We start from the raw sequence: 54,303 nt of genomic DNA on the forward strand, positions 1-54,303 counted from the left end.
TCCAGCGCGGCAAAGCCGTAGTGGCGCAGCCAGCGCAGGTCTGAATCGAAGAATGCGCGCAGGTCGGGGATGCCGTATTTCAGCATCGCCAGACGGTCGATGCCGATGCCGAATGCAAAGCCCTGATAGACATCCGGGTCGATGCCGCCGGCGGCAATCACCTTGGGGTGCACCATGCCGCTCCCGAGGATCTCCAACCAGTCGTCGCCCTCGCCGATCTTCAGCTGGCCGCCTTCCCAGGAACAGCGGATGTCGACCTCAGCCGAGGGTTCGGTGAAGGGGAAATGCGAGGCGCGGAACCGCAGCTCGACATCATCCACCTCGAAGAAGGCCTTGACGAATTCCTCGAGCGTCCATTTCAGGTTCGCCATCGAGATATCGCGGTCCAGCGCCAGGCCTTCGACCTGGTGGAACATCGGCGTATGGGTCTGGTCGTAATCGGCGCGATAGACACCGCCCGGACAGATCACGCGCAGCGGTGCGCCCATTTTCTCCATCGAGCGGATCTGCACCGGCGAGGTATGGGTGCGCAGCACATGCGGCGGGCGATTGTCGCCCTCGGCGCGGTGCATGTAGAACGTGTCCATCTCGGCCCGCGCGGGGTGGTGGCCGGGGATGTTGAGCGCGTCGAAATTGTACCAGTCGGTGTCGATGCGCGGCCCTTCGGCAACCGAGAAGCCCATTTCGGCAAAGATCGCGGTCAGCTCCTCGCGGGCCTGGCTGATCGGGTGCAGCGTGCCCTGGCGGCGGTTGCGCGCGGGCAGCGTCACGTCCAGCCATTCGCTGCGCAGACGCTCGTCGAGCGCGGCATCGGCCAGCGCCGCCTTCTTGGCGGCCAGCGCAGAGTTGATCTCGTCCTTGAGCGCGTTCAGCGCCGGGCCTGCGGTCTGGCGTTCCTCGGGTGTCATCTTGCCCAGTTCGCGCATCATCAGGGCGATCTCGCCCTTCTTGCCCACGGCGGCAAGGCGGATCGCCTCGATCGCGGCCTCGTCGGCGGCCTCTGCGATCTGGCCCAGATATTTGGCTTTAAGATCGTCCATGACGGTCCCCTGAAATTGGTCCAGAACCTGCTATCGGCCAATGGGCGCGATTGCAAGACAGGCTGGGTGGTTTGGCCCGGCTGTTTCCCGGATGCCGCGGCTGTCTCAGGTCATGCGCCGCATCATCGCGGCCATGGTATAGGCATTGGCATAGCCCAGTTCGCGGGCGACGCGGGCGGCGGGCCTGCCCTTGGCCAGACCGCGCAGCGCCGCCTGGCAGCGCAGGCGTTGCGCCCATTTGCCAAAGCTCAACCCGGTTTCCAGCTGGAAATGGCGACTAAAGGTGCGCCGGCTCATCCCCGCCTCGGCGGCCCAGTCGTCAAGGCTGCGGGGGCTGGCAGGCGTGGCGATCAACCCGTCGCAGACCCGGCGCAGGCGCGGGTCCGTGGGGTAAGGTAGCGCCAGTGGCGAGACCGGGGCGGCCAGCAGCTCGATCAGGATCAACTGGCTCAGATGCAGGGCGCGGGGTGGCATCGGCCAGGGATTGGCCATCTCGCAGAGCGCGGCGATGAGCTGCGCCAGCAGCGGCGAGATCGTGACCAGCCGACACCGCGCCAGCGCATCCGCGCGGGGCAGGCCTGCTCGGACATAGAGCGATTGCAGGCGTACCGCGCCGATCATGCGGATTTCGTGCGGTTGCTGTGCCGGCACGATCAGCCCATAGCCGGGCGGAATGGCATGGGACATGGCATCCGTCTCGGCCATCATCAGGCCCGAGATCGCATAGATCAGCTGATGCCGGGGATGGCGGTGCCGGACCGAGACATAGCCATCGCGATAGTCGCGCGCATAGCCGACCACGTCATGTGGCAGGGACTGCACGCGATCCGCCGAGGAACCCGGCAATTGGAACTGATCGTCACTTTGGCCCATTTGCGAAATATTTGGCCTCATTTGTTCAAAAGGACAAGCTACCAACAGGGCAATCAGGAAAGGAGTTGCCGATGCGCCCCATCACCGACATGACCGAGCTTGAGAGCCTTTATGCGGCGGCGGTGCCCGCCTCTCTGACCAAGGTCCGCACACGGCTGAGCCCGCTTTACCGCCAATGGATTGAGGCCGCGCGGTTCTGCGTGGTGTCGACGGTCGGGCCCGAGGGCACCGATGCCAGCCCGCGCGGCGATGACGGCCCGGTGGTGCGTATCGTCGACGATGCTACCCTGTGGCTGCCCGACTGGCGCGGCAACAACCGCATCGATTCCCTGCGCAACATCGTCCGCGACAACCGGGTCAGCCTGATGTTCATGGTGCCCGGTTGCCAGAATGTGGTGCGCGTGAACGGTACCGCCTTTCTGACTGCCGACGGCCAGGCCCGCGCCAGTTTCGAGCGCAAGGGGCGCCAGCCTGCGACGGTCATCGTAATCACGGTGGACGAACTTTACTTCCAATGTGCCAAGGCGCTGATGCGCTCGGGCCTCTGGACACGCGGCGACGAGAGCGGGCTGGTCCCAACGGCAGGCCAGTTCCTGCGCGAACAGGACGAGAGTTTCGCCGCCGAGGCCTATGACGAGGGTTATACGGAATACGCCAAACCGCGGATGTGGTGACTGGCGGTTCTGCCAGCCGCTCATCGGGAGGCCATTCAAGTCATCCATCCCGGGTGACGGTGCCCAGGAGGGCCACGTTGTAGAAATGAGCTTTACAGTGCTAGGATCGTATCAGGGCAGGATCTGCCCACGCGTGCGAGTGTGACAGGCGGTCAACAGAGCCATGATGACCACATCGACCAGACGGCAGGTTCTCGCGGCCATTGGTGCGTTGGGTGCGCTTGGATTAGGAACCCGAGGGGCTCGCAGTCAACCGCAGGACCGCATTCTGGTTGTCGGCGCCGGGCTGGCAGGCCTGTCGGCGGCCCGCATCCTGCGTGATGCCGGGCGGAACGTGACGGTAATCGATGCGCGATCGCGCATCGGCGGTCGGGTCCACACGTCCCGTACCTGGCCGGATTTGCCGATGGATCTTGGGGCAAGCTGGATTCACGGCCAGCGCGGCAATCCTCTGACGGTCCTGGCGCGTGAGGCCGGGGCGCAGGTAGTCGCCACCCGATACGACGCAGCGATCCTCAAGGGCCCGAGCGGACGAGATATTGACCCTGACTTGCGGGGTGCCGAGCAAATTCTGCGCGGGGCGCTGGCGGAGGCCGACGGGAAATCGCGCGACATGTCGGTTCTAGAGGCTCTGCAGGCCTCGTCCGGCTGGCGAGGCGCGGATGAGGGGGTGCGCAGGCTCGTGCTCTATGTGGTCAACAGCACGCTTGAGCAGGAATATGGTGCCCCCGCCCGACAGCTTTCGGCCTGGTACGGCCAGGAGGATGCCGAATTCGGCGGCCAGGACGTGCTGTTCCCCGGTGGGTTCGACCAGATCGCCGCTTATCTCGCGCGAGGCATCGATATCCGTCTTTCCGCCGAAGTGACCGGGATCGCGCCGGGGCACGTGCGCCTCGCGGATGGCAGCCGGATCGATGCCGATGCAATCGTTTGCACGGTACCGCTAGGCGTACTGCAATCGGGGCGTATCCGCTTTGCCGAGCCATTGGCACAGAAACGCCTTGCCGCAACCCGCAGCCTGCGGATGGGTCTTCTGAACAAATGCTGGCTGCGCTTTGACGGCATCCATTGGCCCGATGACGTCGACTGGATCGGCTGGCTTGGTCCCAGACCCGGCCTCTGGGGCGAATGGGTATCGCTTGCCCGGACGCTGAGGGCACCTGTTCTGGTGGGCTTCAACGCGGCCGACGCGGCGACCGAAGTGGAAGGCCTGAGCGATCGCGATACTGTTGCGGCCGCTCTGGAGGCGCTCCGCTCGATGTTCGGGGCGCGCTTTCCGGCGCCACGCGCTGCCCAGATCACAAGGTGGGGGCAGGACAGGCACGCCTTCGGCAGCTACAGCTACAACGCTGTCGGCTCGCGGCCGTCCACCCGCACCGAGCTGGCGGGACCGGATTGGGACGGAAGTATCTGGTTCGCGGGCGAAGCGACCTCTGCTCCGTATTTCGGCACGGCACATGGCGCCGTACTGTCGGGGCGGGCGGCGGCCGAAGGTATACTGGCGACAGATTGACCGCCCGCTTCACGAAGCGTTTGATCCGGTTCGCCTATCCGTGCAACCGACCGAAGGGGCAATGCCGCAGGCCCGTGTCGGCCTTGACTGCAAAACGAAAAAGCCGCCCCTCGGGGCGGCCTTTCCTTCACTGTCTCTCGTCTGATGCGAGGTATCAGGCGGCCAGGGCGGCCTGGGCCTGGGCGACGATTGCGCCGAAGGCTTCGGGCTCGTGCACGGCCAGGTCGGCCAGGACCTTGCGGTCCACTTCGATGCCGGCCAGGTTCAGACCGTTGATGAAGCGGCTGTAGGTCAGCGCCTCGTCATGGCTGCGCACGGCGGCGTTGATCCGCTGGATCCACAGCGCGCGGAAGTTCCGCTTGCGGGCCTTGCGGTCACGGGTTGCATACTGGTTGGCCTTGTCGACGGCCTGGGTTGCCACCTTGAACGAGCTCTTGCGGCGGCCATAATAACCTTTGGCGGCCTTGAGGACTTTCTTGTGACGGGCGTGGGTTACGGTTCCACCTTTAACGCGGGACATCTCTTAAATCTCCTCTTAGCGGTCGTAGGGCATGTAGCCCTTGACGATCTTGGCGTCGGGGGCGGACAGGGTGGTGGTGCCACGGGCGTCGCGGATGAACTTGGTCGTGCGCTTGATCATGCCGTGGCGTTTGCCGGCCTGACCTGCCATGACTTTACCCGTTGCGGTCACCTTGAAGCGCTTCTTGGCGCTCGACTTGGTCTTCATCTTGGGCATTTCCGTCTCCTTTTTTGGGTTCGGTTTGCGCGCGACTCGGCATGCCACACCGGCCGGTCGCGCGAATAGAGGCGCCGTGTACGCACAAAGCGCATCCGAGGCAAGCGGTTTTTGCGGTTCTACCGCCTCTTCAGGGGATGAACCGGGCCAGTACCGAGAAGAACACTTCGGGGATCTCGGCCAGCGTGTAGCCACCCGGTTTGATCCGCGTAGCATAGATCGCCATGACCCCGGCGATGATCAGGGTGCCAAAGGCCGCCACCGGGCGACGCGCCTCGCTATAGGCCGACGCCATCGCGGGGATCGACATTGCGGCGACGACCATGCTCACAACCAGGATCAGATCGGCGTCCATGTCGGGCTCTCTCCTTTGCGGCGCAGCTTAGCCCGGGTCGGTGTTATAGATCAAACGTTCGTCACAGGGGGCGACCCGCAGGATGTTGGTGGTGCCCGGCACGTTAAAGGGCACCCCGGCGGTTACCACGATCTGGTCGGTCTCGATGGCAAAGCCACCTGCCCGCGCGGCGCGCGCGGCGTTCACGACCGCGCCCTTGAATCGCTCCAGCTCGGGGGTGATCACGCAATGACAGCCCCAGCTGAGGCACAGCCGCCGCGCCGTCGCCAGCAGCGAGGTCATCGCGATGATCGGCACACCGGGGCGTTCGCGCGCGGTCAGCAGCGCGGTGGTGCCCGATTGGGTAAAGCAGCAGATCGCCTTGATATCGGTCTTTTCCGCAATCTCGCGCGCGGCGGCGACGATCCCGTCGGCGATGGTGGTGCCCTTGGCGGTGCGCGAGGCGGCGATGATCTGGGTATAGGTCGGGTCCGCCTCGACCTCGACAGCGACATTGTCCATCGTGCGAACCGCTTCCAGCGGGTATTGGCCCGCCGCCGATTCAGCGCTGAGCATGATGGCGTCGGTGCCCTCGTAGATGGCGGTGGCCACGTCCGAGACCTCGGCCCGGGTGGGCATCGGGCTTTCGATCATGCTTTCCAGCATCTGGGTGGCGACGATCACCGGCTTGGCCGCCGCACGGCATTTGCGCACCAGCCGTTTCTGGATCGGCGGCACGGCGGCAACAGGCAGTTCGACGCCCAGATCGCCGCGCGCCACCATGATCCCGTCCGACGCATCCAGAATCGCGTCGAATGCTTCGACCGCGGCGGGTTTCTCGATCTTGGACAGGATCGCGGCGCGCCCGTCGGCCAGAGCGCGCGCCTCGAACACGTCGCGCGCGCGCTGAACGAAGCTGAGCGCCAGCCAGTCCACACCCAGAGCACAGGCGAATTCCAGATCGTCGCGGTCCTTGTCCGACAGCGCCGCCAGGGGCAGCACCACGTCGGGCACGTTGACGCCCTTGCGGTTCGAAATGGTCCCGCCGGTGACCACGGTGCATTCGGCGAAATCGGGGCCGCAATCCAGAACCTTGAGCCGGATCTTGCCATCGTTGACCAGCAGATGGGCTCCCGGCTCCAGCACCTGGAAAATCTCGGGATGTGGCAGACAAACACGACCGGCATCGCCCGGTGCCGGGTCGAGGTCGAGCCGGAACGCCGCGCCCTCCGCCAGTTCCTCGGCCTCGTTGACAAAGGTGCCGACCCGCAGTTTCGGCCCCTGAAGATCGGCAAGGATGGCGATCGGGCTGTCCAGATCCTGTTCCACCTGTCGGATGATCTGGTGCTTGGCGCGAATCTCGTCATGAGTGCCGTGACTCATGTTCAGGCGGAACACATCGGCTCCGGCCTCGTGCAGGGCGCGGATCGTCTCATAGGTTTCGGACGCTGGCCCCAGCGTTGCCACGATTTTCACTTTTCTCAGGCGACGCATGCCTCACCGCTCCCTTGATTCATTTATGTTACCGCAAACATCCGGCGCGCCCGTTATGGCGCAATTCCCTTTTGTGAGCAACTGCCCTAAACCTGCGACAAACTAGATGACAGGCTCATGACCTATACCCCGTTTTTTATCCATGGCGAGGATCGACGCTCGCGCTGGCTGATTACCTGCGATCACGCGACCAACACGGTGCCCCCCGAGATCTGTGGCGGCGACCTGGGGCTGGCGCGCGAGGATATGGAGCGTCACATCGCCTATGACGTAGGTGCCTATGAGGTGTCCCGCCTGCTGGGCGAGATGCTGGCGGCGCCGGTGATTGCCGCCAATTTCTCGCGATTGGTGATCGACCCGAACCGGGGCGAGGACGATCCGACGCTGCTGATGAAGCTCTATGACGGCTCGATCATTCCCGGCAACCGCCACGCGGATGCCGCCGAACGAGAACGTCGCCTGAACATGTGCTATCGACCCTATCACGATGCGCTGGCACGGCTGGCGGCGCGGCCCGGCGTGGTGCTGGTGTCGATGCATTCCTTTACCCGCCAGCTGCGCGGGCGGGCGCCGCGACCCTGGCAGATCGGCGTTCTACACACGGCGGACCAGCGGTTCTCCGATCCGCTGATCGCGCGGCTGCGGGGCGAGGCGGATCTGTGCGTCGGGGTGAACCAGCCCTATACCGGCGTTCTGCCGGGGGATGCGATCGACACCCATTGCACCGCCTTTGGGCGCCCCAATGCGCTGATCGAGCTGCGCAACGACCTGATCGGCGATCCTGCCGGCCAACACGCCTGGGCCGAGCGGCTGGCCCCGCTCTTGCAGGATGCGCTGGCCGACAGCGGTCTCTGACCTTGCGTGGGGGCGCCGGAAAATGATTCATTTTCCGGGCCGTTTTCCGTGACGGAAAACGGCGCTAGCCTCCAGGTGAGAGAGAACCGCAAACGCGCCCCAACCCAATCAGAACCGGAGCCACAACATGGACAAGCAAACCGAAATCGAAATCCAGGCCGCCGCCTTTCGCCGTCTGCAAAAGCACCTGATGCAGGACCGCACCGACGTGCAGAATATCGACCTGATGAACATGGCCGGGTTCTGCCGCAACTGTCTGGCCCGCTGGTACCAGGAAGCCGCCAATGAAAAGGGGATCGAGATGGGCAAGGACGAGGCCCGCGAGATCTATTACGGAATGACCATGGCCGAATGGAAAGCCAACTATCAGACCGAGGCCAATGCCGAGAAACAGGCCGCCTTTGAGGTGGCGTTCAAGGAAAACGTAACCGAACGCGACTGATCCCCGCTCGCCTTATTGGTTGATCCCGCTGCGGCCGATCAGCGCCATCAGGGTCGCAGTCATGGTTGCAATCGCGCGCTCCTCGCCATCGCGAAACGCATAGGCGGTGGCCGTGGCCACCGTCAGGGTGCGGCCCGGTTTCACCACTTCGGCGCGAAAGGCAAAGCGCTCCCCCTCGGCGGGGTTCAGGAAATTGACCTTGAACTCGACAGTCAGCACCGCCGCCTCTTCCTCCATCAGGGAAAAGGCCGCATAGCCGCAGGCGCTGTCCAACACGGTCGAGACGATGCCCGCATGCAAGAACCCGTGCTGCTGGGTAAGGGCCCGATCATAGGGCATGCACAATTCGACCCGCCCCGGCAACAGAGTGTCGATCCGGGCACCCAGTGTCGCCATCACCGGTTGTCGCGCGAAACTGTCGCGCACCTTCTGCGCATAACCGGCAAAACGTGGTTCAAACTCGCTCATGTCAGCCATCCCCGCGCCTGCGCGCACCCTTCCGACAGTATCCGGCGCAGCCTTGCCCAGTCGCCCCGTTGCCGCAAGGGGGGACGCAAGGGCCTGACCGCTCGATACCAATGAAAAAGCCACCCGAGCGGGTGGCTTTTTTGGGTATTGCAGACAACCGCGGTTCAGATCGCGGTCTTGCGCGCTTCGTCCAGATAGATTTCCCGCAGACGACGGGCGATCGGGCCGGGCGTTCCGTCACCCAGCGTGGCACCGTCGATCTCGACCACCGGCATGACAAAGGCGCTGGCCGAGGTGGTAAAGGCCTCATCCGCCGTCTTCGCCTCGTCGATGGTGAACAGCCGTTCCTCGACCTCCATCTGGGCCTCTTGCGCCAGCCGCAGCACCGCCTTGCGGGTGATGCCATGCAGGATGTCATTGGACAAAGGCCGGGTGACGATCTTGCCGTTCTTGACGAAATAGGCGTTGTTCGAGGTGCCCTCGGTCACATAACCATCCTCGATCATCCAGGCATCGTCGCATCCAGCCTTCTTGGCCATCATCTTGCCCATCGACGGATAGAGCAGTTGCACCGTCTTGATGTCACGGCGGCCCCAGCGGATATCCTCGATCGAGATGATCTTGGCGCCGCGTTTCGACTCGGGGCTGTCGGCCAGACTGGGTTTTGACTGGGTGAACAGCACCAGCGAAGGCGGCGTGTCAGCCGCCGGGAAGACAAAGTCGCGGTCCCCGTCAGAACCGCGCGTGACCTGAAGATAAACCAACCCCGCAACGATGCCGTTCAGATCGACCAGTTTGCGATGGATCTCCAGCAACTCCTGCTGCGAGCAGGGCTCGGCCATCTCCAGCTCGTCCAGCGAGCGTTTGAGACGCACCGCATGCCCGTCGAAATCAATCAGCTTGCCATCCAGCACGCTGGTCACCTCATAGACGGCATCCGCCATCAGGAACCCACGGTCAAAGATGGAAACCTTGGCTTCGGTCTCGGGAAGGTATTCGCCATTAACGTAAACGGTACGGGTCATGTGGGGCTCCTCTGGGACATGCAATCTCTTGCGGCGATTGGGGGTCAGCGTCAAGTTCGAGCGGCCTGCGGAAACCGCAGATCGGTGACATCGACTATGAAAAACGGGAAAAAGGCATCGGTCCCGAAGTGATTACCCGCCTCGACATGGGTCGGGATCCGGATGCCGGCAAAGCTTTGGGGGGCGGACAGAATGGCGCCGAATGGCTGCAAACGCCACTGGCGCTCAGGATTGGCATTGCTCCAGCGCTCAAAGACGATCTTTTTTGGCGCGCCTTCGGCATCCACGGTCATCTCGATCGCCTGCTCCATCCCGTCATGCGCGATGATCACGCGTGCGGTCTCTGCGTCGATACCCTGCCAGGTGATGCCCGGCTGCGGCAAAACCGCCGCCGGCGTCCACATCACCGCCTCGGCGGCATAGCGGCCAAAGGCCGAGCGGCGATGATCTTGCGTGCCGCCAAAGCGGGCGACCGGCACCAGCCCGGCCAGCCAGAACCGGGTCCAGCCTGCGCTGTCCGAGCCCGACATCCGACGCAAGCCCTGCCCGGCCCGCATCGCCCAGACAAACCCATGCGGGCTGGCAAGGGTCTGCCGCGCTGTCATCGGCATATAGCCCGGGCGCGCCTTGTCCCCCATGCCGAACTTACCCTGCATCTCCAATGCGGCGACGGTAAACAGCTCGGCGCCCGGCTCGATGGCCCAGAGAAAGAACTTGCGGGCGGGATCGGGCAGATCGGCGACCATCGCCGGATCGAACCGGCGCGGCGGCGCTGGCTGGAACGCCTGCAACCGCAGCGCCTCGTCGTTGTCGGCCCTCAGGTCGCGCCAGCGCAACAGCCCCAGCACAGCCACACAGGCAAGACAGACGCCCGTCAAAATGACCCATGTCATCATCGCCGGCGGTCCCGTCGCTCAACCCCAGAGCGCGGCGCTCGGAGGATGCACACCCGCGGCGTCAAAGGTCAGCGGCGTTTCGCGATCCTCTGCCAGCAGCAGCGGGCCATCCAGATCGGTGACCAGAGCGCCCTGCGCCACCAGTGTCGCGGGCGCCATCGCCAGCGACGAGCCGACCATGCAACCGACCATGATATCGTAACCCTCGGCCAAGGCGGCACGGCGCAGTTCCAGCGCCTCGGTCAACCCGCCGGTCTTGTCCAGCTTGATGTTGACAACGTCGTACTTGCCCTTCAGCGCGGCAAGGCTGGCCCGGTCATGACAGCTCTCGTCCGCACAGACGGGCACCGGGCGCTCCATCCCGATCAGCGCCTCGTCCTGTCCGGCGGGCAGGGGCTGTTCGACCAGGGCCACCCCCAGTCGCACCAGATGCGGCGCCAGGTCTGCATAGACCTCGGCAGACCAGCCTTCGTTGGCGTCGATGATGATCTTGGCATCCGGTGCGCCCGCGCGCACCGCTTCGAGGCGCGGCATGTCGTCGGGCGTACCCAGCTTGATCTTCAGCAAGGGGCGATGCGCATTTTTCGCGGCTTGCGCCTGCATGGCGTCGGGCGTGTCAAGCGACAGGGTGTAAGCGGTGATCTCGGGGCCCGGTGCGGGCAGACCTGCCAGGTCCCAGGCCCGTTTGCCGGCCCGTTTGGATTCCAGATCCCAGAGCGCACAATCAACCGCATTGCGCGCTGCGCCGGCAGGCAGCAGGTCGAACAGGGCGGCCCGGTCGAAATCCTCAGGCAGCCCGGCGATCTGCGCTTCCACCGACTCCAAGGTTTCGCCGTAGCGGGCATAGGGGACACATTCGCCCCAGCCGTGATGCGCACCGTCCGCGATCCGGACCGTCAGAACCTTCGCCTCGGTCCGCGACCCGCGCGAGATGGTGAACACCTGCGCCAACCGGAACACATCGCGCGACACGTCGATCCGCATCCGCCCGCTCCTTTCACTTTGCTTCAAACACTCCCGCCGGAGGCGAGATTTTTCGACGAAAAATCTCTGCTGCCTCCGCCGGGTGCCTTAGATCACATTGCTGCCAGGGCATCCACCAGTTTGCCCGGGCCGAAACGGAACGGGTCGGTGGCGGGCAGGCCCATCTCGGCCTCTATCCCTGCCAGATAGGCGCGGGCGTCCGCCTCGCTCATGTGCTGGGTATTGATCGAAACGCCGACCACCTGGCAAGCGGGATTGGCGACCTTGGCCAGTGACAGCGCCATATCGCGCACCGCCTCCAGCGTCGGCAACTGGTATCCCGGCAGGCCGCGCATATGCTCGCGGGTCGGCTCGTGGCACAGGATCAGCGCATCGGGCTGGCCGCCATGAACCAGAGCCATCGTCACCCCGGAATAGGAAACGTGGAACAGGCTGCCCTGGCCCTCGATCAGGTCCCAGTGGTCCTCGTCATTGTCGGGCGTCAGCCACTCGACCGAACCGGCCATGAAATCGGCGATCACCGCATCCAGCGGCACGCCGTCGCCGGTGATCAGGATGCCGGTCTGACCGGTCGCGCGGAAGGTCGACTTCATGCCGCGCGCGCGCATCTCGGCATCCATCGCCAGCGCGGTATACATCTTGCCCACCGAACAGTCGGTGCCCACGGCCAGGCATCGCTTGCCCTTGCGCTTGACGCCATTGGCGATCGGGTATTTGACCGAGGGGATCCGCACATCGTGCAGTTTGCGGCCACAGGCCTCGGCCACCGCGACCAGATCGGGCTCGTCGCGCAGCAGGTTGTGCAGGCCCGAGGCCAGGTCGAACCCCTCTTCCAGTGCCATCACCAGCACCTTTTTCCAGTCCTGGCTGATCACGCCGCCGCGGTTGGCGACACCGATCACCAGCGTCTTGGCGCCGGCCTCGCGGGCTTGGGCCAGATCCATGTCGGTCAGACCCAGATCGGCCTTACAGCCCTCCATCCGGAGCTGACCCACGGCGTTCTCGGGCCGCCAGTCCTTGATGCCCACGGCGACCTTGGCCGCGAGTTGGTCGGGGGCATCGCCCAAAAACAGCAGATACGGTGTCTCGATCATCGCAGGTCTCCATTTGATTCCGGTCAAGACTAAAGGTCCTGAAAAACGAGCGTTTCGCGTTATGTTTGCCGCCGACTCATCTCCATGGGCAGATTTTGCGCGCTTCGGCCTCATCACGCAAAAATCTTCGAAGTTTTCAAAGTGATTACTCTTTAATCACTCTCTTGTGCTGCATGCGCGAAATGGCTGCGCGCAGAATGCTGCGCCTGCACAAAGGCGCTTGCGCAGAGGGGCGCAATTTAATACCTCAGTAAGCAGAAAAATCGCAATTTCCTTACCTGGCGAAAGGTCTGCCCATGAGTTTCCGCATCCAGCCCGCCGCGCCCGCGCGCCCCAATCGTTGCCAGCTGTTCGGGCCCGGCTCGAACACCAAGCTGTTTGTGAAAATGGCGGCCTCGGCGGCGGATGTCATCAACCTCGATCTCGAGGATTCGGTGGCGCCCAGCGACAAGGACAGCGCGCGCGCGAACGTGATCGAGGCGCTGAACACGATCGATTGGGGCAACAAATACATGTCGGTGCGGATCAACGGGCTGGATACGCCCTATTGGTATCGCGACGTGGTGGATGTGCTGGAACAGGCGGGTGACCGGCTCGACCAGATCATGATCCCCAAGGTCGGCTGTGCGGCGGATGTCTATGCGGTCGACGCGCTGGTCACCGCGATCGAGCGCGCCAAGGGCCGGAGCAAGCCGATCAGCTTCGAGGTTATCATCGAATCCGCCGCAGGCATCGCCCATGTCGAAGAGATCGCGGCCAGCAGCCCCCGCCTGCAGGCGATGAGCCTGGGCGCCGCCGATTTCGCTGCCTCGATGGGCATGCAGACCACCGGCATCGGCGGCACGCAAGAGAACTATTACATGCTGCGCGAGGGGACCAAACACTGGTCCGACCCCTGGCATTGGGCCCAGGCCGCCATCGTCGCCGCCTGCCGCACGCATGGGGTGCTGCCGGTGGACGGGCCGTTTGGCGATTTCAGCGATGACGAGGGCTATATCGCGCAGGCCAAGCGTTCGGCGACGCTGGGCATGGTCGGCAAATGGGCCATCCATCCCAAGCAGATCGCGCTGGCCAACCAGGTCTTTACCCCCTCGGACGACGCGGTGACCGAGGCGCGCGAGATCCTCGCCGCGATGGAAGCGGCCAAGGCCAAGGGCGAGGGCGCCACGGTCTACAAGGGCCGTCTGGTCGACATCGCCTCGATCAAGCAGGCCGAGGTCATCGTGGCCCAGGCGGAACTGATCGCCGCAAACGGCTGAGACGGTTGCCGATGCCGGGCCGGCCGATGGCCGGCCCGGGCTCTGTCACAGCAACCGTGCCGAGATGCCGCCATCGACCGACATCGCCGTGCCGGTGACAAAGCTGGCCCGATCCGACATCAGAAACAGCGCCGCCTGCGCGATTTCTTTCGGTTCGCCCATCCGCTTCATCGGATGCAGACCAGCGATAAAGTCATGCGTATCCGGATCATCACCTGCCATCGCTGTCCGGGTTCCCCCGGGCAACAGCGCGTTGACCCGAATCCCCTCTGCCGCGTGATCCGCGGCAAGCGACCGGACCAGACCAACGAGCCCCGCCTTGGACGCGGCATAGGCGCCCATGCCGGGCATCCCGCCATTGTCCACTCCGACAAAGGAACTTGTGAACACCAGCACCCCGCCTTGCTCGACAAGGGCCGGAATCTGTGCCTTGGCCGAGAAGAAGGCGCTGGTCAGGTTGGTGGTGATAACCTCGGTCCAGTTCGCGGCGGACATCTCCGCGACGGGCCCGATCTCTCCCATCATCCCGGCATTGTTGAATGCGCCGTCCAGCCGACCGTATTCTGACCGTGCCAGATCGACAAGCCGGTGCGCATAGGCTTCGTCCGTAACGTCCCCGGCCAGACAGACCGCCCGGCCATTGCTCTGCGTGATCTGCCCGGTCAGTTGATTCAGTTCGGCGGCCCGGCGCGCACCCAGGACGAGATTCGCGCCCTCAGAGGCAAACAGCAAGGCCGCGCTGGCTCCGATACCGCTGCTGGCGCCGGTGATGATGATCGTCTTGCCTTTCAGTTCCATGGTCATGCCCTTTCTCTGTTGCATGGTCATGGAATAGAGAGGGGGCGACCCGCCGGGCGACCCGTTTCCTGCGCTCCGGTGACGGGCCGCTGGAAAGGCGCAGGAAACGGGTCGGCGCTGGACAGTCGTGTTCTTGTGCCGTTAGGTCGGCCTACCCTTGCTTGAGGCCGCAAATGACAGAGCTGACCCTGTTCCACACCGCCGAAGTGCATCGCGCCACCTTCGATGCACTCGCCGCGCGGATCGCGCCGGGGGCGCGGCTGACCCATGTGGTACGGCCCGACTGGCTGGCGCGCGCGCAAGGCGGGATCGGCGCCGATCTGGCGGACGAGATCACCACCGCCCTGGCCCAGGTGCCGGTGGCGCTCTGCACCTGCACCACCATCGGTGGGCTGGCCGAGCAGGCCGGCGCCCTTCGCATCGACGCGCCGATGATGCGGGTGGCTGCGCAAAGCGGCGGGCCGGTCCTGCTGGTCTGCTGCCTCGAGAGTACCAAGGCGCCTTCGACCGCGCTGCTGGAGGCGGCGTTTGCCGCCGAGGGCCACGCGGCACGGATCGCGCATCTTGATCTGTCCGGCCTCTGGCCCTTGTTCACCGAAGGCGACGGCGACGCCTTTGCTGAGGCGATCGCGCGGCGGGTCGAAAGCGCGCTGGTCGCTCAGCCAGACCTGAGCGCCGTGGTGCTGGCCCAGGCCTCGATGGCCGGGGCGCAGGCGCGAGTGCGGGCGAATGTGCCGGTGCTGGCCTCGCCGGAACTGGCGCTGCGCGCCGCGCTTGAGCGGGCCGGAACATGAAAACGGGGCCGACCGGCCCCGTTGTTCAGATCGCCCAAGAGCGCTGGTTCAATAACCGAACACCTCGTTCGGGACCCATTTCATGCCCTTGCCCTTTTGTCCCCAGCGCATCATCAGGCACGAGGTGTTGAGGCGGTTGAAATAGGTGATGTCGACCTTGTACCAGCCCGCCTGCGGCACCTCGACCTCGGAGACGATGGTGCTGTCGCAGGTCTGACGCCCGTCGAAATGACCGACCCGCTGACCTCCGATCCGCGCATCGACCCCGTCATTGGTGAAAAAGTCGATCTCGTAGATGCCCGGCGCATCAAAGCGGATATAGCCACGGATCGCTGCGGCGACATTTTCCGCGCGGGCCGAGGTCAGCGTGTTCTCGCCCTTGGCGGTGTCGCGATAATCGAGCCCGCGCAGCGCCTTGCCGCGTTGCGCCCCCGCCTTGAGCACGCTGCGCGCTTCGGCCAGTTGCCGGATATGCTCGCCCTCTTTGGCATAGCCATAGCTGACCGACAGGCCGCGCTTCAGCCCGCCAGGTTGTGGATTGGCAGGTTGCAGCTTGGCCGGTCCCGCCGCCAGCGCCCCCGCACAGATCATGGCAAGCCCTGCAAGCGCGCCGATCCAGATCGCCTTCATGTGATACTCTCCCGGTTTTCAGCGCCGCCACCGGTCTTGACGCCGGGGTCGGACAACGAATTCGTGATCAGCCTAGGGATCAAATTTTCGTGCGGCAAGGGCCGATGCGATCACTTTTTCCCCGCAGGCTCAGGCGCGCAGGTCCTTTGGAGAGCCCATGACCACATAAGTGGTGATCGAATTCACATGCGGCAGGGTGCCCAGAACATCGGTGTGAAAGGTCTTGTAGCTGGGCAGGTCGGCACATTCGACCCGCAGCAGGTATTCGATGGTGCCGGTGATGTTGTGGCATTCCACCACTTCGGGCGCGCGCGCCACGGCGCGCTCGAACCGTTCTTGTGCAGCCTTCGTGTGTTCGCCCAAACCGACCCCCATGTAGGCGACAAATCCGATGCCCAGCGCCGCCGGGTTCAGCACCGCGCGGTAGCCGCTGATCACGCCCGCCCGTTCCAGCTCTTGCACCCGGCGCAGGCAGGCCGATGGCGACAGCCCCACGCGCGCCGCGAGGTCGAGATTGCTGATCCGCCCGTCGCGGCTCAGTTCATGCAATATCTTGCGGTTGATTTCGTCAATCTTCGTCATTGATTGCAAATTTATCGCGATTGCTCGCAAGAACGCAATTTCATTTGCCCGGGCGCGCGCAAGAGTTTGCGCATGACTTACGATCTGCTCATCGCCCTTTTGCTTTTTGCCTTTGTCTCGTCGATCACGCCGGGGCCGAACAACCTGATGCTGATGGCTTCGGGTGCCAATTTCGGCTTCCGCCGCTCGGTTCCGCATATGCTGGGGATCGGGTTGGGCTTTACTTTCATGGTGGTGATGGTCGGCGTTGGGCTGGTGCAGGTCTTTGATGCCTGGCCGCCCAGCTATAGTTTGCTGAAATACGCCTCGGTCGTCTATCTGCTGTACCTGGCCTGGAAGATCGCCAATGCGGCGCCGGCCAAACGGGGGGCAGCGGCCGGACGCCCGATGACCTTTGTTCAGGCGGCGGCCTTTCAATGGGTCAACCCAAAGGCCTGGGCGATGGCGCTGACCGCGATCTCGGCCTACGCGCCGGGACAGACGCTGACGGCGGTGCTGGTCGTTGCCGCGATTTTCGGGGCGGTCAACCTGCCCTCGGTGAGCACCTGGACCGTGCTGGGTCAGCAGATGGCGCGGTTGCTGACCAATCCACGTCGCCTGACAGTGTTCAATTGGACCATGGCCGGGTTACTTGTTTTGTCGCTCTACCCGGTTTTGTGGCCCGGCTAGGGCCGCAATGGAATGCAAAGATCGGTGCGCAGCGCCTCAGGCGCCGTGTGTTCAGGATCGTCGTGATAAATCTCGAAAGGCGGCGCAAGATCGGGCCAGACCCGCAGCCGCCGCAACTCGCGCTCGTAAAGCCTGCGGAACTTGTCCGGATCTGGTCATAGGGTCCCACATGGCGATGTATGGCACAATGACAGGGCCTCTGGCGCCATGGCTCCAGACCCGCTATCTCGCCGGTGTCCTGCGGTACCGCGCATCCGGCAAGATAGACCTGCTGGGATGGTGGGGTTCGGGCCGGGTCGGACAGGTAGAGCCCAACCACCGGCCCCCACCCGCGTGCCCGCCAGTCTGACGGCAGGCAGGAGAGGAGTTGCGAAACCCTGCTGCCTTCTGCGCATAGGGCCCGACATGGCGATGGACGCGCAGATCGAAGCCCGCGAGATGGTCGAGCGAGACATCCAGGTTTTCATTGGTCACGACCAAGGCCTCATTTCAGGGGCAGACAGACCTCGGTCAGCAGTTCTTCGGGCGGAACCGTGCGCGGGTCGTTCAGGTAAATCTCGAAACAGGGGCTTTCTGCCGGTTCTTCACCCGAAGCGGGCAGCCAGGTGCCAAACAGAGAATGGTAGGCGGCAGCAAGCCCGGAATAGGGACCCTTGTAGGTCATGACCGCCGTCTTTCCGCCGGGCAGGCGGTGCTCTTCCATCCCTTGCGGGATGTCATCGCCGCGCCATGTTCCGCCCGCAAAGGACCGAAGTTCCGCCTCGGGCACGGTATCGGGGCTGTCGAGATAGATCGCAACCGTTTCCGCGATCTGCGGCCACAGGTTACGGGTCTGGCACAGGGCGGAAAAACTCTCGAAGCTGCGGCCAATGGCGGAATAGGCGCCTTGATGGGGAATCCCCACCAGACGGCGGGCGGGTTCGGTGCGGATTTCGACGGGTAGCATTGGGTAGTCTCCTGTTCTGAAGGGGGGCAGAGGCGGCAGCAGGCGATTGGTCCGGCGAAAGGCCGACGGGCTTTGCCCATAGGCCTCGGCAAAGGCGCGCGCGAAGGAGACCGGATTGGGATAGCCGACCGAGGCCGCGATCTCGTCCACCCGCGCCCGGGACTGGACCAGTGCGGTCGCGGCCCGGTGCAGCCGCATCCGGCGCACCGTCTGGGCACAGGTCTCGCCGGTCAGCGCCCGGAACACCCGGTGCCAGTGAAACCGCGACATCGCCGCCACATCCGCCAGCTGGTCCAGCGACAGGTCGCCCCCCGGATTGTCATGGATGTAATTCAGCACCCTCAGGATGCGTCCTTCGTAATCTGTCATCGCCTGATGCCTGTTTCCTCTGCCCGGTCAGACTGCCATCGAAGCGTCCCACAAATCTTGCCGAGTTGCATCCCGCGCGACCTGAGGTCATATAGCGGGAAACTCCGCGACGTGAGGGCACCATGACCCAGTATCTGGATTTCGAGAAACCGCTTGCCGAAATCGAAGGCAAGGCCGAGGAACTGCGCGCCCTGGCCCGCGCCAATGAAGAGATGGACGTGGCCGAAGAGGCCGCGGCACTTGACGCCAAGGCGGCCAAGTTGCTGGACGAACTCTATCGCGATCTGACCCCCTGGCGGAAATGCCAGGTGGCCCGGCATCCCGAGCGTCCGCATTGCCGCGACTATGTCGATGCGCTGTTCACCGAATACACGCCGCTTGCCGGCGACCGGAACTTTGCCGATGATCTGGCGGTAATGGGCGGGCTGGCGCGGTTCAACGACCGTCCCGTCATGGTGATTGGCCACGAAAAGGGCTCGGACACCAAATCCCGCATCGCCCATAATTTCGGCATGGCCCGGCCCGAAGGCTATCGCAAGGCGGTGCGCCTGATCGAGATGGCCGGCCGGTTCGGCCTGCCGGTGGTTACCCTGGTCGATACCGCGGGCGCCTATCCCGGCAAGGGCGCCGAAGAGCGCGGCCAGTCCGAGGCCATCGCCCGATCGACCGAGATGTGCCTGCGCGCCGGTGTGCCGCTGGTCTCGGTCATCATCGGCGAGGGCGGTTCCGGCGGCGCGGTCGCCTTTGCCACCGCCAACCGGGTGGCGATGCTGGAACATTCGATCTATTCGGTGATCTCGCCCGAAGGCTGCGCCTCGATCCTGTGGAAGAATGCCGAAAAGATGCGCGAGGCCGCCGAGGCGCTGCGCCTGACCGCGCAGGACCTGCTGAAACTCGGCGTGGTCGACCGGGTTATCCCCGAGCCGCGCGGCGGCGCTCATCGCGACAAGACCGCCGCGATGGAAGCAGTGCGAGGGGCCATCGCCGCCATGCTCAAGGAACTTGACGGCAAATCCGCCGAGGCGCTGATCAAGGATCGCCGCAAGAAATTTCTCGACATCGGCTCCAAGGGGCTGGCCGCATAAGAAAGGGCGCCGCGCGCCCCTTCATTGCACCAACAATACTTCGGCGAGGCGCCCGTCGGGCGACGGGGGCAGCGCCCCCCGCCCGGCTTACCCGCCGCGCAGCTGCCGCAACAGCTCGACCGAGGGCGTGCCGGTCACGGCCAACCCACGCGCGCGCTGATAATCGCTGATCGCGGCTGTGCTTTTCGATCCGATCACCCCGTCCGCGCCGCCGGTATCGTAGCCTGCGGCGGTCAGGCGGCTCTGCAACTCCTTGCGCTCTTCCAGCGTCAGACCGGTCTCGTCCGGCCCGAACGAGGCCCTGAACGGCCCGCCGCCCTTGAGCCTGTCGGACAGGTGGCCGACGCCGATGGCATAGCTGTCCGAGTTGTTATAGCGCTTGATGACGCTGAAGTTCTTGAACACCGCGATCTTTGGCCCGGGCTCCTGCGGTTGCAGGACCGCGCTCGGGCTGCCGGAATTGGCAGCGGCAGAACCCACTTCGCCGCCCCAGGGCTGGCCGCGCACCCAGCCGGCATTGGCCAGGTAAGCGGCGGTCGAGGCCAGCGCATCGGTCGGGTCCTCGGACCAGATGTCGCGCCGCCCGTCGCCGGTGAAATCCACCGCATAGGCCAGGTACGAGGTGGGGATGAACTGGGTGTGACCCATCGCGCCCGCCCAGCTGCCGGTCATGTTCTGGGGCGAGGTATCGCCGTTTTGCAGGATCTTCAGCGCCGCGATCAGCTGCTTTTCGAAAAACGCGCCACGTCGTCCGTCATAGGCCAGGGTCGAGAGGGCCGAGACGATCGGCACGTCGCCGCGCCGGGCGCCATAGCGGCTTTCCAGCCCCCAGATCGCGGTGACGATCTCCTTGTCGACGCCGTAATGCGCCTCGATCCGGGTCAGCAGCGCGCCGTGTTGTTGCAGCATCTGCCGCCCGGTGGCAATCCGCTCATCCGAGGCAGCAATGGCCAGGTAATCCTCCAGCGAGCGTTTGAACTCTGTCTGGTTGCGGTCGCGCTCGATCACCTTGGGGATAAATCCCGCCCCGCGAAAGGCGCGGTCCAGCGTCGTGGCGTTGATGCCCTGTGCCGAGGCGCGGCTGCGGAAGCCCGCCACCCAGGCCTCCCATCCCGCATTGGGCACGGTTGGCCAGCTCTGCGCCGGGGCGGCGGCAGGGGTCGAGGCGGTCAGCGGTGCGCCACCGCCACAGGCGGACAGGGACAGCGCGCCCAGCCCAAGGGTAAAGAACCGTCGGTTGATCATGATGACATACCTGCTCGTTTGTTTTGCCGCAGGATACCGCGATCAGCCGCGCCAGACCAGCAAGCGTTTCTCGATTTTGCCGATGGCCCAGCTGGTCAGCACGCCCAGACAGGACAGAATGACGACTCCGGCAAAAAGCCGCTCAAGATCGTAGAGCGCACCGGCTTGCAGGATATAGGCGCCGATCCCGTGTTCGGCGCCCAGCATCTCGGCCGCGACCAGCAGGATGATGCCGATGGCCAGCGATACGCGCAGCCCCGACAGGATGCCGGGCAGCGCCCCGGGCAGCACAATCTTGCGCACGATCGACCACCAGCCCAGGCCAAAGCTTTGCCCCATGCGGATGAGCCCCCGGTCGACATTGTCGACCGCGCCATAGGTGGCCACCACCGTAGGCGTAAAGGTGCCCAGCGCGATGAGCGCGTATTTCGACCCTTCGTCGATGCCGAACCAGATCACGAACAGCGGCAGCAGGGCGATTTTCGGGATCGGGAAGATGGCCGCCACCAGTGGCACCAGCCCGGCCCGGATGTAAGAGAAGAGCCCGATCAGAACGCCTACACCAACACCCGCGCTGATCCCGAGCGCTGAACCCACCGCCAACCGGCTGAGCGACGGGAGCAGATGGGTCCAGAGGGCTCCAGAGCGGGCCAGATCGCCCAGTGTCGCGGCCACGTCCGAGGGGCGCGGCAGGGTCAGGTTGGTAATCCAGCCTGTCCGCGTGCCCCATTCGATCAGGAACAGCAGCAGCAGGAAAACGGCGATGCCAGTGCCGCGCCGCGCCTCGGGGCGGAAACCGCCACCACGAAAGGGAACCCTGAGCTCAGGCATCCAGCAACTCCAGATCGGCGGCCACAGCCTCGTCGCGCATCAGTGCCCAGAGGTGGGCCTGGATCGCCTCCAGCCCTGCGTCGCCGGCATGCCGTTCAGAAAGCGCCCCTGGCACCTCGATCACCTCGCGCACGCGGCCTGGGCGGCGCGACAGCACCACGATGCGGTGGCCCAGGCGCACCGCCTCGGCCAGGTTGTGGGTGACATAGACGCCGGTAAAGGGCTGCCGCTCCCACAAACCCACCAGATCCTCCATCAGCAGCTCGCGCGTCTGCGCGTCCAGCGCCGAAAGCGGCTCGTCCAGCAGCATAACCGCCGGGTTCACCGCCAGCGCCCGGGCAATGGCGACGCGCTGTTTCATGCCGCCCGACAATTGCCGGGGCAGCGCATCGTGGAAATCGGACAGCCGGGTGCGGGCCAGCACATCCTCGATGATCGCGCGCACCCGGTCGCCCGGAAGGCGATGATCTTCGAGCACCAAGGACACATTGCCCGCCACGCTGCGCCAGGGCAGCAGGGCGAAATCCTGAAACACGTAGGTCAGCGGGTTCAGACAACCCTCGGGCGGGGTGCCGCCTTGCAGCACCTCGCCCCAATCGGGTTGCTCCAGCCCGCCCAGCATCCTGAGCAGGGTGGACTTGCCGCAGCCCGACGGACCCACCACGCACAGGATCTCGCCTGCCGGGATATGCAGCGAAACATCGTTCAGCACCACCATGTCGCCATAGCGATGGGTCAGACCGCGAACCGCAAGTTCCATTTGCCGTCAGATCATGGGCACATAAGAGCTGTCGACCAGCGTCTCGGTGGTGATGCTGTCCTTGACCATACCTTCGGATTTGAACCAGCCCAGCTGATCCTCGACCGAACCCATGTTCAGGGCCGAATCCTTGTTCAGACGCATCGCGCCGTTGCGGATGGATTTCTCGGCCTTCTCGAAGGGCTGGTCGGCATAGACATATTTGTGCACCAGCTTGACCATCTCGACCCCGGCCTCATCGCCTGCGGTCTTGTCCACCAAGGCCGCGTTGAAATCCGCCGCCCCGCGCGAGAAGGCGCGCAGAAACGCCTCGGTCTGCGCCCGCTCGCCGGAGGCATTGCTGGCAGAGGTAAACACGGTGGTGACCTGATAATCGGGCAGATAATCGGCAACCATGCCGATATGTTTCACAGCACCGCCGCCCGAGAGCGCCTTGCCGATATGGGGCACGATGGTCCAGGCGTCGACCTGTCCCGACTTCATCGCGCCGATGATCGCGCCCACCTTTTGCAGCGGCGTGAACTTGACCGAGGCGCCCTCGACCGCCGCGATCTTGGCGCCCATATAGTGGAAGGACGAGCCGGGCTGAGTGACGGCAAAGCTGCGCCCATCGAGCGCCGCGGCGCTGGTCAGCCCCGCGTCATAAGCCGCGTTCGACGCCAGGATCATCTGGCCGTCGATGCCCTTTTCCTCGCTCAGCGCGCCGCCGATCACCTTGGCCGCGCCTTTTTCGGCCAGGCTGATCAGGCCGCCGGTGATCGCGGTCACCGCGTAATCGGCGTCACCACTGGCAATCGCCACCGCCATCGGCTGGGCCGCCTCGAAGAACTTGAATTCGACGTCCAACCCCTCCTCGGCGAAATAGCCGCGTTCGAAGGCCACAAAAGACGCTGCATGGCTGGTGAAGCGCAAAGCGCCCACGGTCATCTTGGTGTTTGCCAGTGCCGGCGTGCCCAGCATCGGCAGGGTGGCGGCGCCACCGATCAACCCCAGCGCGCCGCGCCGTGAAAACCTGTTCATCATCTCACTCCCCGTTGAAATCCGGTCTCAGCTTAAGACCAAGGCAAAGCGACGCGCAACCGCGCAACGCGATCACGTCACCAGCAGCCGCAGGCCCTGAGTCACGTCGGAACGCACGGCCAGTCGCAATCCGGGTTCATCGCCCGCCTTCAGCGCGGCGATGATCAGCTTGTGATATTGCGGCGGATCGGTGCGGCGCAGCCGCCCATAAAGCGCCCGCATCGTCGGCCCCAGTTGCAGCCAGACGGTTTCGGCCATGGCCAGCATCGCCGGCGCCTGCGCCCGCAGATAGAGGGTGCGGTGAAATTCCAGATTGGTGCGGATGTATCCGACCGCATCACGTTTCGACACCATCTCGGCCACGGTGCCGTTGATCGTCTGTAACCGGTCTATCAGCGCCATATGGGCGCGCGGCAGGGCGCGGCTTGCCAGCTCGACCTCCAAGAGCGCGCGCAGCGCCGCCAGTTCCTCGATCCGGTCGCTATTCAGCTCGGGGGTCGACACGCGGCCCGAACTGGACAGGAACAGCGCCCCCTCGGCCACCAGACGGCGGATCGCTTCGCGCGCGGGCGTCATCGAGACATCGAACTCCTTGCCGATGCCACGCAAGGTCAGCGCCTGCCCCGGCGCCAGCTCGCCATGCATGATGCGTGTGCGCAGGGTGCGATAGACCCGGTCATGGGCGGCGGTGGTCGGATCGGGGGGGCGAACGGGCTGCATGACTCTATGTGATCACAACCATCGGCAACGTCAACTCGCCGCGCTGTCGAACCGGTAGCTGTGCAGCTGGGTGCCATTGTCGCGCAGCCACTGGCGCGGCGCCACATAGGGGCCGTGGATGCGGGTGACTTCGGCCCAGAACCGCGAAGAGTGATTCATTTCGGCCAGATGCGCCACCTCATGCGCGGCGACATAGCGCAGCACCGAGGGCGGCGCCAGGATCAGCCGCCACGAGAACATCAGCGCCCCTTCGGTGGTGCATGACCCCCAGCGCGAGCGGGTGTCGCGCAGGCTGATCCGGGCATAGGGCCGGCCCAGTTCGGAGGCGTAGAAATCGCAGGCCGCCGCCAGCCGGTCGCGCGCCAGCTCGCGCAGGAAACGGTGCAGCCGTGCCTCCATCCCCTGCGGCGGCACCTCGACCAGCCCCGGCCGCAGCTGGATCCGCCGACCGCTGGCCGGAACGATGCGCGTCGGTGCGCCCTCGATCGGGATCGCATCGCCAAAGCCGGGCTGGTGCCGGGGCATGTGCCTGGCCAGATGGCCGCGAATCCAGTCGGCCTTGCTCTGGGCAAAGTCGATGGCCTCCCGCTCGGGCACGCCCGGCGGCAGGGTCAGGGTGACCCGCCCGTCCAGCTGCGAGATGCGCAGGCTGATCCGCCGTGCGCGCGCCGAACGCCTGAGCGTCAGCGGCACCGGTGGCTGTCCCGGCAGATGATGCTGACCCATATCGCGCTTCCTTTGGCCTAAAGGCTTTGACAGTCTCCACCTCATGTGGCACGAGGCCGGAATCGTCGTTGCGACTCACCAGATATCAAGGGGATTTCACATGCCCAAGGAAGAATGGGGTGTAAAGCGCCTTTGCCCGACCACCGGCAAGCGGTTTTATGACCTGAACAAGAATCCGATCGTCAGCCCCTATACGGGCGAGATCGTCGAACTCGACCTCGGCAAGGGCCGGATGATTGCCGCCGATGCCGAGGATGCGGCAACCCGCAAGGCCCGTCAGACCGTGGATGACGACGAAATCGTGCTGGATGACAGCGATGACGATTCGGTCGACATGGATATCGATGATGACATCCTCGAAGACGATGATGACGAGGACAGCGTTTCGCTGGACGACATCAAGGATATGTCCTCGGACGACGAATGATCCGCTGACATTCGAATGCAAGACAGGGCGGGCAGTGTTCCCGCCCTTTTTTGTGCCAATCCACGCCCGGATGTCGCAGCCAAGAAAATCTGCAAGTCCCTCGATTTTGGGCTTGCGCTCGTCCTACCGCTCTCATAAATGTCCGCTCACCGCAGCGATACGGATGTTCGCTGACCGGTCCGGGGCCTTAGCTCAGTTGGGAGAGCGCTTGCATGGCATGCAAGAGGTCAGGGGTTCGACTCCCCTAGGCTCCACCAAATCACCCCTATAGCGTGACATGTTGCCTGATCTCCCTTGGCAATTTCCCTGCCCCTTGCCGCCAATCTGAATGCGCCCCGGACAGTATCCTTGTTCGGTCCAGACCATGGTGAGATGCGAGCGCCGCGGGGCGTGGGGCGTGGGGCGCGTTTCGGAGAAAGCATGTCTCTCCAGCCGTTGCACGGATTGGCGCGAAGGAGCGTGCAGCGCTCCCATATCGGACGGTCGATGAGAGAGAGGCGCCGCGCCTGATCAACCCCTGCGGCTCGACAAACCCCTTTCAGCACAAAAAAGGCGGGGCCACCCCAAGGGCAGCCCCGCCTTTCTTTGCGATTCGTAGCTGGCTTATGCCAGTGCGAGATTGATCGCGGATTCGCGACCGTCCCGGCCACTTTCGATGTCGAAAGTCACGGCTTGGCCGTCATCCAGCTTTTGGATGCCCGAGCGTTCCAGAGCGGAAATATGAACGAAAACGTCCTTCGAACCCTGCTCAGGTGCGATGAAGCCGAAGCCTTTTTGGGAATTGAACCATTTCACGGTGCCATTGGCCATCGTGTTGTCTCCTAGTACATTTGCCGTCCACAGGATGCGACGACCCGGCTAAGTGTCGTCGTAAGATCAACTGAGGCACTTAGGAAACAGAAGGTCGTAAGAAGAAGCTTTGCAAGGCCCAGATAGTAGGCTTTGGGCACGAATTCAAGTGGAGACAACCAAAAGGCGCATCAAAAACCCAATGAATTCCTGTTTTCTTTGGGGAGATCACACCCCTGTCGCAAGCGCGCCCTGCCTTGTCGGCAGCCTCGCGCGGCGCGCAGAAGGTCTCGATTCCATCTCTTGGCGGCGGATTCTACGGGCACGTTTCAGGGCCTGCGTACAGCCGTTGGCAGCCATCTGAACAGAGAGGCCCCTGCCGCGATCAAAGCGCTCAGGGGGTCGCCAACGCAGGCTTCGGGGCTGGCCCGTCTCGCCAAACCGGAGGCCCAAGAACCCGCGCCCTGGCCATCCGGCATGCCTGTCCGGCAGGAAGCTCAGCCGCCCGCCTGCGATGATCGCACCGCAGGGCGGGCGGCCCGGCTCAGTAGCTGTATTGCGCGTAAATGCGGCTCAGGTCGCCATTCCAATCGCCCTGATAATGGTCCAGCAGCTCGTCGGCGGGCACCTTGCCGCTTTCGACGCTGTCCTTCAGCGCGTTCAGGAAGTGGGTCTCGTCGGGAACCAGGCCACCCGCGCCGGGGCGCGCGCGCGCCTTCAGCCCGGCCTCGGAGATCGCCAGCACCTCGCGCGCGAGATCGTGCATGCGGACATTGCCCGCCCGCGCCTGCAGGCCCTGCCGGCTGGCCTCGATGCGCAGCGTTTCGCGGGTCTCGGCGTCCCAGCCCTTGACCAGGTCCCAGGCCGCGTCCAGCGCCGACTGGTCGTAGGTCAGCCCGACCCAGAAGGCGGGCAGCGCACACAGCCTGCGCCATGGGCCACCATCGGCGCCGCGCATCTCGATGTATTTCTTGATCCGCGCCTCGGGGAACAGGGTGGTCAGGTGATCGGCCCAATCAGAAAGTGTCGGCGTCTCGCCGGGCAGCGCGGGCAGCCGCCCGTTCAGGAAATCGCGGAAGGACTGGCCCAGGGCGTTGATATATGTCCCGTCGCGATAGACAAAATACATCGGCACATCGAGCGCGTATTGCACCCAGGATTCGAACCCGAACCCCTCGTCAAAAATGAAGGGCACCATGCCGGTGCGGTCAGCGTCCAGATCGCGCCAGACCCGGGCACGCCAGCTCTTGTGGCCGTTGGGCTGGCCCTCGAAGAAAGGCGAATTGGCAAACAGTGCCGTGGCCACCGGTTGCAGGGCAATGGCGACGCGCAGTTTCTGCACCATGTCCGCCTCGGAGCCAAAATCCAGATTGACCTGAACCGTGCAGGTGCGCCGCATCATGGTGGTGCCCATGGTGCCCACCTTCTGCATATAGGCATCCATCAGCTTGTAACGGCCCTTGGGCATCAGCGGCATCTGGTCATGGGTCCAGATCGGCGCCGCGCCGAGCCCGATGAAGCCCACGCCGATCTCGTCGGCGATATCCTTGACCTCGCGCAGATGGGTATTCACCTCGTCGCAGGTCTCGTGGATGGTTTCCAGCGGCGCGCCGCTCAGCTCCAGCGCCCCGCCGGGTTCCAGCGAGATATTGGCGCCGTCCTTTTGCAGGCCGATCAGATTGCCGCCCTCGCGCATTTCGGCCCAGCCGTGCCGGTCGCGCAACCCTTCGAGAACCGCAACGATCGAGCGGGTGCCCTCAAACGGCAGCGGTTTCAGCGTATCCTTGCAAAAGCCGAACTTCTCGTGCTCGGTGCCGATGCGCCATTCCGATTTGGGCTTGCAGCCCGAGGCGAGGTATTCGGCCAGCTGTTCGTGGCGTTCGATCGGTCCGCCGCCGGACTGGGGAATGGACATGCTCGGGCTCCGTCTTGGCTTTTCTCGATCTGCCGAGAAGTGGCACATTTGGCGCAAGTGTCAATGGAACGAGGGGTAGAAACTCACGCCGAAGTGTTGGCCCGGCCATCACGGGAATCGATACCCTCTACCGTGCGCCATCAATGCAACGGCAAGGTGGCGGGGCGCGAGGGCGTGCGTTCCCAGATCACCACCGCATGGCGCGCATCGCCCTTGAGCACCGCCAGCACCCGTTCGGTCCTGAGCCCGGGCAAGGCCGAAAACCCGTCAAACAGCACTTCGGCCCCCTCGGCGTTGACAGGAATGGCCAGCACCGCGCGACCCTCCTGTTCCAGCAGCCAATGCGGCGGAGTGGCGGTGGGGTCATAGGTCAGCCGCTCGATCTCGGCGGCCGCGACAGAGCCGCCGCCAAGCGGGCCCATATAGGTGATCTCGCCCTCGTCCAGCAGCACGATGCCGGGACCGCCACCGCCGGTACGGAACCGGGCGCGCTGGACACCGACAACCGCCAGCGCCAGCCCCGCGGCTGCCACCGGCCACCCTGTCCAGCCCAACAAGCCACCCGGGCCCGCGATCCAGCTGAGGCCAAGAAGCGCGACGGCAAGCCCCGCCAGCACCTCGCGCCAGCGCCACAACGCGGCGCGCGCTTCGGGTCGGATGAAGCTCATGGTGTTATCCTCTGCGGAGTTTCAAACAACAGCAGCGTCCACAAGCCGATCTGGCGGAAACCGATGCCGCGATAGGCACCTGCAGCTGCATCCGAAGCGGAAAACAATGTCGCCTCTGTCACGCCGCGCGCCCGCGCTTCGATCAGGTGCAGCGCCAGCGCCCGGCGGGCATGACCCTGCCCGCGCAGCTCAGGGGGTGTAAAGACGCCTCCGACCTGCACGATGTCGGGCAGGCTGGCGTTGAACCCGGTCATTGCCAGGGCCTTTCCGCCCTGCATCAGAACACGGTGGCTGTCCGCCGCGATATAGGTATCGTGATCCACCTCGCCTTGCCGCTGGGCTTGCTCAGGTGACATGTGCAGCGCCTCTCGACAATAGGCCACGCGCCACCGGATCATCTCCTCCGGGTCGGCGGTGCCCAGCGGATGCAGAGTTGCGGGTCCATCAGGACACTGCAGGTCCTTGAGATCCAGGGTGAAATGCGGCTCGTCCCGGTCGAGCGTCGCCGATCGTCCAGACAGGCCAAGCCGGTCCGCCAGCGGGCGGGCGATATCGGCGGGCCCGATGATGCCGCTGATATCCGTCTCCCGCAGGATATCGCGGGCAGAATCAAGATCCGCCTCGGGCAGGTTTGGCATCACGGTGCCCGACCGGGTGACCGAAAGCACGCCCGTCACCTGGCCTGCGACCTTGGACATCCACATCGAAACGGCATAAGGTGCGGCCCCGTCCAGGCCGAAGCGATGCAGATTGGATAGGGGAAACATGGCGCGATTGGGCTGTAGCCGCAAAAAGGCACGCACATCATCCAGATCGGATGGAACGACTCTCTTCATCACCAATCCCCCAGCGCCTGCTGCCAGAGCGTCAGCGCCGCCACCGCCGCGGTGTCGGCGCGCAGGATGCGCGGGCCCAGGCTGACCGCATGCGCATTGGGCAGCGCGGCCAGTCGGGCGCGCTCGCGTTCCGAGAAACCGCCCTCGGGGCCGATCAGGATGGCCCAGGGACCGCTCGGTCCGCCCGTTCGGGCGTTCTCGCCCTGCCCCGCGAGGAGGCCCGAAAGGGCGGAGGAGCGCCCCGCCAGCGTCTCGTCACAGAACATCAGCTGCCGCTCCGCCGGCCAGCGGTCAAGCAGCGGGCCGAGCTTTTGCAGCTCTGCCACCTCGGGCACATAGGTGCCGCCGCATTGTTCCGCCGCCTCGACCGCATGCGCCTGCAGCCGGTCCTGTCGGATGCGCTCGGAATTGGTGAACTCGGTCTGCACCGGAACGATCCGCGCGGCGCCCATCTCGGCCGCCTTCTCGACAATGAAATCGGTACGCGCCTTCTTGATCGGCGCGAAAAGCAGCCAAAGGTCAGGCGGCATCCTGAGCGGCGCGCTTTGGCTCTCGCACAGTAATTCACCGCCGCGCTTGCCCGCCTCGCCGACCCGCGCCTGCCATTCGCCATCGCGTCCGTTGAACAGCGCCACCCAATCCCCGACACCCAGCCGCATCACCCCGAAGAGATAATGCGCCTGGTCGCGCGACACCTGAACCGGTTGCCCCTGGCCCAAGGCCTGCTCTACATACAATCTGATCTTTGCACTCATGGAAGACTACATATGCAAGGCCAAGCCCCAACGCCAGACGGTCAGGTCGCGGACGCGGTGACCGGCAACTGGGTCGATATCCATGCCCCGGCCTGGTCGCGGCCCTATCTCAGGCTCAGCCGCGCCGACCGGCCGATCGGCACCTGGCTGCTGCTGATCCCCTGTTGGTGGGGGTTGGCGCTGGCCATGCTCGACGGGCAGGATGCGCGCTGGGGCGATCTTTGGATCGCCCTGGGCTGTGCCATCGGGGCGTTCCTGATGCGGGGTGCGGGCTGCACCTGGAACGACATCACCGACCGCGAATTTGACGGCCGGGTCGAAAGGACCCGCTCGCGCCCGATCCCCTCGGGTCAGGTCAGCGTGCGCATGGCGGTGGTCTGGATGATCGCGCAGGCGCTGTTGGCGCTGATGATCCTGCTCACCTTCAACCGGATGGCCATCGCCATGGGCGTTTTGTCGCTGTTGCCGGTGGCGGTCTATCCCTTTGCGAAACGCTTTACCTGGTGGCCGCAGGTATTTCTGGGCCTTGCCTTCAACTGGGGCGCGCTGCTGGCCTGGACCGCGCATTCCGGCTCGCTGGGCTGGGGCGCGCTGTTCCTTTATCTCGCGGGCATCGCCTGGACGCTGTTCTATGACACCATCTATGCCCATCAGGATACCGAGGATGACGCCCTGATCGGGGTCAAGTCCACCGCCCGGCTGTTTGGCGCACAGACACCGCGCTGGATGTCCTATTTCCTGGTGGCCACCGTCAGCCTGATGGGGATCGCGGTGTTCGAGGCAGCGCTGCCCGATGCCTCGATCCTGGCGCTGGTTCTGGCGCTGGCGGGACCCTGGGCGATGGGCTGGCACATGGCCTGGCAACTGCGCGGACTGGACCTCGATGACAATGGCAAACTGCTGCAACTGTTCCGGGTCAACCGCGACACCGGCCTGATTCCGCTCATCTTCTTCGTGATCGCGCTGTTCGCGTGATTGCACCCTCGATCCCGGGGGGTTAAGAACTCTGCCAAAGACCGGAGAAATAAGACCTGCTGATGCGACTTCCTCTGACCCTCGTGGTCGCGCTGACCTTTGTTCTGGCAGCGCTGATTTGCGGTGTGGCCGCCAGTTTCGCCGTGACCGCTGTCGAGGAGAACTCGGAAATCGCCGTGCGGCGCGGGTTGGACCGAGCTGGCCATAACTGGGCCGAAGTCCAGGCCAACGGCTTGCAGGTGATCGTCACCGGTATGGCCCCGGACGAGGCGACGCGGTTCAATGCGCTGTCGGTCGTGGGGGGAGAGGTCGATGCCTCGCGCGTTATCGACCTGATGCAGGTGCGGCCCTCGGCGGGACTGGCCGCTCCGAAATTCTCGATCGAGATTCTGCGTAACGATTCCGGCGTGTCGATCATCGGCCTGGTTCCCGCCTCGATGAACCGGCAGGCCCTGCTGACCTCGCTGAAACGGCTGGCCGACGGGCAGCAGGTGGCCGATTTGCTGGAAACCGCCAGCTATCCGGTCCCCGAAGGCTGGCAGGATGCGATGGATTATGCGGTGGTCGCGCTGGGCATGCTGCCGCGCTCGAAGATCTCGGTCAGCGCCGGGCGGGTGACGGTGCGCGCCATCTCGGACAGCGGCGCCGACAAGAAGCGGTTGGAGCAGGCGCTGAACCGCGCCGCACCACCCTCGCTGCGGATCGGTCTTGATATCGCGGCACCGCGCCCGGTGTTGACGCCCTTTACCCTGCGCTTCCTGATCGACCAGGACGGCGCCCGTTTCGACGCCTGCGCCGCCGATACCGAGGCCGCGCGCGACCGCATCCTGAGTGCCGCGCGCGCCGCCGGGATGCAGGAAAGCGCCTCTTGCACCATCGGCATGGGGGTGCCCTCGCCCCGCTGGGCCAAGGCCGCCGAGCTGAGCCTTGCCGCCCTGGCCGAGCTGGGTCAGGGCACCGTGACCATTGCCGATGCCGATATCACTCTGGTGGTGGCGCAGGGCACCGACCCGGCCCTGTTCGACCGCGTGGTCGGAGAGCTGGAGACCGGCCTGCCCGATGTGTTTGCCCTGCATGCAGTCTTGCCCGAGCCCGAAACCAAGCAGACCGCCGGCCCGCCCGAATTCACCGCCACGCTCAGCCCCGAGGGGCTGGTGCAGCTGCGCGGACGGCTTGGCAGCGATCACGCACGCGAGATGGTGGACAGCTATGCCAAGGCCGCCTTTGGCTCGACCGCGGTCTATACCGCCGCCCGGATCGTACCCGACCTGCCGGCGGATTGGCCTGTTCGGGTGCTGGCCGGGCTCGAGGCGCTGGCGACGCTCAGAAACGGCGCACTGGTGGTCAGCCCCGACCGGGTGATGCTGCGCGGTACCAGCCATGTGGAAGAGGCCAGCGCCGAGATCGCCCGCCTGCTGGCCGACAAGCTGGGCGAAAACCAGAGCTTCGATCTGGAAATAGCCTATGAGGCGCCGCCCGAACCCGCAGAAACCAGCCTGGACGCCGACCGGTGCGAGGCGCTGCTGGCCGAGGTGCAGGCAAATGACAAGATCGCCTTTGAACCCGGCTCTGCCACCATTGCGGCCAGTGCCTCGGGCACGATGGACCGGATCGCGGACCTGTTGCAGAGCTGCGGACCGATCCGGCTGGAGATCCAGGGTCACACCGACAGTCAGGGCCGCGAAGAGATGAACCAGCAGCTTAGCCAGGCGCGCGCGCAGTCGGTTCTGAACGAGCTGCGCGCGCGCCGGGTGCTGACCGCGAGCTATGCCGCCGTCGGTTATGGCGAAAGCCAACCGATCGCCGATAATGGCACCGAGGATGGCCGCGAAGCCAACCGCCGCATCGAATTCCGTCTGATCCGTCCGGAACAGGCAGACGAACACACCACGGCGCTGGAACAGGTCGAGGCAGAGCAATCCGGCGATGCGGATACCGAGCAGAGCACCACCGGGACCACCGGGGAGGATCAGTAAGTGAACAGAACCGAATTCATCATCACCACCGCCATCATCCTGTTCGTGGCCTTTTCCATGGGATGGTTCGCGAACTGGCTGGTGCACCGGTTCACCCGCGTGCGGCAAAGCGATGTGGCCGATCTGGACCGGATGAGCCAGGAACTGCACGAGGCCGAAGAGGCCCGCGATCAGGCGATCACCTATCTGCAACAGCGCGAGGCCGAGCTGACCAACCAGCTGACCCAGACCGAAGCGGAACTGGGCGCGGCCATGGACGGGCTGCGCGCCGCCCGGCAAGAGGCCGAAGAGCTGCGCCATCATCACGGCTGAGGATTGGCGCGACGCGCCTACCAGCGGGTCAGGGCGTCTTCGTCTTCGTCCTTGGCGGCGACCCAGCCTGCGCCAGTCCCGGTGATTTCCTTTTTCCAGAACGGCGCGCGGGATTTCAGATAGTCCATCAGGTATTCGGCGGCCTCGAACGCATCCTTGCGATGGGGGGCGGCGGTGGCGACCATCATGATCCGGTCGCCGGGCGCCAGCCGCCCGTACCGATGGATCACCAGCACATCACCCAGCGACCAGCGCTCTTGCGCCTCGGCGGCGATCCTGGCCAGCGCCTTTTCGGTCATGCCCGGATAGTGCTCGATCTCCATCACATCCAGATCGCCCTGCGCCAGATCGCGTACCACGCCGGTAAAGGTCACGATGGCGCCCATGCCGGTATCGGCGGCGGCAAAGGCGTTGGCCTCGGCGCCAAGGTCAAAAGGTTCCTGCTGGACCACCACCCGCATCGGGCTCAGCCCCCGGTCATCGGCGGAAAGAAGGCCACCTCGCGCACGCCGCTGAGCGATGCGTCGAAATCGGCCAGATCCTGATCCAGCGCCACCCGCAGGGCGCTGAGATCGGCGAAGGCCGCCTCGTAACGCGGCTCGCGCGCGCGCAGTTCCTCGACCAGCTGTGCCACGGTCTCGGCCCCGGTTTCGATCCGCTCGCGCGGGATGCCGATCCGCTCGCGGACCCAGGCGAAATAGAGCACATCCATCAGCGCGTCTCCTTCAGATGCGGCATCGACTTGCGCAGATAATCATAGCCCGTGATCAGGGTCAGACCAGCCGCGATCCACAAGAGCCACAAGCCCACCCGCCCGGACCAGATCATGCCGTCCAGCTTCCAGCGCAGACCCTGCAGATCCGCCACCTCGCCCGCCATGATCTGATCGACGATGCCCTGATCCATGCCAAACGAGGACATCACCAGATAGTGTTCGAAAATCCCCTGGCTGAACAGCACCGCGATGGCGATCATCTGGGCGGTGGTCTTCCACTTGGCCAGCTTGGTGACCTTGAGCGTTCCGGCAACATCGCCCAGAAACTCGCGCAGGCCCGAGACAAAGACCTCGCGGAACAGGATCACCGTGGCGGGCAGCACCAGCCAGGGCGTCCAGTGCTCGGTCGAGTAGCCCACCAGAATCATCAGCGCGATCACCACCATCGCCTTGTCCGCGATCGGATCCAGCATCGCGCCCATCTTGGTTTCCTGTTTCCAGGCCCTTGCCAGATAGCCGTCGAACCAGTCGGTGATCGCCGCCGAAACGAACAGGATCAGCGCGAACCAATCGGCATAGGGCCGGGTAAAATAGAGAAACATGACGGCCAGGCCGGGCGCGGCAAGCAGGCGCAGCAGAGTCAGGATATTGGGCAGGTTCCACTTCATGCGCCGGGTTTATCCTGCCCGGACCGATTGGGAAAGAGGACAGAAACAGCGCACCCCTCAGACCGCCGCGCGCAATTGCTCGATCAGGCGATAGCGCAGACCAAAGGCGCCGTCGCTGGTGGGATCCGCCTCGGAGGCCATCCAGGCCACCACCAGGTCGCGGGCCGGATCGGCAAAGACGAATTGTCCATGGATACCCATGCCGTGGATCAGCGGCTTGGCCCCGCGGTGGATATACCATTTGCTGCGATAGACCATGTCGTAATCCGGGAAACGTTCGGCGAAATCTCCCGTCGCCCAGGCCTCGTGATCACCCTGCGTGGTGATATCGTCCAGCCAGCGGGCAGGGATCACCTGGCGGCCGTCCGCGCGCGCGCCGCCCCGGCAGATCAGCTGACCCACCCGCGCCAGATCGCGGGCGGTGACGCACATGCCGCCTGCCGCGCGCGGCCCGCCAATGCGGTCAACGGTGATATAGGCCGGTTGCTCGGCACCCATGGGCCGCCAGAGATGCTCTGACATCAGGTCGGCATAGCGCCGCCCCGCCGCCCGCTCGATCACCCAGGCCAACAGGTCGGTGACCGGCGAGACATAGTGGAAGCGCCCGCCATGCGGCCCGTCATGCGCAGTCAGCGTCTGCTGGAACCCGCGCAGGTCGGGCACCGTATCGCCCGGTTCGACCACGTTCCAGTTCGCCGCCTTGCGATAGGCAATGATCGGGCCGGTGGTGGCGGTGTAATCCTCGCAAAACTCGACGCCCACCCGCATGTCGAGCGCCTGGCGCACCGTCGCGCCGGCATAGGCGGTTGCCGCCAGTTCGGGAATGTAATCGGTGATCTCCGCGGTCAGGTCCAACAGCCCCTTGTCCGCCAGAATCCCGGCCAGGAGGCCCAGCATCGACTTCGATACCGACATCAGGATATGCGGATCCTCCGCCCCCATGCCGTTGCGATAGACCTCGTGGACCACGCGGCCCTGATGCAGCACCACCAGCGCATCGGTGCAGGTGGGGGCGAGGATATCACCAAGCAGCTCATCGGAGAGCAGCGGTGCGCCCTGCTCCAGCCTCCAGACGTCACCCGGCGCGTTGGCAATCGGTGCCGAGGGAACGATTTCGCGCACATGGTGAAACGCCCAGGCCGAATAGGGCCGGGTGCGCCAGTTGGCCAATGTGGCGCGGTCAGCCTCGGCCGGCGGAAACCCCTGCATCACTGTCATCAAAAATCCTCCCTGCCGCCAAGCCAAGCGCAGAGGGCCGCAAATGGCAAGTCAGCTTTCGTGGAAGAAGTCGTAGATCTTCTGCGCCAACCCCGCAGACACGCCCTCGACCGCGGTCAGGTCCGCCAGATCGGCGCGGCTCACCGCCTTGGCGCTGCCGAAATGGGCCAGCAGCGCGCGTTTGCGGGCGGCGCCGACGCCGGGAATATCGTCGAGCGGGGTTGCGCTGACCGCCTTGGCCCGCTTGGCGCGATGGGTGCCGATGGCAAAGCGGTGCGCCTCGTCCCGCAGCCGCTGGATGAAATAGAGCACCGGGTCGTTGCGTTTCAGGGCAAAGGGGCGCTGGCCGGTGCGGTGGAACTCTTCCTTGCCGTGGTCGCGGTCGATGCCTTTGGCCACCCCGACCATCGGAATGTCCTGGACCCCGTGTGCCATCATGATCTCGTGCACCGCACTGACCTGCCCGGCGCCGCCGTCGATCAGCAACAGATCGGGCCACAGCCCCTTGTCGCGGTCCGGGTCCTCTTTCAGCAGCCTTGTAAACCGACGGGTCAGAACCTCTTTCATCATGCCGAAATCGTCGCCGGGGGTCAGGTCGTCGCCCCGGATGTTGAACTTGCGATACTGGTTCTTCAGGAACCCTTCGGGCCCCGCCACGATCATGCCGCCGACTGCATTGGTGCCCTGGATATGGCTGTTGTCATAAACCTCGATCCGCTGCGGCGGCCCGTCCAGATCGAAAGCCTCGGCCAGACCGCCCAACAGCTTGGTCTGGGTGGCGCTTTCGGACATGCGCCGGGCCAGCGACTCGCGCGCATTGCGCAGCGCGCCCGAGACCAGTTCGGCCTTTTCACCACGCTGGGGCACCAGCAGTTCCACCTTGCGCCCGGCCTTCTCGCTCAGCGCTTCGGTCATCAGGTCGGCATTCTCGATCGCGTCCGACAGGATCAGCTGCCGGGGCGGTTCCTTGTTGTCATAGAACTGACCGAGAAAGGCCTCCATCACCTCGGCTGCCGATACATCCTCGCCCACGCGGGGATAGAAATCGCGGTTACCCCAGTTCTGGTTGGCCCGGATGAAGAAGACCTGCACACAGGCCTGCCCGTTTTCCAGATGCAAGGCCACCACATCCGCCTCGGCCACGCCGCGCGGATTGATGCCCTGGGTGCCTTGCACCGTGGTCAAGGCCCGGATCCGGTCGCGCAGGGCTGCTGCACGCTCGAACTCCATCGCCTCGGACGCGGCCATCATCTGCTCGGCCAGCTCCTCTTGCACCCGGGTAGAACGCCCCGAGAGGAAGCGTTCGGCATCCTTGACGGCGGCGGCATAGTCCTGATCCGAGATCAGACCCACGCAGGGCGCCGAGCACCGCTTGATCTGGTAGAGCAGGCAGGGTCGGGTGCGGCTTTCGAACACCGCGTCAGTGCAGTTGCGCAGCAGGAACGCCTTTTGCAGCTGGTTCAGGGTGCGATTGACCGCACCGGCACTGGCGAAGGGACCGAAATAGGTGCCCTTCTCCTTCTTCGCGCCCCGGTGTTTCTTGATCTGGGCAAAGGAATGATCCTTGGCCACCAGGATATTGGGAAAGCTTTTGTCGTCCCTGAGCAGCACGTTGTATTTCGGCTTGAGCTGCTTGATCAGGTTCTGTTCCAACAGCAGCGCCTCGGTCTCGGTGCGCGTGGTCAGGAACATCATCGAAGCGGTCTCGCGGATCATCCGCTCGATCCGGGGGCTGTGGCCCGGACGGGCATAGTTCGACACCCGCGCCTTGAGGTTGCGCGCCTTGCCGACATAGAGCACCCGCGCCTGCGCATCGAGCATCCGGTAGACACCGGGCGCGCCACTCAGGTTGCGCAAATAGTCCTGAATACAGGCATAACCGGTAATCGGGGAATCGGGTTGGGACGGGTTGGTGTCTTGCATGTACCCGAGATATGATTCTCTGGCCTCGGCTGCAATCTTGTGGCGCCCGGTTCAAGAGGAAACAAATCCACGGATTATGTGGATAAGTCTGAAGACAAGTTTGAGACTGAGAAGAATTTCCCTTGTTTCGCGGGCGGTTTGCCGAGTTGCCTAAAAATTAGGCGCCAACTCAACGCATTGATATCACGAGCGATTTTTTTCAATGTGCTGCAAGTAAATGAAAACAAAGGCCTTTTTGTAACGCTTTCGTGACGTCATCCAAGCCGGTGCAAAACTTGCAGCGCAAACCTCTATTCAACGCCCAGAACGTCAGGGGTGCGCCATCCCAGATGCTGACCGCCATCCACGCAAAGCAACTGCCCGGTGACCGCAGGGGCATCAAGGAAATATCCCAAAGCGGCGGTGATATCCTGCGGGTTCGCCCCCCGCCCCGAGATGGTGCGGGCGCGCTGGTTGGCGAAGTGTTCGGGCGATTGGCGGTGGCCCTGCAACGTCGGGCCGGGGCCGATCGCATTGACCCGGATCGCCGGTGTCAGCGCCTGGGCGCTGGTCTGGGTCAGGGTCCACAGCCCGGCCTTGGCCAGCGTGTAGGTCATGAACTCCGGCGTCAGCTTGCGCACCCGCATGTCGATCATGTTGACGATCAATCCGGTCGCCACCGGCTCGCCATTGTCGTCCTGTACCGGTTCCAGCCCCTGCGCCGCCATCGCCTGCGTCAGCACAAAAGGCGCGCGCAGATTGCTTTCCATATGACGGTCCCAGCTTTGCCGGCTGGCGCTGGACAGGCTGTCATACTCGAAAATCGAGGCATTGTTGACCAGGCAGGTCACCGGCTCGCCCAGCGCCTCGCAGGCGCGCGGCAGCAGCGCCTGCATCTGACCCTCATCCAGCAGATCGGCCTGAAGCGCCACGGCGCGCCGTCCCAACCGATGAATCCGTTCCACCACATTGGCCGCGTCGGCCTCGGATCGGGCGTAATGCACCGCCACGTCATGACCGCGCCCGGCAAGATACAGCGCCATGGCTCGGCCCAGACGGATACCTGCCCCGGTGACAAGCGCCAATGCCATGACCGCTCCTCTCTGTTGCGGGTCGCCTAGATCAGGACGACAACGATATAGACGAGGTAGATACCCGTCAGGAACACCCCCCAGGTGCGGGTGATGTCCCACTTGAAGAACACGAAGGGGATCAGCAGCAGCGAGGCTGCCAGCATCACCCAGAGGTCGAAGCGCAGGAATTCAGGATCGACGGGAATGGGACCGAACATCGTGGCCACACCGATGATGGCCAGCAGGTTGAACATGTTCGACCCGATCACATTGCCCAGCGCCACATCGGCCTGACGCCTGAGCGCGGCCATCACGGTGGTGGCCAACTCGGGGAGCGAGGTGCCGACCGCCACCAGGGTCAGGCCGATCACGGTCTCGCTGACCCCATAGGTGCGCGCGATGATCGAGGCATTCTCGACCAGCAGATGCGCCCCCATCGGCAGCCCGATCAGGCCAAGCAGCAGATAGATGCCGATGCGCCACCAGGGCATGTCCGGATCGGCCTCTTCCAGCGCCTCCAGATCGTCATCGGCGCAGGGGTCGCCACAGGCCTTGCGATGGGCATGCGCCTCGCGGAAGGCATTGGCCAGGATCAGCCCGAGACCGGCCAGCAGGATCAGGCCGCTGGTGGCGGTGAAGGTGCCGCAAAAGGCCAGCCCGATGAACAGGACCGAGGCCAGGATCATCAGCACATAGTTGCGCCGCGTGTTGCATTCGCTGGTGTGCAGCGTCGCCAGCAGCGCGGGCACCCCCAGCACGAGCAGGATATTGGCGGTGTTCGAACCGACCACATTGCCCAGCGCAATGCCCGGCGCATGTTCCAGCACGGCCTTGATCGAGATCAGCAACTCGGGCGCCGAGGTGCCAAAGGCGACGATGGTCAGACTGACGATCAGCGCTGGCACCCCCAGCCTCAGGCTGAGATTGACCGCCCCCCGCACTAGCGCGTCCCCGGCCAGAAGCAGGATGACCAGCCCCAGCGCCGAAAGGATCCATGGCATCATGCGCGGCCTCCATGTCCACAGGCACAGGGGCCCTTGCCGATCTTGTAGCGCCCGCACCGCGGGCATTTGGCCGATTTCAACCGGGACGCGCCCGGAAACCGCAGGCGTCCGAACATGGCCAGAACCATCATGCCAACCAGGAACAGGGCAACGATCTTGACCAGCATCTCAGAGACCGAAACGCGCGAAGGCCGCGCGCTCCTCGATGCCTGCCAGGGCGTCCTCGGCCAGATGCACGCCGAAGCGCGACCAGAACGGACGACGGACACCGTAGCGGCGGAACCGCACCTTGTCGCCAAACCGCTCCTGCATCTTGGGTTTCAGATGGGCGATCCCGTCGATCAGCCCCAGATCGCGGGCCCGCGCGCCCAGCCAGACCTCGCCGGTGAACAGGTCCTCGGTGGCGTCCAGCCGGTCGCCCCGGCGCTCTTTCACATGAGAGATGAAATTCTGGTGGATGTCGCCCAGCAATCCCTTGAGCCGGGTCACGTCCTCTTTCTTTTCGGGGCTGAACGGGTCGAGCATGGATTTCGACTTGCCCGCGGTGTGCACCCGCCGTTCGAACCCTTGGCGCGCCAGGAACACATGCGCGCCGAAACTGGCCGAAATCACCCCGATCGAACCCAGGACCGAGCTGTCATCGGCCCAGATCTCGTCAGCGGCACAGGCCAGCCAATACCCGCCCGAGGCGGCCACATCCTCGACAAAGGCATAGACCGGCACCTTGTGCTCGGCGGCCAGTCGCCGGATGCGCGCCCCGATCAGCGAGCTTTGCACGGGCGAGCCGCCGGGCGAATTGATTTCCAGCGCCACGGCGGCAGGTTTGCCCTTGCGAAAGGCGCGCTCCAGCATGGGGGCGAGCGTGGTGTCGTTGAGCGCCCCGCGCCCGGCGAGACCAATCGCGCCGGACAGGCGAACCACGGCCACCAGCGGTGGCTTTTTCTTAAACGGAAGGGCGAGTGTCATGGCAGCCGATGTAGAGCGCGCCCTGCCGACAAACAAGACGCGTGGCATGACAGATACGCGACGGCAACATTTTTCCCACAGCGACCGGGCAAATTTGCAACGTGCTCCCCCCCTTAACTGCGGATGCGCCAGCCGGTCCGGAAGATCCACCAGATCACCGCCAGGCAAAGCCCCGTGAACCCGGCAATCGCCAACAGGCTCAGCCCGACAGGCACATCGGCCAGCCCGTAAAACGACCAGCGGAACCCCGAGATCAGGTAGACCACCGGGTTGAACAAGGTCACCGTCTGCCAGGCCGGCGGCAGCATCGAGATGCTGTAGAACGTGCCGCCCAGAAAGATCAGGGGCGTGACCACCAACTGCGGCACCAGCGACATCTGCTCAAAATTGCTGGCCCAGATGCCAACGATGAAGCCAAGCAGCGAGAAGCTGAGACAGGTCAGCACCAGGAAGGCCGCCATGGCAAAGGGATGCTCGATCCTGAGATCGACAAAGAAGCTGGCAGTGGCCAGGATCACCAGCCCCACGAACAGCGCCTTGGTCGCCGCCGCGCCGACATAGCCGATCACGATCTCAATGAAATTGACCGGCGCCGAGAGCAGTTCATAGACGGTGCCGAGGAATTTCGGGAAATAGATGCCGAAGGAGGCGTTCGAGATCGACAGCATCACTACCGACAGCATGATCAGGCCGGGCACGATGAAGGCGCCATAGGATACGCCTTCGATTTCCTGGATGCGGCTGCCGATAGCGGTGCCGAACACCACGAAATAAAGCGAGGTGCTGAGCACCGGTGAAATGAAGCTCTGCGCCAGGGTGCGAAAGAACCGGGCCATTTCGAACCGGTAGATGGCGGCGATGGCAGCCCAGTTCATTGTGTCTCTCCCTTTACGAGGGTGACGAAGATCTCCTCTAGGCTCGACTGTCGGGTAACCACGTCGCGCAGCACCAGCCCGGCCTGCGCCACATCGTTCAGCAGCGCGGTGATCCCGGTCCGGTCGGCATGGGTGTCGTAGCTATAGATCAGCACATCGCCGGCCGCGCCCAGCGACAGGTTGTGACGGGCAAGGCTGGCCGGGATCTCGGCGATGGGCCGGGTCAGCAGCACGTCCAGCTGCTTGCGCCCCATCCGCGCCATCAGTTTTGCCTTGTCCTCGACCAGCAGCAGTTCGCCCTTGTTGATGACGCCGATGCGGTCGGCGATGGCCTCGGCCTCTTCGATGTAATGGGTGGTCAGGATGATGGTGACGCCGGCGGCCTTCAGCTCGGCCACGATTTCCCACATGTCCTTACGCAGTTCCACATCGACGCCGGCGGTAGGTTCGTCCAGAAACAGCACGCGTGGGTCATGCGCCAGCGCCTTGGCGATCAGCACCCGGCGTTTCATCCCGCCCGACAGTTCCTTGATCGCGTTGCGACGCTTGTCCCAGAGCGACAGTTTTCGCAGCACCTCCTCGATGCGGCCATCATTGGCGCGCTTGCCGAACAAGCCGCGCGAGAAACGGACGGTATTCATCACCTTTTCAAAGGGTTCCAGCGCGATTTCCTGCGGCACCAGACCGATCATCCGGCGGGCGGCGCGGTAGTCGGACTGAATGTCATGCCCGCCCACGGTGACGCTGCCCGAGGTCGGCGTGGTGATGCCGCAGACGGTCGAGATCAGCGTGGTCTTGCCAGCGCCATTGGGGCCGAGCAGCGCCAGGATTTCGCCCTCGCGAATGTCGAGCGAGACGCCTTTAAGCGCCTCGAACCCGTCGGCATAGGATTTCCGCAAGTCCCGGATCGAAAGAATGGTCGTCATGTATTGGTCCCGTTCTTGCGGGAACCCTACAATCTGCCGCATCCCGGGAACAGAGCGAATATGCGACCCCGCTCAGCCTCGCCCGAACCAGGTCTTGCGGGGCGGGGCGGCCTCTTCGGCCCCTTGCGGGTCCTCCTCGGCCTGGACCGTGAACTGCGCTTGCAGATTGTCAAAGAACTGATCCGCCATCTTGCGGGCAAACCCGTCGATGATGCGGCTGCCAAGCTGCGCCAGCTTGCCGCCCACCCGCGCCTCGGCCCGGTAGGACAGCAGCGTCCCGCCCGCATCATCGGGGGCAAGGCGGACCTCGGCGCCGCCCTTGGCGAACCCCGCCGCGCCCCCCTTGCCCTCGCCCGCGAGGGTCAGCCCGGCGCCGGGCACGAGATCCGAGAGGGTGACGGTGCCCCGGAACGTCGCCTTCACCGGCCCGACCTTTTGCACCACCACCGCCTCGAACCCGTCATTGGCTGTGCCGGTCACCTCTTGCGCGCCGGGCACGCAGGCGCACAGAACCGCCGGATCAAGCAGCGCGGCATAGACCGTTGCCGGATCGGCCGGGATTGCGCGGGTATCTTGCATCTGCATGGGGTGCCTCCGTTCTGCGTGCCGGGCCAGTGCTAACGCCCGGCCCGGCATGCGGCAACCAGAGGGGCTATCGAAAATGGGCATGGCGCACCGGTCAATCCGTGATAGCCAGAGACGGGGCGCGCGGGCCCGGACAGGATCCACGATATGACCGACACGGCACATCACCGGCCCGGCGCCGGCATCGCCTTTATCATGGCCGGAATGCTCGCCATTTCGCTCAACGACATGCTGGTCAAGCAGCTGTCGGGTTCCTATCCGTTGCATCAGATCGTCTTTACCCGCTCGGCGGTCGGGATCGTGCTGTCGCTTGGGCTGGTCTGGGCCGAGGGCGGGTGGCGGATCCTGAAAACCAAACATCCCTTCCTGCACGCATTGCGCGGCCTGCTGGTGGTGATCTCGAACATGAGCTTTTTCGCCGCGCTGGCAGTGGCGCCGCTGGCGGATGTGACGGCGCTGTTCTTTGCTGCGCCGCTGTTCATCACGCTGCTGTCGGTTCCGATCCTCAAGGAACGTGTCGGCCCGCTGCGGCTGGGCGCGGTGCTGGTCGGCTTTTCCGGCGTGATCCTGATGCAGCGCCCCTGGCAAGGAGCCGAAAGCCTCGAGGCAAGCCGGTTGGTCCTGCTGCTGCCGGTGCTGTCGGCGCTGACCTATGCGCTGCTGCAACTGATGACCCGCAAACTGGGAGTGACCAGCAAGGCCTCTGCCCTGTCGGTCTATATCCAGCTGATGTTCATCCTGGTCGGCGCATTGTTCTATCTGGTCGCGGGCGATGGCCGGTTCGTTGACGAAAGCTCGGACCCCAGCCTGATCTTTCTGCTGCGCGCCTGGACCTGGCCCAGCGGGCAGGACTGGCTGTTCCTGACCGGGCTGGGCCTGAACTCGGCGATCATCGGCTATTGCCTGGCGCAGGCCTATCGCCAGGCCGACGCGGCAACGGTGGCGCCCTTCGAATATGTCGGTCTGCCGCTGGCGGTGTTCTGGGGCTGGATGATCTGGGGCGACCTGCCGGATTGGGAGGTCTGGGCCGGCATGACGCTGATCGCCGGATCGGGTCTGTTCGTGTTCCTGCGCGAACGGGCAAAGGCGCGCGTGGTCGCGCGGTCCGAGGTCAAGGGGCGTTACTAGAACGCGCCCATGCATTCGCGCCTGTCCATAACGCTCGGCCCTGAGTGCGCCGGTTCCAGAGAGAGGCCGACGTGGTTTTGGCGCTGCCGTGATGCGGTCCACAGGCGCAGGCAATACCCGGGTGATATGGCCGCCACGCAACTGCGCGGTCGACCCTGACAGATCAACTGGCCGGTTTATTCAGCACCAGCCACGCCCCGTCGATCAACCTGGCGTTTTCGCGGCCACGAACATTGCCCGATCCAGCATGACAAGATGACCTTTGGCAGGGCAGACCTGTCGACAGTTTGAACCTGTTTAGCGCCCCCTCCGTTCAGCTGCTTTCGTGCCCGCTCATAGGTCCGGCGAAAAAGCGAACCGTCCGCTCCAGCGCATCGGGATCACGGAGTATCCTTGCATGCCCCAAACCCTCGGTCGTGATCAGGCGGGCGCCGGGCCAGTGGCGCACCAGCGTGGCACCGTCTGAAAAGGGAACCATCCTATCGTAGCGATCATGAAACACCAGCAGGCGCCGGGTCATGGTGCGGGCAATGTCGCGGCCGCGCAGCGCCTCCATCGGAACGCCCAGCCGGGTTTCCAGGCGGTGTTGCGTCCGGCCCGCCACCCGTGTCGAAAACCCTAAAAACCGCGCAAGCCGCAACAGCTGGTCGGCCATGTCCTCGAGAGGCGCGAAATAGACGAGGCGGTCGATTTCGGCGCCCGCGCCCATAGCGACGGTGGCTGCTGCGGCGCCGACCGAATGCGCCACGGCTCCGGCCAAGGGGCCGAGGTGAGCCGCGATCTGCAAGACGACCTGCGCATATTCGGGCAGCGAGAACCGTCTGCCTGGGGCTGCGCCATGTCCGGGCGCGTCAAAGGCGACAACGCTGAAGCCGGCCGCCACCAGAGGGGCGGTAAAACCCGCCATCTGACTGCCGCGTCCGCTCATGCCGTGGATCAAGAGCACCGTCGGCCCGCTCCCCCAGCGATAGAGCGGAATGCGCAAACCACCAGCCAGTTCAAGATGATCGGTTCGCGCACCCACCATCCAATCCCGTTCACGCGCGGGAACCGAATACCGGCGCGGCGTTGTGAAAATGCGCTCGAGAAGCCCCGCCGACAGGTCCGGGGCCCCGCGCGACGCGATGGCAGCGGCCGCCCTTGTCAACCGTATCGTCAGCGGTTCGGCCTGGGTGGGCTGATCAAGCGGGCCGGACGGATCTGCAATCGACATTCCCGATTCTCCCATTAAGTTCCAAAACAGAACTCACTATGCCCAATTAAGTTCCTATTTGGAACCCACAAGTTTCGTGTTACGTCTATGAGCATGAAGTGGAGCGATCTCGATCACGATTCCTGCCCTGTCGCCCGCGCCATGTCGGTGGTGGGTGACCGTTGGACCCTGCTCATCCTGCGCGAGGCGTTTCTGGGCACCCGCCGGTTCGACGGGTTTCAGGACCGCCTCGGCATCACCCGCCATCTTCTGGCGGAACGGCTCAAAAAGCTTGAGGCTTTGGGCCTGATGCACCGCACTCCTTATCAGGAGCGGCCCTTGCGGCACGATTACCGGCTGACCCCGGCGGGACGTGCCTTTGGCCCTGTCATGCTGATGCTGGTCGATTGGGCGACCGAGAACCTGCCCAGCGACCTGCCACCGCCGGTTCGGGTCGTCTCGCAGGCGGACGGGCACGAGGTCGACCCGGTTGTGGTCGACCGCGCCACCGGCACGCCGCTCACCTACGAGACAATGCGGCTCCGGCGAACCTAGCGGTTGCCTTTCGGGATCTCCGCGTTTGCGGTCCAGTCCCAGGTGCCCTGGTCGCGCTCGTCCACCGCCTGTTTCCAGCCGACTGCTTCGGCGCGTTCCTTGAAATGGATGCCTTCGGGGCTGTGCCGGGTGATACCGTCAAAGATCGTCGCCAGCCGCTGCGTCTGCATCAGCCCGGTCTGCTCGATCGCCTGGTTGATCACCAGTTTCTGCATCGCCAGCTGGTTGATCGGCACCGTCGCCATACGCGCGGCCAGTTCCTCGACCCGGTCATCCAGATGCTCCGCCGGCACCGCCTCCAGCACCAGCCCCATATCCGCCGCCTGACGCCCGGTGATCTTGTCGCCGGTGAACAGCATCCGCTTGGCCCGTTCGGCGCCCAGGCGATAGACCCACATCGCCGTTGTCGGACAGCCCCAGACCCGCGAGGGCATGTACCCGATCTGTGCATCTTCGGCCATGATCGTCATATCGGCACACAGCGCGATATCCGACCCGCCCGCCACCGCGAAGCCGTGCACCTTGCACACCACCGGCTTCGCCGCCCGCCAGAGCGACATGAAGTGTTGGGTATTGGCCCACATGAACCGGTAATCCTTGATCGGGTCCCAGGGCATCGGCTGGGTCACCTCACCCGCCCCGTTGCCCTCGGCGTAATAGGTCAGGTCATAGCCCGCGCAGAACGCGCGCCCCGCCCCTGACAGCACCATCACATGCACGCCCGGATCCGCATCCGCCTGCGCCACGGCTGCGGCCAGCGCGCCGGGCAGTTCGTCATTGATGGCGTTCATCACCTCGGGCCGGTTCAGCGTGATCCGGGCGATACGCCCGTCCTTTTCATAGGCAACAACGGACATGTCTTCCTCCCTGACTGCGCCCCAGCAGAGCATGCAGGGCAGCGTGGACAAAATACAACGCCACGTCATGCGGCACCGCCGCGCTTGATTTCGGCACGCGGGGCCGGGAACCTGCCGCTAAGAGAAGGAGAGCATCATGCTGAACGGCACCCGCATCATCGAGATCGAAGGGCTGGGCCCCGGACCCTTTGCCGCCATGCTGCTGGCGGATCTGGGCGCCGATGTGATCACCGTTCACCGCAAGGGCGGCGCGGTGACACCCGGCATGCCGGAACGCTCGCTTCTGGATCGCGGCAAACGCTCGATCGCGCTTGACCTCAAGGATGCCGCCGATATCGCCACCGCCCGCGCCCTGATCGCCAGCGCCGATGCGCTGATCGAAGGCTTCCGCCCCGGCGTGATGGAGAAGCTTGGCCTTGGTCCGGCGGATTGCCATGCGCTGAACCCGGCGCTGGTTTATGGCCGGATGACCGGCTGGGGTCAGGATGGGCCGCTGTCCCATGCCGCTGGGCATGACCTCAACTATATCTCGCTCTCGGGCGCGCTCTGGTACGGCTCGGCCCCCGGCGACGCACCACAGACGCCCGCGACGCTGGTGGGCGATATCGGTGGCGGCGCCATGTATCTGGTCACCGGTCTGCTCGCCGGCCTGCTGAACGCCCGCGCCACCGGGCAAGGCACCGTGGTCGATGCGGCCATCTACGATGGCTCGGCCCATATGATGAACCTGCTGATGAGCCTCGGCCAGACCGGCAGCCTGTCCGAAACACGCGGGCACAGCCTGCTTGACGGCCCGCATTGGAGCCGCACCTATGCCTGCGCCGATGGCGGCCATGTCACCGTGCAATGCCTGGAGCCCAAGTTCTACGCGCTCTTCCTCGACCGGCTTGGACTGTCGGATGACCCCGAGTTCCAGCAGCAGTTCGCGCCGAAACTCTGGCCCACGCTCACGACCCGCCTCGCGGCGCTGTTCGCGACACAGCCGCGCGACCATTGGGCCGATCTCTTCCTAGGTACTGACGCCTGTGTCGCGCCCGTCCTCAGCCCGCACGAGGCCCAGCACCACCCGATGAACGCCGCCCGCCGCACCTGGTGTGAGATTGACGGCGCGCTCCAGGCCGCGCCTGCCCCGCGCTTCGCAGGCCGCGACTGGCGACCAAAACCCAGCCCTGCGCGCGGCGAAAACACGGCCGAGATCCTTGCCGAACTGGCAAAAGCCGCCAAACCCTGATCTGCTTCTTTCTGGTCCGAAATACTCCGGGGAGCGCGAGGGGCAGCGCCCCTCGCTCCCGCGCTCAACCCTTGCGCACCGTGTCGATCATCAGCTGCACGTTCTCCGGGTCCGCATCCGGCGTGATGCCGTGGCCCAGGTTGAAGATATGCGGCCCCTTGGAAAACGCCTCGACAATGCGCCGCGTCTCATCCACCAGCGCCTGACCGCCGGTCACCATATGCGACGAGGCCAGGTTGCCCTGCACGCAGCCGTCCACCTGCACATGCGCCGCCGCCCAGTCCGGCGTCACCGAATTGTCGAGCGCCACGCAATCAACGCCGGTGGCCTTGGCAAAGCCGACATAGCCCTGACCCGCCTCGCGCGGAAATCCAATGACCGGGATACCGGGATGGCGCGCCTTCAGCGCCTGGGTAATCTCGCGGCAGGGTTCCAGCGCATATTTGGTGAAGGCCTCGCCTTTCAGCGACCCGGCCCAGCTGTCGAATATCTTGACCACCTCGGCCCCCGCCTCGATCTGGGCGCTCAAATACTCGATGGTGGCCGCCGTCAGTCGCGCAATCAGCGCGTCAAACAGCGCCGGATTGCCCTCGCGCAGCGCATGCGCCGGACCCTGATCGGGGGTGCCGCGCCCGGCGATCATATAGGTGGCCACGGTCCAGGGCGCCCCGGCAAAGCCGATCAGCGCCGTCTCCGACGGCAATTCGCGGGTCAGGATGCGCACCGTCTCATAGATCGGCGACAGCGTCTCGTGGATTGCGTCGACCGGCTTCAGCCGGTCGAAATCCGCCTGCGCCCCGATGGTCGACAGACGCGGCCCCTCGCCGGTCTCGAACCACAGATCGGCGCCCAGCGCCTGCGGCACCAACAGGATATCTGCAAACAGGATCGCCGCGTCGAACCCATAGCGGCGGATCGGTTGCAACGTCACCTCGGCGGCCAGCTCGGGATTATAGCACAGCGACAGGAAATCGCCCGCCTGCGCACGGGTGGCCCGGTATTCCGGCAGGTACCGTCCGGCCTGCCGCATCATCCAGATCGGCGGGGTGTCCAGCACCTCGCCCGCCAGCACCCGCAGCAGTTTCTTTGTCTCGGCCATATCCGCCCCCATCCTTCGCTTTGCGCCACGGGTCCGCCTTCGGCGGCAATTTGTCAAGCGCAGCCCCCATTGTCAGGGCAATGTGACGCGACTAAAGCTGACGTCCATGAAAATCGCACTCCCCTCTCCCGCATCGCCGCTGAAGATCGGCACCCGTGGCTCGCCGCTGGCGCTTGCGCAGGCGTATGAGACCCGCCATCGCCTGGGTGCCGCCTTCGACCTGCCCGAGGACGCGTTCGAGATCGTGGTGATCTCGACCACCGGCGACAACCGCGCGATGATCGAGGCCGACCGCCCGCTGAAAGAGATCGGCAACAAGGGCCTCTTCACCAAGGAGATCGAAGAGGCGATGCTGCGCGGCGATATCGACATCGCAGTGCATTCGACCAAGGACATGCCGGTGGAACAGCCCGCCGGTCTGGTGCTCGACACCTTCCTGCCGCGCGAGGATGTGCGCGACGCCTTCATCTCGCCCGGCCATTCGGCGATCCGCGACCTGCCGCTGGGGGCCGTGGTCGGCACCTCGTCGCTGCGCCGCAAGGCGCAGCTGCTCAATCGTCGGCCCGACCTCAAGGTTGTCGAGTTCCGCGGCAATGTGCAGACACGCCTGCGCAAACTGTCCGAGGGCGTGGCCGAATGCACCTTCCTTGCCATGGCAGGCATCCGACGGTTGAACATGGCCGAGGTGCCCGCCACCGCGATCTCGCCCGACGACATGCTGCCCGCCATCGCACAGGGCGCCATCGGGATCGAACGGCGCATGGACGATACCCGCGCCGCCGAGATGCTGACCGCCATCCACCATGGCGAAACCGGTCAGCGGCTGGCCGCCGAACGGGCGCTGCTCGCTGCACTCGACGGATCCTGCGAGACCCCCATCGCCGGTCTGGCCGAGCTGGACGGCACCACCCTGCGCCTGCGCGGCGAGGTGCTGCGCCCCGACGGGTCCGAAGCGATCACGCTTGACCGCAGCGGCGACGTGGCCGACGGCCCGGCGCTGGGCACCGAAATGGCGCGCGAGCTGCTGGCACAGGCGGGGCCCGGCTTCTTCGACTGGCGCGGCTGACCACCCGCGCGGCCTTTGCCGCTTTGTCATCGCCGGTTCCCGGGGCATAGTAGGCGGGGCGCATCGCTGCGCCCGCCCGGAGACCTTGCATGGAACGCCGCCTGACCACCATCCTCGCCGCCGACTTGTCGGGTTATTCGCGCCTGATGGCTGCGGATGAGGAAGGCACGGTCACTCGCCTGCGCCACCTCTTTGCCGACATCGTCCGGCCCGACCTGTCCCGCGAGGGCGGGCGGCTGATCAAGACCATGGGCGACGGTATGCTGGTCGAGTTCGCCTCTCCCGTCGCCGCCCTGCGGTCGGCTGTCGCCATCCTGCAACAGGTGGCACGCGACCAGGTAGAAACCGCCCCCGATACCCGGATGTTGTTCCGGGTCGGTATCCACCTGGGCGACGTGATCAGCGATGGCGACGATATCCTCGGCGACGCGGTCAACATCGCCGCCCGGCTGGAAAGCCTGGCCACTCCCGGCGGCATCTGCATCTCCCGCAGTGTCCATGACCAGGTGCGCGGCAAGGTCGACGCCGAACTGATCGAACTGGGCCCGCAGCCGGTCAAGAACATCCCCGACCCGGTCGAGGTTTGGCGTGTAGGCGCAGAAGGCATCGCCTGCGCCGCGGAGAAACCCGCGGTGCGCGCCGAACTGCCCGCCGTAGTCATCCTGCCCTTTGACAACATGTCGGCCGACCCGGAACAGGATTTCCTGGCCGACGGCATTGTCGAGGACGTGACCACCGAACTCAGCCGCTTCCGCACCCTGACCGTGATCGCCCGCAACTCTGCCTTTGCCTACAAGGGCAGCCACAAGGACGTGCGCCAGATCGCCGAGGAACTGGGGGTGCGCTATGTGGTCGAGGGTTCCGTCCGACGCGCAGGCGACCGGCTGCGCGCCACCGCGCAGCTGATCGACGCCCGCACCGGTGCCCATGTCTGGGCCGATCGCTGGGACCGGACCATGGCCGATCTGTTCGATCTGCAAGACGAGCTGACCGCCGCCATCTTGTCCGGGGTGGAGCCGGAACTGGGCGCGCACGAACGCAACCTTGCGCGCCGCAAACCCACCGACAGCCTGACCGCCTGGGAGATGTGCCAAAAGGGCTATTCCGAATTCACCCGCTACACCGACGAGGGTTATTCGCAGGCACATGCCTACTACACCCGCGCGATTGCCGCCGATCCGGATTTCGCCTTGCCGCACGCGCTGCTGGCGCGCCTCGCCTGGGTGAAGGTCATTACCGGGCGGACGCGCGACCCGGCCGCCGAAATCTCGACTGGGCTAGACCATGCTGCGCAAGCCATCGAGCGCGACGATCGCCTTGAAATCGGTTATGTCGCGCTGGGCGTCCTGCTGGCCATAACCGGGCGGGAACAGGATGCCGCCGACGCGCTGGACAAGGCCGAGGCACTCAATCCCAACAACGCGGTGCTGCATTTCGGTCGCTGCCACGCCTGCCTGTTCATGCAAAGGCTCGATTGCGACCGGCTGGAACGGGCCGCCCGCACCGCGCTGCGTCTGAACCCCAAGGACCCGATGGCCTGGGGCTTCTGGTTCCAGCTTGGCAACGCCTTCACCTTTCGCGACATCGACGCCGCCGAACCCGAGGCGCTGGCCGCCTATGAAACCGCCTGCCGGTTCGCAAACGCGGATTACTTCGTCTTCATGGCCACCGCGCTGAAACACGCCAAGCTTGGCAACCGGGACAAGGCCGCGCATTACCTTGCTCAAGCGCGCGAAAGATACCCGGCCCTGACGGCTGAATTCTGGCGCCGCGCCTTCCGCTTTCCGATCTGGTCGCGCTGGGTTGCGGCCGACGAACCCAATATCCAGCTCCTGATTGATCTCGGCCTGCCCCAGAAATGACGTTGCGCTCTGTTTGACAGCTGCCCACCGGACCTGAGACGCTTTTTCCAGGGAGGACGCAACATGACACCAGGCAAAGCCTATCTCGGCACCGAAGAAATCCGACCATTGGCGGAACGTTCTGATGCCATGGGCCTCTGGCTGGTGGCGCATTGTTGGGGCACCATCGCGCTGGCGGTGGCGCTCTTTGGTCTCTGGCCCAACCCGCTGACCTTTGCCTTGGCAGTGGTCGTGATCGGCTCGCGCCAGCTGGGCCTTGCCATCCTGATGCACGAGGCGGCGCATAACGCGCTGTTCCGCAACCGGCGGCTCAACGACATTGTGGGCGAATGGCTCTGCGGCCGCCCGATCCTGGCGGAACTGGCCGCCTATCGCCATTATCACCTGACCCACCACCGCTTTACCCAGACCGACAAGGACCCCGACCTTGTGCTGTCGTCGAAGTTTCCCACTTCACACGCCTCGATGCAGCGCAAATTCGCCCGCGACCTGACCGGGCGCACCGGGATCAAGCAGCTTATCGGCCAGATCATGATGTCCTTCCGCCTCGCTGGCGATGACGAGGCGATCAAGGCTGCGGCTTCGGATTTCGCACAAAGCTTTAAGGCGCCGCAGCTGTGGAAATCGCTGCCGGTCTTCGTCGGCATTGCGCTCTTGATCAGCCTCGCGGGCGACTGGTGGTGGGGGCTCGCATTCTGGATCCTGCCCTATCTTACCTGGTTCCAGTTCGTGCTGCGCATCCGCAACATCGCCGAACATGGCGCCACCGAACAATCCGAGGATCCGTTCCAGAACGTGCGCACCACCTATGCCGGTCCGATCGCACGGCTGCTGGTGGCGCCCTATTGGGTGAACTACCACCTGGAACACCACATGATCATGCATGTGCCCTGCTATAACCTGCCCCGAATGCACGCGCTTTTGCTGGACAAGGGGTTGGGTGGCCGGATGAAGACCGCACCCAGCTATGGCGCCGCCCTGCGCGAGGCCGGGTGGCGCAGCGCCTGACGGCACGCCCCAGACCACGCCCCAGGGCACGCATTGGCGCGCGCTGCGAATCCCTCTATCCTGCAAGGGCCAACCCATTGTCGCGCAGGAGTAATATCATGACACGGCGCAGGACAGGCTGGACCCTCGTCACCGCGGCGCTGTTGCTGCCCGGCATGGCGATGGGGTTTCAGGCCTTCAACCGGTTTGAGGTCTATCCCGTCAGCAAGGGCGTGTTCGAAGTGGTCAACCGGCACGGCTCGGCGCCCAAGGATTTCTGGTGCGGCGCCGGCGACTATGCCATTCGCGTGCTGCGCACCAGCGCCACCCAGCGGATTTACCTGGTCCGCCCGGTGGGCCCCGCGGCCACCGTCAAGGGGCGCAAGGGTGTGCAATTCTCGCTGCAACCGCCCGAGGGGGCCGATACCACACCGGGCTATTCGGTCAGCGTCAAGAAGGTCGGCGACAATATGAACGCCTCGCTGGCGCAGAACTATTGCTATGACCGGCTGACCGACGATTTCTGGCTGCGCCCCTGACGGCCCGGAAACCGGTCGGCCCTTTCATTTCGCTGAAAATACTCCGGGCGAGTCATCGCAGATGACGGGGGCAGCGCCCCCCGCCCCGATCAGATCCATTTCGCCAGCGGCGGCAGGCTCATCAGCACCGCGTTGGCATCGTGACCTGTCTCTAGCCCGAATTTGGTGCCCCGGTCATAGACGAGGTTGTATTCGGCATAGAGCCCGCGATGCACCAGCTGTGCCTCTTTCTCGGCCTCGTCGAAAGGCTGTACCCGGCGGCGTTCCACCAACGACAGATAGGCCGGCAGAAAGGCGCGCCCGATATCCTGGGTCAGCGCGAAATCCGCCTGCCAGTCGC

The 54,303-nt window shown here is 64.8% G+C and carries 60 protein-coding genes and 1 tRNA gene (2 of these 61 running past the window's edge); 20 read left to right on the forward strand and 41 right to left on the reverse strand.

Annotation, left to right across the window (positions count from 1 at the left end):
- A protein-coding gene (gene pheS / locus SPO_RS18205) for a phenylalanine--tRNA ligase subunit alpha (protein ID WP_011049274.1) crosses the window boundary here: on the reverse strand, window positions 1–1,040 show its 5' portion. Its footprint begins 34 nt before the window's first position; only the first 1,040 of its 1,074 coding nucleotides appear in the window; its start codon is at window positions 1,038–1,040; the stop codon falls past the left edge of the window.
- Window positions 1,041–1,145: 105 nt separating this feature from the next.
- Window positions 1,146–1,913 (reverse strand): AraC family transcriptional regulator, encoded by a 768-nt coding sequence (locus SPO_RS18210; protein WP_044028794.1) that lies wholly within the window; start codon window positions 1,911–1,913, stop codon window positions 1,146–1,148.
- Between the two features lie 71 nt (window positions 1,914–1,984).
- Here SPO_RS18210 and SPO_RS18215 point away from each other — a divergent pair, with 71 nt between their 5' ends.
- Complete coding sequence (locus SPO_RS18215) at window positions 1,985–2,587, forward strand: pyridoxamine 5'-phosphate oxidase family protein (RefSeq protein WP_011049276.1); 603 nt, start codon at window positions 1,985–1,987, stop codon at window positions 2,585–2,587.
- Between the two features lie 166 nt (window positions 2,588–2,753).
- Window positions 2,754–4,100: a flavin monoamine oxidase family protein gene (locus tag SPO_RS18220; protein ID WP_144084030.1), complete on the forward strand. Its 1,347-nt coding sequence runs from the start codon at window positions 2,754–2,756 to the stop codon at window positions 4,098–4,100.
- A gap of 154 nt (window positions 4,101–4,254) precedes the next feature.
- On the opposite strand, the gene rplT is transcribed toward SPO_RS18220, so the two are convergent.
- From rplT to pyk, 4 genes are all read right to left on the reverse strand, one after another.
- Window positions 4,255–4,620, reverse strand: coding sequence for a 50S ribosomal protein L20 (gene rplT, locus SPO_RS18225; protein ID WP_011049278.1), 366 nt, complete (start codon window positions 4,618–4,620; stop codon window positions 4,255–4,257).
- A gap of 15 nt (window positions 4,621–4,635) precedes the next feature.
- Entirely contained in the window at window positions 4,636–4,836 is a 201-nt protein-coding gene (gene rpmI / locus SPO_RS18230) for a 50S ribosomal protein L35 (protein WP_011049279.1), read from the reverse strand.
- Window positions 4,837–4,966: 130 nt separating this feature from the next.
- Window positions 4,967–5,191 carry a hypothetical protein gene (locus SPO_RS18235; protein WP_044028796.1) on the reverse strand — a complete coding sequence of 75 codons (225 nt, stop codon included), beginning with the start codon at window positions 5,189–5,191 and terminating at the stop codon, window positions 4,967–4,969.
- Between the two features lie 27 nt (window positions 5,192–5,218).
- Window positions 5,219–6,664 (reverse strand): pyruvate kinase, encoded by a 1,446-nt coding sequence (gene pyk / locus SPO_RS18240; protein ID WP_011049280.1) that lies wholly within the window; start codon window positions 6,662–6,664, stop codon window positions 5,219–5,221.
- A 117-nt stretch (window positions 6,665–6,781) separates the two neighbouring features.
- Between pyk and SPO_RS18245 the strand changes: the two genes are divergently transcribed.
- Together SPO_RS18245 and SPO_RS18250 are read left to right on the forward strand one after the other, a co-directional pair.
- Window positions 6,782–7,519 carry an N-formylglutamate amidohydrolase gene (locus tag SPO_RS18245; protein WP_011049281.1) on the forward strand — a complete coding sequence of 246 codons (738 nt, stop codon included), beginning with the start codon at window positions 6,782–6,784 and terminating at the stop codon, window positions 7,517–7,519.
- 127 nt (window positions 7,520–7,646) lie between these two features.
- A complete protein-coding gene (locus SPO_RS18250; RefSeq protein ID WP_011049282.1) occupies window positions 7,647–7,961 on the forward strand; it encodes a DUF1244 domain-containing protein in 315 nt (104 codons plus the stop codon).
- A 12-nt stretch (window positions 7,962–7,973) separates the two neighbouring features.
- On the opposite strand, the gene SPO_RS18255 is transcribed toward SPO_RS18250, so the two are convergent.
- From SPO_RS18255 to dgcN, 5 genes are all read right to left on the reverse strand, one after another.
- Window positions 7,974–8,429: a PaaI family thioesterase gene (locus tag SPO_RS18255; protein WP_144084031.1), complete on the reverse strand. Its 456-nt coding sequence runs from the start codon at window positions 8,427–8,429 to the stop codon at window positions 7,974–7,976.
- Window positions 8,430–8,593: 164 nt separating this feature from the next.
- Window positions 8,594–9,454 (reverse strand): D-amino-acid transaminase, encoded by an 861-nt coding sequence (locus SPO_RS18260; RefSeq protein WP_011049284.1) that lies wholly within the window; start codon window positions 9,452–9,454, stop codon window positions 8,594–8,596.
- A 50-nt stretch (window positions 9,455–9,504) separates the two neighbouring features.
- Complete coding sequence (locus SPO_RS18265) at window positions 9,505–10,350, reverse strand: DUF6544 family protein (RefSeq protein WP_011049285.1); 846 nt, start codon at window positions 10,348–10,350, stop codon at window positions 9,505–9,507.
- Between the two features lie 18 nt (window positions 10,351–10,368).
- Complete coding sequence (gene dgcA, locus SPO_RS18270; RefSeq protein ID WP_011049286.1) at window positions 10,369–11,334, reverse strand: N-acetyl-D-Glu racemase DgcA; 966 nt, start codon at window positions 11,332–11,334, stop codon at window positions 10,369–10,371.
- 92 nt (window positions 11,335–11,426) lie between these two features.
- The gene (gene dgcN, locus SPO_RS18275) at window positions 11,427–12,428 is read right to left on the reverse strand and encodes an N-acetyltransferase DgcN (RefSeq protein ID WP_030003268.1); all 1,002 of its coding nucleotides are present in this window, start codon (window positions 12,426–12,428) and stop codon (window positions 11,427–11,429) included.
- Window positions 12,429–12,724: 296 nt separating this feature from the next.
- Here dgcN and SPO_RS18280 point away from each other — a divergent pair, with 296 nt between their 5' ends.
- Window positions 12,725–13,687, forward strand: coding sequence for an L-malyl-CoA/beta-methylmalyl-CoA lyase (locus SPO_RS18280; RefSeq protein WP_011049288.1), 963 nt, complete (start codon window positions 12,725–12,727; stop codon window positions 13,685–13,687).
- A gap of 45 nt (window positions 13,688–13,732) precedes the next feature.
- On the opposite strand, the gene SPO_RS18290 is transcribed toward SPO_RS18280, so the two are convergent.
- The gene (locus SPO_RS18290) at window positions 13,733–14,485 is read right to left on the reverse strand and encodes an SDR family oxidoreductase (protein ID WP_044029397.1); all 753 of its coding nucleotides are present in this window, start codon (window positions 14,483–14,485) and stop codon (window positions 13,733–13,735) included.
- 173 nt (window positions 14,486–14,658) lie between these two features.
- Here SPO_RS18290 and SPO_RS23355 point away from each other — a divergent pair, with 173 nt between their 5' ends.
- Window positions 14,659–15,279, forward strand: a complete 621-nt coding sequence (locus tag SPO_RS23355; RefSeq protein WP_044028800.1) for a hypothetical protein — start codon at window positions 14,659–14,661, stop codon at window positions 15,277–15,279.
- A 48-nt stretch (window positions 15,280–15,327) separates the two neighbouring features.
- On the opposite strand, the gene SPO_RS18300 is transcribed toward SPO_RS23355, so the two are convergent.
- Window positions 15,328–15,909 (reverse strand): PA14 domain-containing protein, encoded by a 582-nt coding sequence (locus SPO_RS18300; RefSeq protein ID WP_011049291.1) that lies wholly within the window; start codon window positions 15,907–15,909, stop codon window positions 15,328–15,330.
- Between the two features lie 129 nt (window positions 15,910–16,038).
- Window positions 16,039–16,491: an Lrp/AsnC family transcriptional regulator gene (locus tag SPO_RS18305; protein WP_011049292.1), complete on the reverse strand. Its 453-nt coding sequence runs from the start codon at window positions 16,489–16,491 to the stop codon at window positions 16,039–16,041.
- A gap of 72 nt (window positions 16,492–16,563) precedes the next feature.
- Here SPO_RS18305 and SPO_RS18310 point away from each other — a divergent pair, with 72 nt between their 5' ends.
- Window positions 16,564–17,160 carry a LysE family translocator gene (locus SPO_RS18310; RefSeq protein ID WP_011049293.1) on the forward strand — a complete coding sequence of 199 codons (597 nt, stop codon included), beginning with the start codon at window positions 16,564–16,566 and terminating at the stop codon, window positions 17,158–17,160.
- A gap of 484 nt (window positions 17,161–17,644) precedes the next feature.
- Here SPO_RS18310 and SPO_RS18315 read toward each other — a convergent pair whose 3' ends face one another.
- A complete protein-coding gene (locus SPO_RS18315; RefSeq protein WP_011049295.1) occupies window positions 17,645–18,475 on the reverse strand; it encodes an AraC family transcriptional regulator in 831 nt (276 codons plus the stop codon).
- Window positions 18,476–18,597: 122 nt separating this feature from the next.
- Here SPO_RS18315 and SPO_RS18320 point away from each other — a divergent pair, with 122 nt between their 5' ends.
- Window positions 18,598–19,560 carry an acetyl-CoA carboxylase carboxyltransferase subunit alpha gene (locus SPO_RS18320; RefSeq protein WP_011049296.1) on the forward strand — a complete coding sequence of 321 codons (963 nt, stop codon included), beginning with the start codon at window positions 18,598–18,600 and terminating at the stop codon, window positions 19,558–19,560.
- Between the two features lie 87 nt (window positions 19,561–19,647).
- On the opposite strand, the gene SPO_RS18325 is transcribed toward SPO_RS18320, so the two are convergent.
- From SPO_RS18325 to SPO_RS18350, 6 genes are all read right to left on the reverse strand, one after another.
- Window positions 19,648–20,805 carry a lytic murein transglycosylase gene (locus SPO_RS18325; protein ID WP_011049297.1) on the reverse strand — a complete coding sequence of 386 codons (1,158 nt, stop codon included), beginning with the start codon at window positions 20,803–20,805 and terminating at the stop codon, window positions 19,648–19,650.
- Window positions 20,806–20,847: 42 nt separating this feature from the next.
- Window positions 20,848–21,636, reverse strand: a complete 789-nt coding sequence (locus SPO_RS18330; RefSeq protein ID WP_011049298.1) for an ABC transporter permease — start codon at window positions 21,634–21,636, stop codon at window positions 20,848–20,850.
- Window positions 21,629–22,396, reverse strand: a complete 768-nt coding sequence (locus SPO_RS18335; protein WP_011049299.1) for an ABC transporter ATP-binding protein — start codon at window positions 22,394–22,396, stop codon at window positions 21,629–21,631. The genes SPO_RS18330 and SPO_RS18335 overlap by 8 nt, the downstream gene beginning before the upstream one ends.
- 6 nt (window positions 22,397–22,402) lie before the next feature.
- A complete protein-coding gene (locus SPO_RS18340) occupies window positions 22,403–23,416 on the reverse strand; it encodes an ABC transporter substrate-binding protein (RefSeq protein WP_044029398.1) in 1,014 nt (337 codons plus the stop codon).
- Window positions 23,417–23,488: 72 nt separating this feature from the next.
- Window positions 23,489–24,136, reverse strand: a complete 648-nt coding sequence (locus SPO_RS18345; protein WP_011049301.1) for a GntR family transcriptional regulator — start codon at window positions 24,134–24,136, stop codon at window positions 23,489–23,491.
- Window positions 24,137–24,166: 30 nt separating this feature from the next.
- Window positions 24,167–24,862, reverse strand: coding sequence for a M48 family metallopeptidase (locus SPO_RS18350; RefSeq protein WP_044028803.1), 696 nt, complete (start codon window positions 24,860–24,862; stop codon window positions 24,167–24,169).
- A gap of 100 nt (window positions 24,863–24,962) precedes the next feature.
- Between SPO_RS18350 and SPO_RS18355 the strand changes: the two genes are divergently transcribed.
- The gene (locus SPO_RS18355; RefSeq protein WP_011049303.1) at window positions 24,963–25,289 is read left to right on the forward strand and encodes a TIGR02300 family protein; all 327 of its coding nucleotides are present in this window, start codon (window positions 24,963–24,965) and stop codon (window positions 25,287–25,289) included.
- A gap of 181 nt (window positions 25,290–25,470) precedes the next feature.
- Window positions 25,471–25,546, forward strand: a tRNA-Ala gene (locus SPO_RS18360).
- 346 nt (window positions 25,547–25,892) lie between these two features.
- Here SPO_RS18360 and SPO_RS18365 read toward each other — a convergent pair.
- The 5 genes from SPO_RS18365 to SPO_RS18385 all read right to left on the reverse strand — a co-directional run bounded on the left by SPO_RS18365 (window position 25,893) and on the right by SPO_RS18385 (window position 30,252).
- Window positions 25,893–26,099 (reverse strand): cold-shock protein, encoded by a 207-nt coding sequence (locus SPO_RS18365; protein WP_011049304.1) that lies wholly within the window; start codon window positions 26,097–26,099, stop codon window positions 25,893–25,895.
- 523 nt (window positions 26,100–26,622) lie between these two features.
- Window positions 26,623–27,993 carry a glutamate--cysteine ligase gene (locus SPO_RS18370; RefSeq protein ID WP_011049305.1) on the reverse strand — a complete coding sequence of 457 codons (1,371 nt, stop codon included), beginning with the start codon at window positions 27,991–27,993 and terminating at the stop codon, window positions 26,623–26,625.
- A gap of 140 nt (window positions 27,994–28,133) precedes the next feature.
- Window positions 28,134–28,661: a hypothetical protein gene (locus SPO_RS18375; RefSeq protein WP_011049306.1), complete on the reverse strand. Its 528-nt coding sequence runs from the start codon at window positions 28,659–28,661 to the stop codon at window positions 28,134–28,136.
- Window positions 28,658–29,497 (reverse strand): GNAT family N-acetyltransferase, encoded by an 840-nt coding sequence (locus tag SPO_RS18380; RefSeq protein WP_044028805.1) that lies wholly within the window; start codon window positions 29,495–29,497, stop codon window positions 28,658–28,660. Before SPO_RS18380 ends, SPO_RS18375 begins: the two co-directional genes overlap by 4 nt.
- Window positions 29,497–30,252, reverse strand: coding sequence for a 16S rRNA (uracil(1498)-N(3))-methyltransferase (locus SPO_RS18385; RefSeq protein ID WP_011049308.1), 756 nt, complete (start codon window positions 30,250–30,252; stop codon window positions 29,497–29,499). Before SPO_RS18385 ends, SPO_RS18380 begins: the two co-directional genes overlap by 1 nt.
- Window positions 30,253–30,264: 12 nt before the next feature.
- Here SPO_RS18385 and ubiA point away from each other — a divergent pair, with 12 nt between their 5' ends.
- The 3 genes from ubiA (at window position 30,265) to SPO_RS18400 (ending at window position 33,515) form a co-directional block, all read left to right on the forward strand.
- Window positions 30,265–31,227 (forward strand): 4-hydroxybenzoate octaprenyltransferase, encoded by a 963-nt coding sequence (ubiA, locus tag SPO_RS18390; RefSeq protein WP_011049309.1) that lies wholly within the window; start codon window positions 30,265–30,267, stop codon window positions 31,225–31,227.
- Between the two features lie 62 nt (window positions 31,228–31,289).
- Window positions 31,290–33,203, forward strand: a complete 1,914-nt coding sequence (locus SPO_RS18395; protein WP_011049310.1) for an OmpA family protein — start codon at window positions 31,290–31,292, stop codon at window positions 33,201–33,203.
- A complete protein-coding gene (locus SPO_RS18400; RefSeq protein ID WP_011049311.1) occupies window positions 33,204–33,515 on the forward strand; it encodes a hypothetical protein in 312 nt (103 codons plus the stop codon).
- Window positions 33,516–33,532: 17 nt separating this feature from the next.
- Here the strand turns inward: SPO_RS18400 and SPO_RS18405 are convergent, their stop codons facing one another.
- From SPO_RS18405 to SPO_RS18460, 11 genes are all read right to left on the reverse strand, one after another.
- Window positions 33,533–33,976, reverse strand: coding sequence for a molybdenum cofactor biosynthesis protein MoaE (locus tag SPO_RS18405; RefSeq protein ID WP_011049312.1), 444 nt, complete (start codon window positions 33,974–33,976; stop codon window positions 33,533–33,535).
- Between the two features lie 5 nt (window positions 33,977–33,981).
- Window positions 33,982–34,227: a molybdopterin converting factor subunit 1 gene (gene moaD, locus SPO_RS18410; protein WP_011049313.1), complete on the reverse strand. Its 246-nt coding sequence runs from the start codon at window positions 34,225–34,227 to the stop codon at window positions 33,982–33,984.
- Entirely contained in the window at window positions 34,227–34,898 is a 672-nt protein-coding gene (gene pgsA / locus SPO_RS18415; RefSeq protein WP_011049314.1) for a CDP-diacylglycerol--glycerol-3-phosphate 3-phosphatidyltransferase, read from the reverse strand. The genes moaD and pgsA overlap by 1 nt, the downstream gene beginning before the upstream one ends.
- A gap of 57 nt (window positions 34,899–34,955) precedes the next feature.
- Window positions 34,956–36,116 (reverse strand): serine hydrolase domain-containing protein, encoded by a 1,161-nt coding sequence (locus tag SPO_RS18420; RefSeq protein ID WP_011049315.1) that lies wholly within the window; start codon window positions 36,114–36,116, stop codon window positions 34,956–34,958.
- A 51-nt stretch (window positions 36,117–36,167) separates the two neighbouring features.
- A complete protein-coding gene (uvrC, locus tag SPO_RS18425) occupies window positions 36,168–38,039 on the reverse strand; it encodes an excinuclease ABC subunit UvrC (protein ID WP_011049316.1) in 1,872 nt (623 codons plus the stop codon).
- 290 nt (window positions 38,040–38,329) lie between these two features.
- Entirely contained in the window at window positions 38,330–39,109 is a 780-nt protein-coding gene (locus SPO_RS18430) for an SDR family oxidoreductase (RefSeq protein ID WP_011049317.1), read from the reverse strand.
- Window positions 39,110–39,135: 26 nt separating this feature from the next.
- Window positions 39,136–40,095, reverse strand: a complete 960-nt coding sequence (locus tag SPO_RS18435) for a calcium/sodium antiporter (RefSeq protein ID WP_011049318.1) — start codon at window positions 40,093–40,095, stop codon at window positions 39,136–39,138.
- A 168-nt stretch (window positions 40,096–40,263) separates the two neighbouring features.
- Complete coding sequence (locus SPO_RS18445) at window positions 40,264–41,061, reverse strand: S49 family peptidase (protein ID WP_044028808.1); 798 nt, start codon at window positions 41,059–41,061, stop codon at window positions 40,264–40,266.
- 113 nt (window positions 41,062–41,174) lie between these two features.
- Window positions 41,175–41,936, reverse strand: coding sequence for an ABC transporter permease (locus SPO_RS18450; protein ID WP_011049320.1), 762 nt, complete (start codon window positions 41,934–41,936; stop codon window positions 41,175–41,177).
- Window positions 41,933–42,862 carry an ABC transporter ATP-binding protein gene (locus SPO_RS18455; RefSeq protein ID WP_011049321.1) on the reverse strand — a complete coding sequence of 310 codons (930 nt, stop codon included), beginning with the start codon at window positions 42,860–42,862 and terminating at the stop codon, window positions 41,933–41,935. The genes SPO_RS18450 and SPO_RS18455 overlap by 4 nt, the downstream gene beginning before the upstream one ends.
- Before the next feature lie 72 nt (window positions 42,863–42,934).
- Window positions 42,935–43,447: a CoxG family protein gene (locus SPO_RS18460; RefSeq protein ID WP_011049322.1), complete on the reverse strand. Its 513-nt coding sequence runs from the start codon at window positions 43,445–43,447 to the stop codon at window positions 42,935–42,937.
- Between the two features lie 147 nt (window positions 43,448–43,594).
- On the opposite strand from SPO_RS18460, the gene SPO_RS18465 reads away from it, so the two are divergent.
- On the forward strand, window positions 43,595–44,575 hold the full coding sequence (locus SPO_RS18465) for a DMT family transporter (protein ID WP_011049323.1): 981 nt from the start codon (window positions 43,595–43,597) through the stop codon (window positions 44,573–44,575).
- A gap of 313 nt (window positions 44,576–44,888) precedes the next feature.
- On the opposite strand, the gene SPO_RS18470 is transcribed toward SPO_RS18465, so the two are convergent.
- On the reverse strand, window positions 44,889–45,788 hold the full coding sequence (locus SPO_RS18470; RefSeq protein WP_051420403.1) for an alpha/beta fold hydrolase: 900 nt from the start codon (window positions 45,786–45,788) through the stop codon (window positions 44,889–44,891).
- Between the two features lie 93 nt (window positions 45,789–45,881).
- On the opposite strand from SPO_RS18470, the gene SPO_RS18475 reads away from it, so the two are divergent.
- Entirely contained in the window at window positions 45,882–46,322 is a 441-nt protein-coding gene (locus tag SPO_RS18475) for a winged helix-turn-helix transcriptional regulator (protein WP_011049325.1), read from the forward strand.
- On the opposite strand, the gene SPO_RS18480 is transcribed toward SPO_RS18475, so the two are convergent.
- The gene (locus tag SPO_RS18480) at window positions 46,319–47,179 is read right to left on the reverse strand and encodes a crotonase/enoyl-CoA hydratase family protein (RefSeq protein ID WP_044029400.1); all 861 of its coding nucleotides are present in this window, start codon (window positions 47,177–47,179) and stop codon (window positions 46,319–46,321) included. The two genes, SPO_RS18475 and SPO_RS18480, sit on opposite strands and share 4 nt — an antisense overlap.
- Window positions 47,180–47,315: 136 nt before the next feature.
- Here SPO_RS18480 and SPO_RS18485 point away from each other — a divergent pair, with 136 nt between their 5' ends.
- On the forward strand, window positions 47,316–48,410 hold the full coding sequence (locus SPO_RS18485; protein WP_011049327.1) for a CaiB/BaiF CoA transferase family protein: 1,095 nt from the start codon (window positions 47,316–47,318) through the stop codon (window positions 48,408–48,410).
- 64 nt (window positions 48,411–48,474) lie between these two features.
- Here the strand turns inward: SPO_RS18485 and hemE are convergent, their stop codons facing one another.
- Window positions 48,475–49,509, reverse strand: coding sequence for a uroporphyrinogen decarboxylase (hemE, locus tag SPO_RS18490; protein WP_011049328.1), 1,035 nt, complete (start codon window positions 49,507–49,509; stop codon window positions 48,475–48,477).
- Between the two features lie 106 nt (window positions 49,510–49,615).
- Between hemE and hemC the strand changes: the two genes are divergently transcribed.
- From hemC to SPO_RS18510, 4 genes are all read left to right on the forward strand, one after another.
- Complete coding sequence (hemC, locus tag SPO_RS18495) at window positions 49,616–50,575, forward strand: hydroxymethylbilane synthase (RefSeq protein ID WP_011049329.1); 960 nt, start codon at window positions 49,616–49,618, stop codon at window positions 50,573–50,575.
- An 89-nt stretch (window positions 50,576–50,664) separates the two neighbouring features.
- The gene (locus SPO_RS18500) at window positions 50,665–52,437 is read left to right on the forward strand and encodes an adenylate/guanylate cyclase domain-containing protein (protein ID WP_011049330.1); all 1,773 of its coding nucleotides are present in this window, start codon (window positions 50,665–50,667) and stop codon (window positions 52,435–52,437) included.
- Between the two features lie 63 nt (window positions 52,438–52,500).
- Window positions 52,501–53,445: a fatty acid desaturase family protein gene (locus tag SPO_RS18505; protein ID WP_011049331.1), complete on the forward strand. Its 945-nt coding sequence runs from the start codon at window positions 52,501–52,503 to the stop codon at window positions 53,443–53,445.
- Window positions 53,446–53,543: 98 nt separating this feature from the next.
- A complete protein-coding gene (locus SPO_RS18510) occupies window positions 53,544–53,963 on the forward strand; it encodes a hypothetical protein (protein ID WP_044028809.1) in 420 nt (139 codons plus the stop codon).
- 89 nt (window positions 53,964–54,052) lie between these two features.
- Here the strand turns inward: SPO_RS18510 and hemF are convergent, their stop codons facing one another.
- Window positions 54,053–54,303 carry the end of an oxygen-dependent coproporphyrinogen oxidase gene (gene hemF / locus SPO_RS18515; RefSeq protein ID WP_011049333.1) on the reverse strand. It continues 634 nt past the right edge of the window, so only the last 251 of its 885 coding nucleotides appear in the window; its start codon lies beyond the right edge, outside the window; its stop codon occupies window positions 54,053–54,055.

The sequence above is a fragment of the Ruegeria pomeroyi DSS-3 genome (assembly GCF_000011965.2).
Lineage (GTDB): Bacteria > Pseudomonadota > Alphaproteobacteria > Rhodobacterales > Rhodobacteraceae > Ruegeria_B > Ruegeria_B pomeroyi.

Coding starts and splice junctions, on each gene's coding strand:
- moaD (WP_011049313.1), bottom strand. CDS start 34,227: ATGGATGTGCTCTATTTCGCCTGGGTCCGCGAGCGGATCGGCATCCCG.
- SPO_RS18255 (WP_144084031.1), bottom strand. CDS start 8,429: ATGAGCGAGTTTGAACCACGTTTTGCCGGTTATGCGCAGAAGGTGCGC.
- SPO_RS18265 (WP_011049285.1), bottom strand. CDS start 10,350: ATGATGACATGGGTCATTTTGACGGGCGTCTGTCTTGCCTGTGTGGCT.
- SPO_RS18500 (WP_011049330.1), top strand. CDS start 50,665: ATGGAACGCCGCCTGACCACCATCCTCGCCGCCGACTTGTCGGGTTAT.
- hemE (WP_011049328.1), bottom strand. CDS start 49,509: ATGGCCGAGACAAAGAAACTGCTGCGGGTGCTGGCGGGCGAGGTGCTG.
- SPO_RS18235 (WP_044028796.1), bottom strand. CDS start 5,191: ATGGACGCCGATCTGATCCTGGTTGTGAGCATGGTCGTCGCCGCAATG.
- SPO_RS18445 (WP_044028808.1), bottom strand. CDS start 41,061: ATGACACTCGCCCTTCCGTTTAAGAAAAAGCCACCGCTGGTGGCCGTG.
- SPO_RS18365 (WP_011049304.1), bottom strand. CDS start 26,099: ATGGCCAATGGCACCGTGAAATGGTTCAATTCCCAAAAAGGCTTCGGC.
- SPO_RS18395 (WP_011049310.1), top strand. CDS start 31,290: ATGCGACTTCCTCTGACCCTCGTGGTCGCGCTGACCTTTGTTCTGGCA.
- uvrC (WP_011049316.1), bottom strand. CDS start 38,039: ATGCAAGACACCAACCCGTCCCAACCCGATTCCCCGATTACCGGTTAT.
- SPO_RS18370 (WP_011049305.1), bottom strand. CDS start 27,993: ATGTCCATTCCCCAGTCCGGCGGCGGACCGATCGAACGCCACGAACAG.
- SPO_RS18485 (WP_011049327.1), top strand. CDS start 47,316: ATGCTGAACGGCACCCGCATCATCGAGATCGAAGGGCTGGGCCCCGGA.
- SPO_RS18350 (WP_044028803.1), bottom strand. CDS start 24,862: ATGGGTCAGCATCATCTGCCGGGACAGCCACCGGTGCCGCTGACGCTC.
- SPO_RS18460 (WP_011049322.1), bottom strand. CDS start 43,447: ATGCAGATGCAAGATACCCGCGCAATCCCGGCCGATCCGGCAACGGTC.
- SPO_RS18215 (WP_011049276.1), top strand. CDS start 1,985: ATGCGCCCCATCACCGACATGACCGAGCTTGAGAGCCTTTATGCGGCG.
- SPO_RS18480 (WP_044029400.1), bottom strand. CDS start 47,179: ATGTCCGTTGTTGCCTATGAAAAGGACGGGCGTATCGCCCGGATCACG.
- dgcA (WP_011049286.1), bottom strand. CDS start 11,334: ATGCGGATCGACGTGTCGCGCGATGTGTTCCGGTTGGCGCAGGTGTTC.
- SPO_RS18510 (WP_044028809.1), top strand. CDS start 53,544: ATGACACGGCGCAGGACAGGCTGGACCCTCGTCACCGCGGCGCTGTTG.
- SPO_RS18315 (WP_011049295.1), bottom strand. CDS start 18,475: ATGACAGATTACGAAGGACGCATCCTGAGGGTGCTGAATTACATCCAT.
- dgcN (WP_030003268.1), bottom strand. CDS start 12,428: ATGATCGAGACACCGTATCTGCTGTTTTTGGGCGATGCCCCCGACCAA.
- ubiA (WP_011049309.1), top strand. CDS start 30,265: ATGCAAGGCCAAGCCCCAACGCCAGACGGTCAGGTCGCGGACGCGGTG.
- SPO_RS18300 (WP_011049291.1), bottom strand. CDS start 15,909: ATGAAGGCGATCTGGATCGGCGCGCTTGCAGGGCTTGCCATGATCTGT.
- rplT (WP_011049278.1), bottom strand. CDS start 4,620: ATGTCCCGCGTTAAAGGTGGAACCGTAACCCACGCCCGTCACAAGAAA.
- SPO_RS18505 (WP_011049331.1), top strand. CDS start 52,501: ATGACACCAGGCAAAGCCTATCTCGGCACCGAAGAAATCCGACCATTG.
- SPO_RS18330 (WP_011049298.1), bottom strand. CDS start 21,636: ATGCCTGAGCTCAGGGTTCCCTTTCGTGGTGGCGGTTTCCGCCCCGAG.
- pgsA (WP_011049314.1), bottom strand. CDS start 34,898: ATGAAGTGGAACCTGCCCAATATCCTGACTCTGCTGCGCCTGCTTGCC.
- SPO_RS18465 (WP_011049323.1), top strand. CDS start 43,595: ATGACCGACACGGCACATCACCGGCCCGGCGCCGGCATCGCCTTTATC.
- SPO_RS18320 (WP_011049296.1), top strand. CDS start 18,598: ATGACCCAGTATCTGGATTTCGAGAAACCGCTTGCCGAAATCGAAGGC.
- SPO_RS18430 (WP_011049317.1), bottom strand. CDS start 39,109: ATGGCATTGGCGCTTGTCACCGGGGCAGGTATCCGTCTGGGCCGAGCC.
- SPO_RS23355 (WP_044028800.1), top strand. CDS start 14,659: ATGACAGAGCTGACCCTGTTCCACACCGCCGAAGTGCATCGCGCCACC.
- SPO_RS18340 (WP_044029398.1), bottom strand. CDS start 23,416: ATGAACAGGTTTTCACGGCGCGGCGCGCTGGGGTTGATCGGTGGCGCC.
- SPO_RS18385 (WP_011049308.1), bottom strand. CDS start 30,252: ATGAGTGCAAAGATCAGATTGTATGTAGAGCAGGCCTTGGGCCAGGGG.
- SPO_RS18220 (WP_144084030.1), top strand. CDS start 2,754: ATGACCACATCGACCAGACGGCAGGTTCTCGCGGCCATTGGTGCGTTG.
- SPO_RS18325 (WP_011049297.1), bottom strand. CDS start 20,805: ATGATCAACCGACGGTTCTTTACCCTTGGGCTGGGCGCGCTGTCCCTG.
- SPO_RS18455 (WP_011049321.1), bottom strand. CDS start 42,862: ATGACGACCATTCTTTCGATCCGGGACTTGCGGAAATCCTATGCCGAC.
- SPO_RS18280 (WP_011049288.1), top strand. CDS start 12,725: ATGAGTTTCCGCATCCAGCCCGCCGCGCCCGCGCGCCCCAATCGTTGC.
- rpmI (WP_011049279.1), bottom strand. CDS start 4,836: ATGCCCAAGATGAAGACCAAGTCGAGCGCCAAGAAGCGCTTCAAGGTG.
- SPO_RS18260 (WP_011049284.1), bottom strand. CDS start 9,454: ATGACCCGTACCGTTTACGTTAATGGCGAATACCTTCCCGAGACCGAA.
- SPO_RS18305 (WP_011049292.1), bottom strand. CDS start 16,491: ATGACGAAGATTGACGAAATCAACCGCAAGATATTGCATGAACTGAGC.
- SPO_RS18355 (WP_011049303.1), top strand. CDS start 24,963: ATGCCCAAGGAAGAATGGGGTGTAAAGCGCCTTTGCCCGACCACCGGC.
- SPO_RS18245 (WP_011049281.1), top strand. CDS start 6,782: ATGACCTATACCCCGTTTTTTATCCATGGCGAGGATCGACGCTCGCGC.
- SPO_RS18380 (WP_044028805.1), bottom strand. CDS start 29,497: ATGAAGAGAGTCGTTCCATCCGATCTGGATGATGTGCGTGCCTTTTTG.
- pyk (WP_011049280.1), bottom strand. CDS start 6,664: ATGCGTCGCCTGAGAAAAGTGAAAATCGTGGCAACGCTGGGGCCAGCG.
- SPO_RS18310 (WP_011049293.1), top strand. CDS start 16,564: ATGACTTACGATCTGCTCATCGCCCTTTTGCTTTTTGCCTTTGTCTCG.
- SPO_RS18335 (WP_011049299.1), bottom strand. CDS start 22,396: ATGGAACTTGCGGTTCGCGGTCTGACCCATCGCTATGGCGACATGGTG.
- SPO_RS18375 (WP_011049306.1), bottom strand. CDS start 28,661: ATGAGCTTCATCCGACCCGAAGCGCGCGCCGCGTTGTGGCGCTGGCGC.
- SPO_RS18405 (WP_011049312.1), bottom strand. CDS start 33,976: ATGCGGGTGGTGGTCCAGCAGGAACCTTTTGACCTTGGCGCCGAGGCC.
- SPO_RS18250 (WP_011049282.1), top strand. CDS start 7,647: ATGGACAAGCAAACCGAAATCGAAATCCAGGCCGCCGCCTTTCGCCGT.
- hemC (WP_011049329.1), top strand. CDS start 49,616: ATGAAAATCGCACTCCCCTCTCCCGCATCGCCGCTGAAGATCGGCACC.
- SPO_RS18420 (WP_011049315.1), bottom strand. CDS start 36,116: ATGACAGTGATGCAGGGGTTTCCGCCGGCCGAGGCTGACCGCGCCACA.
- SPO_RS18290 (WP_044029397.1), bottom strand. CDS start 14,485: ATGGAACTGAAAGGCAAGACGATCATCATCACCGGCGCCAGCAGCGGT.
- SPO_RS18470 (WP_051420403.1), bottom strand. CDS start 45,788: ATGTCGATTGCAGATCCGTCCGGCCCGCTTGATCAGCCCACCCAGGCC.
- SPO_RS18345 (WP_011049301.1), bottom strand. CDS start 24,136: ATGCAGCCCGTTCGCCCCCCCGATCCGACCACCGCCGCCCATGACCGG.
- SPO_RS18210 (WP_044028794.1), bottom strand. CDS start 1,913: ATGGGCCAAAGTGACGATCAGTTCCAATTGCCGGGTTCCTCGGCGGAT.
- SPO_RS18435 (WP_011049318.1), bottom strand. CDS start 40,095: ATGATGCCATGGATCCTTTCGGCGCTGGGGCTGGTCATCCTGCTTCTG.
- SPO_RS18475 (WP_011049325.1), top strand. CDS start 45,882: ATGAAGTGGAGCGATCTCGATCACGATTCCTGCCCTGTCGCCCGCGCC.
- SPO_RS18450 (WP_011049320.1), bottom strand. CDS start 41,936: ATGAACTGGGCTGCCATCGCCGCCATCTACCGGTTCGAAATGGCCCGG.